The 57,671-nt window shown below is 49.5% G+C and carries 53 protein-coding genes (2 of these 53 only partly in view); 18 read left to right on the top strand and 35 right to left on the bottom strand.

Annotated features, from left to right (window positions below; translation table 11 throughout):
• The 5 genes from menC to LGV68_RS01160 all read right to left on the bottom strand — a co-directional run.
• Positions 1–726, bottom strand: the 5' portion of a protein-coding gene (gene menC / locus LGV68_RS01180) for an o-succinylbenzoate synthase (RefSeq protein WP_024373245.1). 270 nt of this gene lie to the left of the window's left edge; the window shows 726 of its 996 coding nt (coding positions 1–726); the start codon lies at positions 724–726; the stop codon falls past the left edge of the window.
• 134 nt (positions 727–860) lie between these two features.
• Positions 861–1,727, bottom strand: coding sequence for a 1,4-dihydroxy-2-naphthoyl-CoA synthase (menB, locus tag LGV68_RS01175; RefSeq protein WP_047460302.1), 867 nt, complete (start codon positions 1,725–1,727; stop codon positions 861–863).
• A complete protein-coding gene (gene menH, locus LGV68_RS01170; RefSeq protein ID WP_252536054.1) occupies positions 1,720–2,556 on the bottom strand; it encodes a 2-succinyl-6-hydroxy-2,4-cyclohexadiene-1-carboxylate synthase in 837 nt (278 codons plus the stop codon). Before menH ends, menB begins: the two co-directional genes overlap by 8 nt.
• Entirely contained in the window at positions 2,546–4,258 is a 1,713-nt protein-coding gene (gene menD, locus LGV68_RS01165; RefSeq protein ID WP_252536053.1) for a 2-succinyl-5-enolpyruvyl-6-hydroxy-3-cyclohexene-1-carboxylic-acid synthase, read from the bottom strand. The genes menH and menD overlap by 11 nt, the downstream gene beginning before the upstream one ends.
• Positions 4,255–5,562 (bottom strand): isochorismate synthase MenF, encoded by a 1,308-nt coding sequence (locus LGV68_RS01160; protein WP_222734907.1) that lies wholly within the window; start codon positions 5,560–5,562, stop codon positions 4,255–4,257. The genes menD and LGV68_RS01160 overlap by 4 nt, the downstream gene beginning before the upstream one ends.
• A gap of 225 nt (positions 5,563–5,787) precedes the next feature.
• Here LGV68_RS01160 and LGV68_RS01155 point away from each other — a divergent pair, with 225 nt between their 5' ends.
• The 3 genes from LGV68_RS01155 (at position 5,788) to LGV68_RS01145 (ending at position 9,097) form a co-directional block, all read left to right on the top strand.
• Positions 5,788–7,002, top strand: coding sequence for a pyridoxal phosphate-dependent aminotransferase (locus LGV68_RS01155; protein WP_020329910.1), 1,215 nt, complete (start codon positions 5,788–5,790; stop codon positions 7,000–7,002).
• A 96-nt stretch (positions 7,003–7,098) separates the two neighbouring features.
• Positions 7,099–7,683, top strand: a complete 585-nt coding sequence (gene yfbR, locus LGV68_RS01150) for a 5'-deoxynucleotidase (protein WP_252536052.1) — start codon at positions 7,099–7,101, stop codon at positions 7,681–7,683.
• Positions 7,684–7,768: 85 nt separating this feature from the next.
• Complete coding sequence (locus LGV68_RS01145) at positions 7,769–9,097, top strand: anti-phage deoxyguanosine triphosphatase (RefSeq protein WP_020329907.1); 1,329 nt, start codon at positions 7,769–7,771, stop codon at positions 9,095–9,097.
• 15 nt (positions 9,098–9,112) lie between these two features.
• Here LGV68_RS01145 and LGV68_RS01140 read toward each other — a convergent pair whose 3' ends face one another.
• Positions 9,113–9,724 carry a DTW domain-containing protein gene (locus LGV68_RS01140; RefSeq protein WP_020329904.1) on the bottom strand — a complete coding sequence of 204 codons (612 nt, stop codon included), beginning with the start codon at positions 9,722–9,724 and terminating at the stop codon, positions 9,113–9,115.
• A gap of 3 nt (positions 9,725–9,727) precedes the next feature.
• Here LGV68_RS01140 and rrtA point away from each other — a divergent pair, with 3 nt between their 5' ends.
• On the top strand, positions 9,728–10,285 hold the full coding sequence (rrtA, locus tag LGV68_RS01135; RefSeq protein ID WP_252536051.1) for a rhombosortase: 558 nt from the start codon (positions 9,728–9,730) through the stop codon (positions 10,283–10,285).
• 22 nt (positions 10,286–10,307) lie between these two features.
• On the opposite strand, the gene LGV68_RS01130 is transcribed toward rrtA, so the two are convergent.
• A complete protein-coding gene (locus tag LGV68_RS01130) occupies positions 10,308–10,850 on the bottom strand; it encodes a hypothetical protein (RefSeq protein ID WP_252536050.1) in 543 nt (180 codons plus the stop codon).
• Positions 10,851–10,886: 36 nt separating this feature from the next.
• Positions 10,887–11,423, bottom strand: coding sequence for an outer membrane beta-barrel protein (locus LGV68_RS01125; protein WP_020329901.1), 537 nt, complete (start codon positions 11,421–11,423; stop codon positions 10,887–10,889).
• A gap of 395 nt (positions 11,424–11,818) precedes the next feature.
• Between LGV68_RS01125 and LGV68_RS01120 the strand changes: the two genes are divergently transcribed.
• Together LGV68_RS01120 and LGV68_RS01115 are read left to right on the top strand one after the other, a co-directional pair.
• Complete coding sequence (locus LGV68_RS01120; protein WP_252536049.1) at positions 11,819–12,655, top strand: winged helix-turn-helix domain-containing protein; 837 nt, start codon at positions 11,819–11,821, stop codon at positions 12,653–12,655.
• Complete coding sequence (locus LGV68_RS01115) at positions 12,652–13,140, top strand: hypothetical protein (RefSeq protein WP_061056277.1); 489 nt, start codon at positions 12,652–12,654, stop codon at positions 13,138–13,140. The genes LGV68_RS01120 and LGV68_RS01115 overlap by 4 nt, the downstream gene beginning before the upstream one ends.
• A 764-nt stretch (positions 13,141–13,904) precedes the next feature.
• On the opposite strand, the gene LGV68_RS01110 is transcribed toward LGV68_RS01115, so the two are convergent.
• The 3 genes from LGV68_RS01110 to sohB form a co-directional block, all read right to left on the bottom strand.
• Positions 13,905–14,138, bottom strand: coding sequence for a hypothetical protein (locus tag LGV68_RS01110; RefSeq protein WP_225869427.1), 234 nt, complete (start codon positions 14,136–14,138; stop codon positions 13,905–13,907).
• A gap of 474 nt (positions 14,139–14,612) precedes the next feature.
• On the bottom strand, positions 14,613–14,864 hold the full coding sequence (locus LGV68_RS01105; protein ID WP_252536048.1) for a DUF2999 family protein: 252 nt from the start codon (positions 14,862–14,864) through the stop codon (positions 14,613–14,615).
• An 88-nt stretch (positions 14,865–14,952) separates the two neighbouring features.
• Positions 14,953–16,014, bottom strand: a complete 1,062-nt coding sequence (gene sohB / locus LGV68_RS01100) for a protease SohB (RefSeq protein ID WP_020329896.1) — start codon at positions 16,012–16,014, stop codon at positions 14,953–14,955.
• Between the two features lie 89 nt (positions 16,015–16,103).
• On the opposite strand from sohB, the gene LGV68_RS01095 reads away from it, so the two are divergent.
• The 4 genes from LGV68_RS01095 (at position 16,104) to LGV68_RS01080 (ending at position 22,155) form a co-directional block, all read left to right on the top strand.
• Positions 16,104–16,847 carry a YciK family oxidoreductase gene (locus LGV68_RS01095; protein WP_020329895.1) on the top strand — a complete coding sequence of 248 codons (744 nt, stop codon included), beginning with the start codon at positions 16,104–16,106 and terminating at the stop codon, positions 16,845–16,847.
• A gap of 127 nt (positions 16,848–16,974) precedes the next feature.
• Positions 16,975–17,649, top strand: coding sequence for a translesion DNA synthesis-associated protein ImuA (gene imuA / locus LGV68_RS01090; protein WP_158150588.1), 675 nt, complete (start codon positions 16,975–16,977; stop codon positions 17,647–17,649).
• Positions 17,650–17,651: 2 nt separating this feature from the next.
• Complete coding sequence (locus tag LGV68_RS01085; protein WP_252536802.1) at positions 17,652–19,076, top strand: DNA polymerase Y family protein; 1,425 nt, start codon at positions 17,652–17,654, stop codon at positions 19,074–19,076.
• A 7-nt stretch (positions 19,077–19,083) separates the two neighbouring features.
• The gene (locus tag LGV68_RS01080) at positions 19,084–22,155 is read left to right on the top strand and encodes an error-prone DNA polymerase (protein WP_252536047.1); all 3,072 of its coding nucleotides are present in this window, start codon (positions 19,084–19,086) and stop codon (positions 22,153–22,155) included.
• Positions 22,156–22,236: 81 nt separating this feature from the next.
• Here the strand turns inward: LGV68_RS01080 and LGV68_RS01075 are convergent, their stop codons facing one another.
• Together LGV68_RS01075 and LGV68_RS01070 are read right to left on the bottom strand one after the other, a co-directional pair.
• Positions 22,237–23,178, bottom strand: a complete 942-nt coding sequence (locus tag LGV68_RS01075) for a chemotaxis protein CheV (RefSeq protein WP_252536046.1) — start codon at positions 23,176–23,178, stop codon at positions 22,237–22,239.
• A gap of 117 nt (positions 23,179–23,295) precedes the next feature.
• On the bottom strand, positions 23,296–24,519 hold the full coding sequence (locus LGV68_RS01070) for an ROK family protein (RefSeq protein ID WP_020329890.1): 1,224 nt from the start codon (positions 24,517–24,519) through the stop codon (positions 23,296–23,298).
• Positions 24,520–24,810: 291 nt separating this feature from the next.
• On the opposite strand from LGV68_RS01070, the gene pyk reads away from it, so the two are divergent.
• A complete protein-coding gene (gene pyk / locus LGV68_RS01065; protein ID WP_020329889.1) occupies positions 24,811–26,256 on the top strand; it encodes a pyruvate kinase in 1,446 nt (481 codons plus the stop codon).
• A gap of 56 nt (positions 26,257–26,312) precedes the next feature.
• Here pyk and LGV68_RS01060 read toward each other — a convergent pair whose 3' ends face one another.
• The gene (locus LGV68_RS01060) at positions 26,313–27,500 is read right to left on the bottom strand and encodes a DUF6363 domain-containing protein (RefSeq protein WP_020329888.1); all 1,188 of its coding nucleotides are present in this window, start codon (positions 27,498–27,500) and stop codon (positions 26,313–26,315) included.
• 18 nt (positions 27,501–27,518) lie between these two features.
• Positions 27,519–27,608, bottom strand: coding sequence for a YnhF family membrane protein (locus LGV68_RS01055; RefSeq protein ID WP_032081448.1), 90 nt, complete (start codon positions 27,606–27,608; stop codon positions 27,519–27,521).
• Between the two features lie 134 nt (positions 27,609–27,742).
• Here LGV68_RS01055 and LGV68_RS01050 point away from each other — a divergent pair, with 134 nt between their 5' ends.
• From LGV68_RS01050 to LGV68_RS01040, 3 genes are all read left to right on the top strand, one after another.
• The gene (locus LGV68_RS01050; RefSeq protein ID WP_024374738.1) at positions 27,743–28,324 is read left to right on the top strand and encodes an outer membrane beta-barrel protein; all 582 of its coding nucleotides are present in this window, start codon (positions 27,743–27,745) and stop codon (positions 28,322–28,324) included.
• Positions 28,325–28,819: 495 nt separating this feature from the next.
• Positions 28,820–30,280 carry a sodium-dependent transporter gene (locus LGV68_RS01045; RefSeq protein ID WP_252536045.1) on the top strand — a complete coding sequence of 487 codons (1,461 nt, stop codon included), beginning with the start codon at positions 28,820–28,822 and terminating at the stop codon, positions 30,278–30,280.
• Positions 30,280–30,375 carry a MetS family NSS transporter small subunit gene (locus tag LGV68_RS01040; protein ID WP_104408473.1) on the top strand — a complete coding sequence of 32 codons (96 nt, stop codon included), beginning with the start codon at positions 30,280–30,282 and terminating at the stop codon, positions 30,373–30,375. Before LGV68_RS01045 ends, LGV68_RS01040 begins: the two co-directional genes overlap by 1 nt.
• 56 nt (positions 30,376–30,431) lie before the next feature.
• On the opposite strand, the gene LGV68_RS01035 is transcribed toward LGV68_RS01040, so the two are convergent.
• The 17 genes from LGV68_RS01035 to yceD all read right to left on the bottom strand — a co-directional run bounded on the left by LGV68_RS01035 (position 30,432) and on the right by yceD (position 45,840).
• The gene (locus LGV68_RS01035) at positions 30,432–30,836 is read right to left on the bottom strand and encodes a hypothetical protein (RefSeq protein ID WP_020329885.1); all 405 of its coding nucleotides are present in this window, start codon (positions 30,834–30,836) and stop codon (positions 30,432–30,434) included.
• A gap of 190 nt (positions 30,837–31,026) precedes the next feature.
• Positions 31,027–32,457, bottom strand: a complete 1,431-nt coding sequence (ptsG, locus tag LGV68_RS01030) for a PTS glucose transporter subunit IIBC (protein WP_047462629.1) — start codon at positions 32,455–32,457, stop codon at positions 31,027–31,029.
• A gap of 316 nt (positions 32,458–32,773) precedes the next feature.
• Positions 32,774–33,235, bottom strand: a complete 462-nt coding sequence (locus LGV68_RS01025; RefSeq protein WP_020433344.1) for a hypothetical protein — start codon at positions 33,233–33,235, stop codon at positions 32,774–32,776.
• Positions 33,235–34,854 (bottom strand): PTS transporter subunit EIIC, encoded by a 1,620-nt coding sequence (locus tag LGV68_RS01020; RefSeq protein WP_143682593.1) that lies wholly within the window; start codon positions 34,852–34,854, stop codon positions 33,235–33,237. The genes LGV68_RS01025 and LGV68_RS01020 overlap by 1 nt, the downstream gene beginning before the upstream one ends.
• Positions 34,855–35,299: 445 nt before the next feature.
• Positions 35,300–36,067 carry a YchF/TatD family DNA exonuclease gene (locus LGV68_RS01015; protein WP_020329881.1) on the bottom strand — a complete coding sequence of 256 codons (768 nt, stop codon included), beginning with the start codon at positions 36,065–36,067 and terminating at the stop codon, positions 35,300–35,302.
• Positions 36,058–37,023: a DNA polymerase III subunit delta' gene (holB, locus tag LGV68_RS01010; protein ID WP_222726386.1), complete on the bottom strand. Its 966-nt coding sequence runs from the start codon at positions 37,021–37,023 to the stop codon at positions 36,058–36,060. Before holB ends, LGV68_RS01015 begins: the two co-directional genes overlap by 10 nt.
• Positions 37,024–37,032: 9 nt before the next feature.
• A complete protein-coding gene (gene tmk, locus LGV68_RS01005) occupies positions 37,033–37,662 on the bottom strand; it encodes a dTMP kinase (protein WP_252536044.1) in 630 nt (209 codons plus the stop codon).
• Positions 37,662–38,675 carry an endolytic transglycosylase MltG gene (mltG, locus tag LGV68_RS01000; protein WP_061056269.1) on the bottom strand — a complete coding sequence of 338 codons (1,014 nt, stop codon included), beginning with the start codon at positions 38,673–38,675 and terminating at the stop codon, positions 37,662–37,664. The genes tmk and mltG overlap by 1 nt, the downstream gene beginning before the upstream one ends.
• Complete coding sequence (gene pabC / locus LGV68_RS00995; RefSeq protein ID WP_047462641.1) at positions 38,672–39,475, bottom strand: aminodeoxychorismate lyase; 804 nt, start codon at positions 39,473–39,475, stop codon at positions 38,672–38,674. The genes mltG and pabC overlap by 4 nt, the downstream gene beginning before the upstream one ends.
• Positions 39,476–39,560: 85 nt before the next feature.
• Positions 39,561–40,805: a beta-ketoacyl-ACP synthase II gene (gene fabF / locus LGV68_RS00990; protein ID WP_024374329.1), complete on the bottom strand. Its 1,245-nt coding sequence runs from the start codon at positions 40,803–40,805 to the stop codon at positions 39,561–39,563.
• 90 nt (positions 40,806–40,895) lie between these two features.
• Positions 40,896–41,129: an acyl carrier protein gene (acpP, locus tag LGV68_RS00985; RefSeq protein ID WP_014204679.1), complete on the bottom strand. Its 234-nt coding sequence runs from the start codon at positions 41,127–41,129 to the stop codon at positions 40,896–40,898.
• Between the two features lie 233 nt (positions 41,130–41,362).
• Complete coding sequence (gene fabG / locus LGV68_RS00980) at positions 41,363–42,097, bottom strand: 3-oxoacyl-ACP reductase FabG (protein ID WP_024374330.1); 735 nt, start codon at positions 42,095–42,097, stop codon at positions 41,363–41,365.
• Positions 42,098–42,124: 27 nt separating this feature from the next.
• On the bottom strand, positions 42,125–43,048 hold the full coding sequence (gene fabD, locus LGV68_RS00975; protein WP_020433355.1) for an ACP S-malonyltransferase: 924 nt from the start codon (positions 43,046–43,048) through the stop codon (positions 42,125–42,127).
• Positions 43,049–43,122: 74 nt separating this feature from the next.
• On the bottom strand, positions 43,123–44,073 hold the full coding sequence (locus LGV68_RS00970) for a beta-ketoacyl-ACP synthase III (protein WP_020329871.1): 951 nt from the start codon (positions 44,071–44,073) through the stop codon (positions 43,123–43,125).
• Positions 44,074–44,078: 5 nt separating this feature from the next.
• The gene (plsX, locus tag LGV68_RS00965; RefSeq protein WP_020329870.1) at positions 44,079–45,104 is read right to left on the bottom strand and encodes a phosphate acyltransferase PlsX; all 1,026 of its coding nucleotides are present in this window, start codon (positions 45,102–45,104) and stop codon (positions 44,079–44,081) included.
• Between the two features lie 9 nt (positions 45,105–45,113).
• Positions 45,114–45,284 carry a 50S ribosomal protein L32 gene (gene rpmF, locus LGV68_RS00960; RefSeq protein ID WP_014204674.1) on the bottom strand — a complete coding sequence of 57 codons (171 nt, stop codon included), beginning with the start codon at positions 45,282–45,284 and terminating at the stop codon, positions 45,114–45,116.
• 31 nt (positions 45,285–45,315) lie between these two features.
• Positions 45,316–45,840 (bottom strand): 23S rRNA accumulation protein YceD, encoded by a 525-nt coding sequence (gene yceD / locus LGV68_RS00955; protein ID WP_032080140.1) that lies wholly within the window; start codon positions 45,838–45,840, stop codon positions 45,316–45,318.
• 147 nt (positions 45,841–45,987) lie between these two features.
• Here yceD and LGV68_RS00950 point away from each other — a divergent pair, with 147 nt between their 5' ends.
• Positions 45,988–46,569 carry a nucleoside triphosphate pyrophosphatase gene (locus tag LGV68_RS00950; RefSeq protein WP_202659893.1) on the top strand — a complete coding sequence of 194 codons (582 nt, stop codon included), beginning with the start codon at positions 45,988–45,990 and terminating at the stop codon, positions 46,567–46,569.
• A gap of 45 nt (positions 46,570–46,614) precedes the next feature.
• On the opposite strand, the gene rluC is transcribed toward LGV68_RS00950, so the two are convergent.
• Positions 46,615–47,565 (bottom strand): 23S rRNA pseudouridine(955/2504/2580) synthase RluC, encoded by a 951-nt coding sequence (rluC, locus tag LGV68_RS00945; RefSeq protein ID WP_020329867.1) that lies wholly within the window; start codon positions 47,563–47,565, stop codon positions 46,615–46,617.
• A gap of 617 nt (positions 47,566–48,182) precedes the next feature.
• Between rluC and rne the strand changes: the two genes are divergently transcribed.
• Entirely contained in the window at positions 48,183–51,227 is a 3,045-nt protein-coding gene (gene rne / locus LGV68_RS00940) for a ribonuclease E (protein WP_202659895.1), read from the top strand.
• A gap of 52 nt (positions 51,228–51,279) precedes the next feature.
• Here rne and LGV68_RS00935 read toward each other — a convergent pair whose 3' ends face one another.
• Entirely contained in the window at positions 51,280–52,038 is a 759-nt protein-coding gene (locus LGV68_RS00935) for a DUF481 domain-containing protein (RefSeq protein ID WP_202659897.1), read from the bottom strand.
• 343 nt (positions 52,039–52,381) lie between these two features.
• Between LGV68_RS00935 and LGV68_RS00930 the strand changes: the two genes are divergently transcribed.
• Together LGV68_RS00930 and LGV68_RS00925 are read left to right on the top strand one after the other, a co-directional pair.
• The gene (locus LGV68_RS00930) at positions 52,382–53,941 is read left to right on the top strand and encodes a SulP family inorganic anion transporter (protein WP_032081012.1); all 1,560 of its coding nucleotides are present in this window, start codon (positions 52,382–52,384) and stop codon (positions 53,939–53,941) included.
• Between the two features lie 146 nt (positions 53,942–54,087).
• A complete protein-coding gene (locus tag LGV68_RS00925) occupies positions 54,088–54,963 on the top strand; it encodes a DMT family transporter (RefSeq protein WP_252536043.1) in 876 nt (291 codons plus the stop codon).
• A gap of 90 nt (positions 54,964–55,053) precedes the next feature.
• Here the strand turns inward: LGV68_RS00925 and adhE are convergent, their stop codons facing one another.
• A protein-coding gene (adhE, locus tag LGV68_RS00920; protein ID WP_020329862.1) for a bifunctional acetaldehyde-CoA/alcohol dehydrogenase crosses the window boundary here: on the bottom strand, positions 55,054–57,671 show its 3' portion. The gene runs 85 nt beyond the window's last position; 2,618 of the gene's 2,703 nt are visible here — the last part of the coding sequence; the start codon falls outside the window, past its right edge — the gene reads right to left on this strand; it ends in the stop codon at positions 55,054–55,056.

The following is a 57,671-nucleotide window of genomic DNA, read 5'->3' as shown; positions in this document are numbered from 1 at the left end:
CGGCTTGATGACGATGGTTTTCACGCCAATCAAATCTTCCAAACGGAACTCTTGGCTGCGCACCGCATGTTGCAGGGTTTCATCCCACGCAATGGCAATGCCGGTATCAATCGCAAACGCCAGACTGTCACTCGGTGACTGACACGGCTCTTCCAGAAACGCGATTCGGCCGCGCAGTGACGGCGCGATATATTGCGCGAACTTAGCGGCTTTCTCTTTGCTCCAGGCGCGATTGGCATCGAGACGCAGGTAAAGATCCGGCATCGATTCTAAGAACAGATTGACCAGCATGCCGTCACGAATCGGCTCATACAGGCCGACTTTGACTTTCGCCACTTTCTGTCCCGGCATCGCGTTAAGTTGCGGGATCAGTTCATCCGGGTCGCCAGTACACAGCGGAGCAGCCTGATACTGGCCCTGCTCCGGCAATTCACCCGCCAGCTCCAATTCCGCCATCGAGACGCCAAAAGCCACCGATGGGAACAGCGCATCGTAGTCCAATGCCTGACCTTGAACCCACAGCTCAAGCTGCTCTTTCGCCAGCGCCCCCGCTTCATCGAGCGATTCGAGACTAAAACCTTTTAGCGGCGCGACTTCACCACGCCCAATGTTGCCATTTTCCTGAAGTTCAACGATAAAGCCTTCACGTTCCGTCATCTTCTCATCACGAAGAATGACGCCGCTATCCATTGGCAAGCGGTAGCGATACAGTTTTGCACTGCGCATATCTAACTTAACTCTGCTTGTTACTGAAATGCCCTTCCGGTCAAAGTCACCACATTAGTGGTCAATTTGGATTGATTGGGCTCGGAATACTCTTAAACAAAGAGCGGCACCAGACAACCGGGCCGCTCTTCAGATTATGGGTTACGAGGGAACTTGTTGAAGTCCGGTCTGCGTTTCTCGTTGAACGCATTACGCCCTTCCTGACCTTCGTCAGTCATGTAGAACAGCATAGTGGCATTACCCGCCAGTTCTTGCAGGCCAGCCTGACCATCACAGTCCGCGTTCAAGGCCGCTTTCAGGCAGCGCAGCGCCATTGGGCTGTGTTGCAGCACTTCACGGCACCAGCGTACAGTCTCTTTTTCCAGATCTTCTAGTGGCACCACCGTGTTCACCAGCCCCATATCCAACGCTTCTTTCGCGTCGTAGAAACGGCACAGGAACCAGATTTCACGCGCTTTTTTCTGGCCAACGATACGCGCCATGTAAGAAGCGCCCCAGCCGCCATCAAACGAACCAACTTTAGGCCCCGTCTGACCAAACTGCGCATTTTCTGCGGCAATCGTCAGGTCACACATCATATGCAGGACGTGGCCACCGCCAACCGCCCAGCCAGCAACCGAGGCGATGACCGGTTTCGGACACGTACGGATTTGGCGTTGGAAGTCGAGCACGTTAAGGTGGTGAGTACCGGTTTCGTCTTTGTAACCGCCGTAATCGCCACGAATTTTCTGGTCACCACCAGAACAGAAAGCATCTTCACCGAGGCCGGTCAGAATGATCACGCCGACGCCTTCGTCGTAGCGCGCATCTGCCAGTGCATTGATCATCTCTTTGACGGTCTGCGGACGAAAAGCGTTGCGAACCTGCGGGCGCGCAATGGTGATTTTCGCAATACCATCTTCCGATTTGTGATAGTGAATATCTTCGTAACTGCCGCCGCAGTCTTGCCAGTTGACCGGAGCGTAAAGTTCTTCTTCTGAAATGCCTACTGTTTTAGCCATGGTGATTCCCATTGTTGTTGTCACCCGCCCGCAAACTGGGCGTGTGTATTAAATCTTGAATAATCCGGGCGAAGGCGGCGGGCTGTTCATGGTGAACATTGTGCCCGGCATCTTCGACCTGACGATAGTTCAGCCCGCTGTGCTCAGCAAGCTGACGAAATTTTTCATCCTTCGCACCGCACACATACCAGACAGGGATCTGCAATTGCTTCAGGGTTGGCAACAAATACGGCTGTGTGGCCAGAGAAGTGGATAACAGCATATTTGCCACGGCGTGCCCAAGATTAGCACTTCGCTTTGTGATTAAGGTTTGTCTTTGCTCATGGTTTAGTGAACTAAATACCGCTTGCTGATACCAATCGCTCAATACCTGTTCAATCGGCTCTGAGCGAAAACGGGCTGCCCAGTGGCTGTCGTTGTGCCAGCGTGCTTCTCGTTCGACTGTCGATTGTAGGCCAAAGTTTCCACCTTCGATGATGAATCCCTGCACGTTGAGCGCAGCAAATGCACCGCTCGCTGCGCCAGTCATGGCGAGACGACCACCCAGCGAATAGCCCACCAGCCAGATTGGAGTTTGCGGTGGAACATGAGAAAGAACGGCAGCGGTGATTTGCTGGCAGCAGTCGGCAAAATCGTGACAAGTTTGTTCTTGGCTATCGCCGTGTCCGGGCAGATCAAGCGTAATCCAATCCCAATCTGGCAATGCATTCAACACTGACTGCCAGTCGCCGCCGTTGCCGAGTAAGCCGTGCAGAAACACCAACACTGGCACATCTGCACGCTGTTTACGTAATGAAAAGTGAGAAAATGACGCGCGGCTACAAATCATGAATCTGCGGCATCAGTTGTTTGATTTGCTGCGCGGCTTGCTGAGGCGGCGTGGTGATCTCCAGCAACAAAGTTCCATTGCCCTGCGCGAGATGGTCATCCACCAGGCTCTGATAGGCGGCCAACGTTTCCGGACGTGCGTAACGCAACCCAAACTGGGCCGCGGCGTGTTCGAACTGCATGCCATGCGGCATCTGATACAGCGCTTCACGTTGCTGCGCCGGAACAGGCAGCAGATCAAAAATGGCGCCGCCATCATTATTAGCGACCACAATCACCAGCGGCTGCGGCGTGCTGCGCACCAATGCGAGTGAGTTCATGTCATACAGAAGTGAAGTATCGCCCATCAGCATCAGCATTGGCTGGTTAATGGCACGTTGCACGCCGGCCGCGGTGGCCACCAGGCCATCAATACCGGACGCGCCGCGGTTGGAAAACACTTCCCGCCCGTCGACCGCGCTGAACATATCGACCAGACGCACAATCAAACTGTTACCGACAAACAGTGCGGCGTGACGCGCACGTTCAGTCAGATCGAGCGCCAGCGCGATTTCCGTCATCGGTTCATTGCTTAAATGCAGTTTGGCGAGTTCCGCGGTGCTATCAGCGTAGCGTTTGAGTTCATCCGCCCAGCCTGCATGAGTGGCGCTGAGCGCGCTCCACTTACTCAGTTTGGTTTCAATCCAGTCGGGAATATCACACACCCAATGCTGCTGGGGCAAATGCGACTGATTGTTGCGATCCGGCGCTGGCGAAACATAACAGTAATGCGCATTGCTGCGGCGCACATGTTGTTCCAGCCAGTGATTGAGGCGCTTTGAAACAATGCGCGAACCAAACTGCACTATCTGTTCACACTCATCCAATAAGGCTTTCGCGGCGCTGTTTTGCAGCCACAAATCAAAATGCGCCCACTCACTGCTGATGCCCGATTGCGGGTCACACAGTAGCGGCCAGCCGAGCTTCTCTGCAAACTGCTGCGCGGCTTTGGCTTCAGCCAGACGCACGGACCCGACGATCACCAAGCCTTTACGGCTAAGCATTTGCGCGTCTTCCGGAAAAGCGTGCGCATCGCTGAATCGGCGTTCACTGTACGGCTGATTCGATTGCTGCCAGTGGCTTACACTGGCCAGATAATCCTGATACAGGCTGGCGTCGTTGGCCGAATAAAGCGGTTCAGGGAACGGACAGTTAAACTGCACCGTGCCACCATGCTGCGCTTGTTGACTGAGCGCCTCATCGACCGTAGTCAGCAGCCAGTTCAGTGGCAAACGCACATTCGGGCTGGGCAGATTCACCGCCTGCGTCACGTGCGAAGAGTAAATGCCAATTTGATTGATCGCCTGATTGGCGCCGCAACCGACCAGTTCAACCGGGCGGTCAGCAGTCAGAACGATGAGTTTCTCGCCCGTCAGGCGCGATTCAGCAATCGCCGGCAGTAAGTTGGCAACCGCGGTGCCCGAGGTCACGATCACCGCCACCGGTTTGCCGCTCGCCTTCGCCATACCGAGCGCCATAAAACCCAGACCGCGTTCGTCGTAGTGCGTGTGCAGCGTCAGGTTGTGATTGGCTGCCGCTTCCAGCGTTAAAGGCGTTGAACGCGAGCCCGGTGCAATACACACCTCGCTCACGCCAAATCGGGTCATCTCTTCCAGCAGTGTCTGACACCAGATGCGGTTCAATACCGCTTGATCCTGACTCATGAGGCCACGCCCAACGGCAGGCGGTCAGTGATGAGACTCAGCAGTGTCGACATTTTCTTGTCCAGCTCCTGCCATTCATGCTCGGCCACCGAGCCCGGTACAATGCCGGCACCGGCAAACAGCTGGACTTCTTTTTCCAGCACTAAGGCGCTGCGAATCGCAACGCAGAATTCCGCTTGTTGATGACTGAAATAACCCATAGAACCTGCATACCAGCCACGAGCGAACGGCTCGTGCTGAGTGATAAAATCGAATGCTGCTTTGCGTGGCAAACCCGCCACCGCCGCGGTCGGCTGAAGTGCACTCAACAGCTGCACGCCATTGATGCCTGTTGCAAGCTGCGCATGAATACGGCGTTTCAGATGCTGCACTTTGCGCAGGCGAACCAAATGCGCCTCCTGCTCCACCGTTACCGCCTCTGAGTAAGGCGTTAAACGCTCAACAATGTCGTCCACCACATACTGGTTTTCGTTGAGGTTTTTACTGTCCTGAGTCAGCCAGTTTGCCAGTTCCATATCCTGCGTCGCATTGTGACCACGACCGATGGTGCCCGCCAGCGCTTCCGTTTGTAGCTCTTGCCCTTGACGAAAATAAAGCCGCTCCGGCGTGGAGCCCATAAAGCTGTGTTTGGTATCCAGCGCCAACAGAAAGTGAAAACTGTGGTGATTCTGTTCGTAGCTGGCTTTGAGCAGTTGCGCGGCGCTGATCGGGCGATCGAGCGACAACTTTGTCTGACGCGCCAACACCACTTTCTTAAAGTCGTTGTGCTCAATGCCATCCAATACCTGTTCCACCAGCGTCGCCCAACCTGATTCGGTCGGGACATGCTGCACGTTGGTCACCTCACAGTTCATTACGCGCAGTGGCGCCACGTCCGTCAGCAGCTTATTCAGCGTGGCGAGCGTACGGTGACGTTCGTGACTGACGTTGGCTGCCAGCTTCCATGTCGTGTCAAAACGGATAAGCTCCACCTGTGGAAGAAAGAAAAACGACGACATGCAGCGACGGTTTTTGTCTGTCTGACCATCAAATGAACGCCCGCCCCACACGCGTTGATCGTCACCCAAAATGGTGTACGCCGGCGCAGGATTGGAGAATGTGTAAAGCTGCCCCAATGCGACCACCTCTTCACGGGTATCACGGGACTGCCAATAGAATTTCGGGAAAACCGGTTGGGCTTCAAGCCAATCGATGAACGCGAATGGTGGCTTCTCTGCCAACTCTTGGGTGAAACGAACGTCGTTATCCCTCGCGTCGTTAATTTGCTCTATCAACCGAGCAATGGCTTGATGAAAGTTCGACAAAGCGACCTCGACTAAACTGAGATTCGATGTAACTGTAGCTACTCTATTGAGAGAACCCACGTAAATCAAGGTTATACCCCATCTTTTGCGTGCTTTTCCTGACCACCATCAGGGGACCTCATTTTTTCCTCTCTATAAACCCTTTCATCACTAGATTTATATTCTAAAAAAAGGCAATCTGTTGTACTTTAATAAAGAAATTCAATTATTTTCTGGGGTAACGCAATGCAAAATATCGGGATGTCGTCAAAACTCGATAATGTCTGCTACGACATTAGAGGACCAGTACTTAAACATGCTAAACGCATGGAAGAAGAAGGGCATAAAATACTAAAGCTCAATATCGGCAACCCGGCCCCATTTGGTTTCGACGCCCCGGACGAAATTCTGGTCGACGTGATCCGTAACCTGCCAACATCACAAGGTTATTGTGATTCCAAAGGTATCTACTCGGCACGTAAAGCTGTCGTTCAGCACTATCAGAAAAAAGGCATCCGCTCTCTGGATGTGGAAGACGTGTACGTGGGTAACGGCGTATCTGAACTGATCGTGATGGCGATGCAAGCCCTGCTGAACAATGGCGATGAAATGCTGGTTCCGGCTCCGGACTACCCACTGTGGACAGCAGCCGTTGCACTGTCAGGCGGTAAAGCCGTGCACTACCTGTGTGACGAGCAAGCGGACTGGTATCCGGACATTGATGACATCAAGAAAAAGATCACCCCGAAAACCCGCGGCATAGTACTGATTAACCCGAACAACCCGACAGGTGCAGTGTACAGCCGTGATTTTCTGCTGGAAGTGATCGAAGTTGCGCGTCAGCACAAGCTGATCATTTTCGCCGATGAAATCTACGACAAAGTGTTGTACGACGGTGCAACGCATATTTCAGTCGCGACCCTGACCGAAGATGTATTGGTGATGACGTTTAACGGCTTGTCGAAAGCCTACCGCGTGTGCGGTTTCCGTGGCGGCTGGATGTTCCTGACTGGTCCTAAACATCAGGCGCAAGGTTACATCGCGGGTCTGGATATTCTGGCCTCTATGCGTCTGTGTGCCAACGTGCCGATGCAACATGCCATCCAGACAGCGCTGGGCGGCTACCAGAGTATTAATGAACTGATCCTGCCGGGCGGTCGTCTGCTCGAGCAACGTGACCGTGCATGGGAAATGATTAACCAGATTCCGGGTGTATCATGCGTGAAGCCAAAAGGCGCGATGTATCTGTTCCCGAAAATTGATACCAAGAAATACAGCATTAAAGATGACCAGAAGATGGTGTTCGACTTCCTGGTTCAGGAAAAAGTGCTTCTGGTTCAAGGCAGTGGCTTCAACTGGCCGAAACCAGACCACTTCCGCATTGTGACCCTGCCACACGTAGAAGATCTGGAAATCGCCATCAGCCGCTTTGAACGATTCCTCAGCACCTACAGTCAATAACACTTTCATCGACCTCCGGTGATCAGTTAGGCTATTCAGGCTCTCTTTTATACACTAGAAGAGAGCCTGATTTTTAGATGAGGATTGCCGAGAGTTATGAAAGAAAGCCATTTTTTTGCCCATCTCGCCCGCATGAAGCTGATCCAGCGCTGGCCGCTGATGCGCTCCGTCTCCAAAGAAAACATCTCTGAACACAGCTTGCAGGTGGCATTTGTCGCCCACGCACTGGCGGTGATCAAAAACAAAAAGTTTGGCGGGACACTGAACCCGGAACGCATTGCGATTCTTGCCATGTACCACGACTCCAGTGAAGTATTGACCGGGGACTTACCGACCCCGGTGAAATACTACAATCCGGACATCGCCAAAGAATATAAGAAAATCGAAGCCGGGGCCGAGCGCCGTTTATTGTCGATGTTACCGGAAGAATTTCAGCAAGATTTCGCGCCATTTCTGGTTCACGAAGCGGCGTATGAAGAAGATGCGGCCATCGTCAAACAAGCCGACAGCATCTGTGCTTACCTCAAATGTCTGGAAGAACTCAGCGCTGGTAATCACGAATTTGCGCTGGCAAAAAAACGCCTCGATGTAACGCTGCAAGAGCGCCATACTCCGGAAATGGCCTATTTTCTGGAAACCTTCGCGCCAAGCTTTGAATTAACACTGGACGAAATCAGTTAAGTCGCTGTAAGTTTTATAAAAATGGTCGAGTATCCTTAAGCTGTCTGGCGTTCCAGACAGCACGGAAATGGAACGGGAGCAGTGTATGCAGGTATCCATCAGTCCAGACTGGCAAGAACGCAACAACGACGAACACAAAATTCGCCGCAACGATCACCGCAGTCCGTTTCAACGCGACCGCGCCCGCATCCTACACTCTGCGGCATTCCGCCGTCTGCAGGCCAAAACTCAGGTACACGGCACCAGCCTTAACGATTTCCACCGCACTCGCCTGACCCACTCCCTTGAAGCCGCCCAAATCGGTACCGGCATCGTGGCGCAAATCAAACTCAAGCAGCCGGAATTTCGCGACCTGATGCCTTCCGACAGCCTGATTGATTCTTTGTGTCTGGCGCACGACATCGGTCACCCACCTTATGGTCACGGGGGCGAAATCGCACTGAACTACATGATGCGTGAACACGGCGGCTTTGAAGGCAACGCCCAGACGTTTCGTATCGTCACTTGTTTAGAGCCCTACACCGAGCATCACGGCATGAACCTGTCGCGCCGCACGCTACTGGGCCTGTTGAAATACCCGGCGCTGTTGAGTCAGACCCGCGCCGAGAAAATACCCGAGTCGGTGCCGCATCAGCGTCAGCTCAAAGCCAAAGACTGGTCGCCAGCCAAAGGCGTGTACGATTGTGACCGCCAAATGTTTGAGTGGGTCTTAGCGCCTCTCACCCCGAACGATCGCGCGCTGTTGAGCCAGATGCGCGGCGAAGCGGAAACGCCGTATAAGCACCAGAAAACCCGCTTTAAATCGCTCGACTGCTCGATCATGGAGCTGGCGGATGATATTGCCTACGGGGTGCACGATCTGGAAGATGCAATAGTGCTGGGTATGGTCACGCAGACGCAATGGCAGCAAGCGGCCGCGAACCTGCTCGCCAACAGCGGTGAATGTTGGTTTGCCGAACACATTGATGAGCTGAGTGGAATGCTGTTTTCCGGCCAGCACCATGTGCGCAAAGACGCCATCGGGGGCATCGTCAATGCGCTGCTGACCAGTATCAGCGTACGCCCGGTGGATGCGCCGTTCGACAGTGATCTGCTGGCATTTAACGCCTATTTGGAACCGAACATGGCCGATGCGCTGGAGATTCTCAAGAACTTCGTCAATCAGTATGTCATTCAGGTGCCGCAAGTACAGCGCTTTGAATACAAGGGCCAGCAGATCATTATGGATTTGTTTGAAGCCCTGGCTGCCGATCCGGAGCGCTTACTGCCACAGGCGACCCGCGAGAAATGGCAAGCGGCGGAGCATGCATCCGGCGATGGCATGCGGGTCATTTGTGATTACATCGCAGCGATGACCGATGCTTACGCCCAGCGTTTGCATCAGCAACTGTTCTCCGCGCATGTGCATTACTAAGTGGAGTGAGCGCGACTATTGGTCTTTATTGAGGTAGTTGCGCTCAAACACGCCCGGTGGCATGTGTTGAATCTGATACTCAATCATGGCGTCAAAAGTGTTCATCAGCGGCGATAAATCGCTCTCTGGCTGCAAACTTTGCAACAGATGATAACCCGCTTCGACGGTTGAGAGCGCATTGTCACTCGGCGCTTTTCGGATGCGGTAATTGCCGGTGAGATCTTTGGGTAAGTGCAGCGAGGGCAACGCATGCAACTGCGTATTCACCTGCCACATTTTGAACGCTTTTTTCCACGTTCCATCCAGCAGAATCACGCGCAGCGTTTTCCCTGCTTCGGGCTCAAACTCGGCCGAGGATTGCGACTGCTCACTGGGGTACAACACGAAATGTTGCGCGTTTTCATCGGCCAACAGGCGGTTCAGTTCCTCGTGCTGACGAAAATCTTCCCCCACCAGCAAGCGGCTGTTGGGGAGCGACAGGCTCAGAATGCGCGCCGTTCCCATCGGGCGGTGTTCTTCAGTTGGGTGTTGAAGGATGATAAGCTCCACTCGCGAACTTAACGGCACAATCGCATCACAAATGCAGGCTTTGCGTGCTTTTCCACACTCTGAACAATAACGGGACATACTGTGAATCTTTACCTGTGGCTATTTTTAGTCAGTATCGTTTGTTTCGGGCTGCAATTCGAGCCGCTCGCCGGTTGGAGTGCGTGGCAGCTCAGCGGCATTCAACACGGCCAATGGTGGCGCATCCTAACAGGAAATTTCACCCACACCAACTTTGCCCACCTAGGCATGAACCTCGCCGGGTTGTGGATCATCAGTTTTATCTTTAAACCAGCGGCGCGTACGTTGCTGATTCTATTGCTCTCACTCAGCGTGTGGATTGGACTATGCGTGCTGCTTACCGACATGCGCATCTACGTGGGTCTTTCCGGCACCTTACACGCTCTGTTTGCTTTCTTTGCCCTGCAAGAGGCGCTGCAAGGCCGTCGCAGCAGTTGGCTGTTGGTGCTTGGCCTGGTGGCGAAAGTGGTGTGGGAACAAGCGTTTGGCAGCTCGATGGGGACTGAGCAACTGATTCATGCACGTGTGGCGACCGAAGCACATTTGGCGGGTGTGATTGGCGGAGGACTCCTCGCACTGACACTCAAACTATGCGGCTGCAATCGCCTTATAAGTCAGTGATGATAATACCTAAGGGTGATGTTTAAGAAGAGAAGCGATTACACGATGCCATGTGCAAAAGAGCAGCCGCTTTATATTGCTGATTAATCAACTTAATAACGGCAAGGTTGCCTCCCTTGTCTGGATGATAAGCAGCACTGAGTAACTTGTAACGCTTTTTAAGCACTTCTCGGGTAGTCACATCCTCAAAGAAATTAAAGGAGGTCGTCTCTTGATGATTTGCCAATACAGACTTTAAGCACGCGATACGAAAATGAGCAGCATTAAGCATGACATTCGCTTCCTGAAGTTTGGTTCTTTCCATTTCATAAGCCTGCATCAGTTTTTCCATTCGAGATACATATATTTTTACCATTTGATAGGCTTCTGCTTTTTCGGTTCTAATGCGTGTATTTTTTCGATAATTAACAGATGAACCCACTTTATAAAATAAGAGTGCGATCATTATTATAGTCGGTATTATTAACATAAGGTAAATGCCAATCTGATTTTCCGTAAAATAAAAATCGCCTTCATTGTTGGCGGAAGATGAAAACACCAATAGAAAAATATCCAGCATTTTCATCTTTCAAACCCTTTTCTTATTTAAACAGATTAATACTTAGAAGCGATAACCTAAAGTCAGGCGAGACTCTACAAAAACAACATCACTATCCAATTTCGTTGCATCAGTCGCCAGTGTTGCAAAAAGCTGTTTGTACATCAGTGACACACCCACCCCTAAATAAGGTTTGTTGAATGTTTTGTTCACGGAGAAATCTTTAACCTTGGCTTCGATAGTATTAAATCCGATTGTGCCAAACGGTTTAACGGCCCATTGTTCGCCTTCAAAACGGTAGCCAATATTAGCCCCTGTGTAGAAACGTTCTGTTTTTAGATCCAATCCCCAATCATCCGAGCTAGTGTTCGTGTAACCACCCGTGATACCAAGAATCTTGTTCATACTGTAGTCAAACTGAATGCCGTAGCCTGTAAACTGGGTTGTATCATCATCGCGATTGTGATCGCTCGTATCATTGTATGCCTGCCCGACCACTGAAGCGCCAACGCTCAAACCATCGAAGTCAACTTGTTCTGCTTGTGCCACTCCTGATAGTAGAGTCGCAAGAGTTACAGTGATCAAAGTAAATTTCATCATTTTTATACCTTATCTATTGGTAAAAGCTCAAAGCTCTTAAACTGTGTTTTCATTTAAGTTCTTTACCGTCACGCCTCTATCCATAGCTTTCACTGTGAACACAAAAAACTTAGTTAATGCTGATTTGGCGACGTATCAATAGCTTCTAACCATCATTCCGTATCAGTGATGAAACCTTAACGCTATCACTAGAAAAGGTATTCTAATTAAAATTAATAATTATAAATTAATTAAAAATCAAATAGTTAAATAGATAATTAATTTGTAGTTTCAAAAAAAGCAGAGAGGATAAAGAAGACCTTCATTTTTGAGTTAGCGTCACTCAATTTGTCATCAAGACGGTTTGTAGTACTATGGTTTCGTATCGGCATGCGAAAGTGAGAGACAAGCATAGAATGGCTAGCAACTACATATATATTGACTTTAGTGAGGAAGGAGGGAGCTATTTTATTGCTGTCGATCAAGTGAGATATAAATGTTCCTATGCTGAATCAGCGATACTCGCTCACCTGCTAAATCACAAAGGTGAGTACTATAGTAAAGAGAACCTCGCATCAATTGGATGGCCAGGAAAACTGGTCTCGAAAAACTCAGTCCCAGTCTCTATTGCTAACCTTAGAAAGATCCTAAAAAATCACACTCAGCTGGATATCATCATCAATGAAAAAAATAAGGGATACGTTGTTGTAGCCCCCAAAATTCTGCTTTCAGAAGCAGAAGCAGAAGCAGAAGCAGAAGCAGAAGCAGAAGCAGAAGCAGAAGCAGAAGCAGAAAGTATGGCCGAGGCCGCACAGGTCATCAATAAAAAGTCTCCTTTCCCATCGGTGCGCCTCCAACAGTTAACATCTCAATTCATCGGTTATCCTCTTTTGGTTGTTAATCTGATTCTTCTCGTGCTGTTTGTATTGCAAAGCAACAATCATATTGAAACATCACCCGTCAACATTGTTCAAACTAATAGTTATATTGCTGTATTACCAAATAACGACACCACGTTGTTTTCTAAACTAGTCTCCAACCAGCAGGGCTCTGATACCAAAGAAATCGCATTTAGCAGCTTGGATAAAATGATCAAACAGGCTCTTCAACAAAATAAACATGTTTTATTTATCAACTCTATAGGAAACAGGGTCGTTATTGACTGCTTAAGGCAAGAATCTTTGGTCTCCTACTCTGGTAACGACCTAGATGAAATTGTTCAAGAGCTGAAAATCCGCGGGTGTAATCTATGAAACACTTAAAAATAATTAACACATTGCTTTTTTTTATTCTTGTTATTGCATTCATTTCAATAAACAGAAGAAGTGAATTACCTGTTGATGGGTACTATAAAAGAAATGAAGTCATCATCATGAATAATGAAGATAGAATTGAGTTAAAAACCAATGTCGACTTTTTGTCTAAAGAAGAAAAATACACATCCATCGTAAATATTTCCGACATTTACAATAAAAAACAATATAGCTCATTTTCTATCAATGGTGACATTTACAGTAAAGATGGAATACTTTTCTCCAAGACCAAAAAAATTGAAGAAGTTGAACAAATTAACAAGCCAGTTGTGTTTATTGCTTCATCTTCACCTATTGTCAGTCAGATACAAAAATCTTTTTTAGGTGTCGATATCTACAAAGAAAGAAGATACCAATATTTGCTGGCTGATAAATATTTCTGCTACTACGATGTGGATAAAATCATTGTTCGATGCATGGAGTAATTAGCTAGGCTTCGGAAATAACGATTATTAATATTAATTATTTCTTATCTCTTTTGTCTAACACTATCTTTCGAAAAAATGCACAAAAGAGATATGACTATGAGACTAGGAATTATTTTATCCGTTCTATTCTGGCTATCCATTATCATCACCTTCCAGGCTATTATTACCTTCATTTATTCTGGATAACCCATGTTACCTTACTAGCAGAAACTGAACGCTCCTCACTTGGACCTACTGAGATCAACATGCTCACGGAGCTTGTGAGAACATTCATCACTGTCAATCAGCATTGCCGTCTATCTTACGATCATTGCAGGTTAAGACCAGTTCATATGGACGGCACGTTCCGATTCAAGTGTAACCAGAATGGCGAATGTATCGATCGATTTTTTCTTTATGTATAGCCTCACACAGGCGATTTTCCTGTTGCTATCAACAAAGTTTTCAAGTCAAGAGTCCACGGCTGAATGCTGCGTGCTTGCTCCGTGTGATGGTTGGATTGCTGAGATGAAGAAAGTGAATTGCCTATTAATCTCGTTGATTAAGGATGAATAATCTTTAATCCGAGTAAACCACTCTTTTCTTTTTAAATAGATGAGTCAGATCTAATCGGGATCAACGCATCTTAGGATGCTTGATTAGACTGTATTATTTTGTCGTTAGGCCCGGAGGGAGTTGTGAGCTCTGCCTATATACTCCCTACAGGTGGATTATGATGAATGTGATCGACATTGCTATATCACACATCAACAGTTCTGTGTTTAATTGCAGCTCAGGCCTCGTTTCTGCACTTCTGTTTTGTTCGCTTCAACGTAGTAAATATTGGTGTCTTCCTTGTAGTTTTTACATAGCTCCTCATCCGAGAACTTCGCAGCACGCTCTTGGCTCGCGTTAGCGGCTTTTTCTTTTAAGGCTGAACATCCAGTCATACTAAGAACTAGGATGGATAACGTAAGGGTAAACAGGTTCTTGTTCATTTTAACTGTACTTAGCATTCGTACCACTCTCTATTGTAAAGTTGTTTGATTGGGAAAAGATGTAACCGGAGTATGTACTCAAACCCACGGTCAGTCGTAAGGTCATTCGTTCAATTCGTTTTCATCACAGAACGTCGTTGACAAGCTGATTATCTGACCACATGAACTGAGTTCCCAATTATTAAATTTAATTAGGCAGAGCTAAGGCATCTGGATATCTTCAGGGCAACGAACAGAGAGAGGCTTATTGGCTTGCTATGCTTAAATGATTACATAGCTATGACCCATTAAACATTTTCAAACTCCTCCAGCTCCTAAAACCAAATGGAACACAGCGCTCCATTTATTCCTCATTTAGTGAGAAATTCGTGGATAAATATTTACGGTACCTGGAATAACTAAAGCCGTTCCGACCTGCGCCAACGAAAAACAAAAAGGGCCGTCAGTATGACACCGGCGACCCTTTCCATTGCTTACGAACCAGCAATAAACTTACTGCTGCAACTTCGCCTTCGCTTCTTCAACTTTCGAGAAATCCAAGCCCAGCTCTTCCACCGCTTCTTTAATCAGCGCCGGATTTTGCATCACTTGGCCCATCAGTAGTTGCAGTTTTTCCTGCGGCAAACCCAGTTGGCTGATGGTCATCATCGCGGTCAGCGGGTTTTGCGTCAGCGCCTGAAACAGCTCACCAATTTGTTGGTCACTAATATTGTTCTCTTTCAACAGTGCGAGAATCGGGTTCATCACAGTACCTTTTTAACTATGTCATCAAATGAACGAGGTCATCAAACGAAAGCGCCCGTATTGGGGCGCTTGGGTGGTTCAATATGGATTATACAATCGGACGCTGGCCGCGGCTGATAAGCTTCAGCAACACGCTGTCGGCAGCTTCACCGGCCACACCCGCCAGCTTGGCGGTCAGTTTTTTCTTCTGCACGTAGTGGAGCGCCAGTACGGTTTTGTTCTTACACGCGTCGACAATCAGGTCGTCTGAGGTTTTGATCTCATCCACCAGCCCCAGTGCTTTGGCTTGGGTACCGAACCAGTGCTCGCCAGTCGCCACTTTTTCCAAATCCAGATCCGGACGGTGTTCACGAATAAAGTCTTTGAATAATACGTGCGTTTCTTCCAGCTCTTCTTTGAACTTTTCGCGTGCTTTATCGGTATTTTCACCGAACATCGTGAGCGTGCGTTTGTATTCACCCGCGGTCAGCTGTTCAAATTCAATGTCGTGTTTCTTCAGCAATTTGTTGAAGTTAGGCAGTTGCGCGACCACACCAATCGAACCGACAATCGCAAACGGCGCCGACACGATTTTATCGGCGATACATGCCATCATGTAACCACCACTGGCCGCCACTTTGTCGACCGCAATCGTCAGCGGCAGACCAGCTGCTTTCAGGCGATCCAACTGAGAAGATGCCAGGCCATAGCCGTGCACCATGCCGCCGCCCGTTTCCAGGCGCAGCAGCACTTCATCGCCCTGTTGTGCAACCGCCAAAATGGCCGTGACTTCTTCACGCAGCGAGGTGACTTCTTTGGCATCGATGCTGCCGTGGAAATCCAGCACGAACAGATGCGGATCGCGCTTCGTATCTAGTTCGCCGCTTTTCGCTGCTTTTTTGACTTCTTTTTCGCGAGATTTGTTCTTTTCCTTTTCGCTTTTCTTCTCCGCTTTGTCGCGGGCTTTCAGAAAAGCGTCATCATGGAGATGAGATTCAAGCTGTTCCACTGTCTGCTTGTGTTGCTCAGTCAGGTTGGTGACTTCCAGCTCGCCTTTGGCAGCGCTGTGTCTTCCGCCCACGGACTTCACAATGACTAATAACACCACGAGAGCGACGACGACAGTCGCAATCTTGGCCAAAAACAGGCCATAGTCCAACAAAAATTCCAATGTGTTCATCCTCTTCAATGCGAATTGGTGTATTGTAACCACCTTGTCACGAAGACTTAAAGCAAATCATAAGAATAAGGAAACGTAACGTGGATTATTCAGTTTCTAAAGATGCCCTGAAAGATAAAGTTATTCTGGTGACCGGTGCTGGTGATGGCATTGGTAAACAGGCAGCCATCTCTTACGCCGCGCACGGTGCTACCGTAATTCTGCTTGGCCGCACAGTGAAAAAACTGGAGCAAACCTACGACGAAATCGAAGCCGCGGGTTACCCGCAGCCGGCAATCGTTCCGCTGGACATGAAAGGCGCCACCAAACAGAACTACGTTGATATGGTTGATACTATTGAGGGCCAGTTTGGTCGTCTGGATGGTGTGTTACACAACGCAGGGATTCTTGGTGTATTGAGCCCATTCGATCAAATCGGCGAAGATACGTTTGATGATGTGATGCAGGTGAATGTGAAATCTCAGTTCTTGATGACACAAGCACTGCTGCCACTACTGCACAAATCTGACGATGCGCGCATTGTGTTCACCAGCTCAACGGTGGGGCATGTCGGTCGCGCGTTCTGGGGTACTTACTCGATCTCAAAGTTTGCTACCGAAGGCATGATGCAAGTGCTGGCAGACGAGCTGAGCGACAGCACCATTCGCGTCAACGCCATTAATCCTGGCGGCACCCGCACGGGCATGCGCGCCAAAGCGTTCCCGGCAGAAGATGCTGAATTGCTGAAAACGCCGCTGGATATCATGCCACTCTACGTCTATCTGATGGCGCCGGAAGGGAAAGCGGTCAACGGTCAGTGCATCGACGCACAACCCAAAAAATAAACGAAAGACTCGTTCTGAATTCAAAGCCTTGCTCAATCAGCAGGGCTTTGTACTTTCTGCCCCGCGACTTTTCTCTTGAATGTTCAACATAACGAAATATACTGTACAAATATACAGGTAAATTGTTATGTATGAACTGATCGAACACCTCAAAAATAAACACTGGTTATGGCAAGGCTCCGATACGCCGTGCGAGCCACCCTCTCATGCTACAGGCTTTGCCGAACTCGACAGCCAGCTGGCTGGCGGCTTTCCGGCACACGGCGTGATTGATATTCAGTCGGCATGCGGCATCGGTGAACTGCGTCTGTTGTTTCCTTATCTGCAGCAGCATCATGATCGCCTGACCGTGCTGATCAACCCGCCGGGACAAGTGCACGCCGAAAGCCTGCAACACGCCGGAATCCATCTCGATAACGTGTTGATTCTCACCCCGCCAACCGCCAAGGAAGCGTTGTGGTCAGCCGAGCAATGTGCTCGCAGCGGCGCTTGCAGCCAAGTGCTGTTGTGGCAGGACAAACTGGAAGTGCATCACGCGCGCCGTCTGCAAGTGGCGTGTGAAACCGGTGACTGTTTGCAGTTCCTGTTCCGCTCGCGCCAAGACAGCCTGTTTTCTTTGCCCGTGACCATGACACTCGTCCTGAGCGCCCATCCTCAAGGCGTGGAAGTGAGTGTTCCCAAACGTCGTGGCGGCTGGCCATTGGGCGCTTTTTCTGTCTCGATGGCAGAGCGCTGGCAAGCGCTCACATTGCCCCGACCCGCGTCGGTGGTGGTGCCGTTTCCGCTGCGCAAGCAAGGCTGATGATGACGCTGTGGATCTACCTGCATTTTCCTGCGCTGCAACTCGATACTGTGTTTGCGCCGACGGCAGAAACGGAGCCTGCGGTTCCGGTGGTGATTGTCGATGGGCGCATGCATCAAGTGGTGCAAGCCAACGAACTGGCTTTCAACCAAGGCATCACAATGGACATGGGGCTTGGCAGCGCGGCCGCGTTGTGCGCGGATCTGCAAGTACACCCTTACGATGCCGAGATTGAGCAACGCGCGGTGGAAGAGATTGCGCAGTGGCTCTATTTGGTCACCTCCGACATTGCCCTGTATCCGCCGCAAGGGCTTTTGCTACGCGCAACCAATATGCTATCGCTCTATGGTGGCCTAACCGCTTATTGGCGCACGCTCAGCCATCATCTGGATCAACGTGGCGTGCGTTACCACTACGGGTGTGGTTTCTCACCGTTGAGCGCCATGTTGCTCGCCAAAAGCGGTGCCAACCTGATTGAAGCGGATACGGCCATCTTGCGCCAAAAGGTCGGCCGCTTTCCGCTGACCGCCACCGAACTGGAAGGTAAACATACCGATAAACTGGCGCGCGTCGGCATTCGAGACATCGATAGCCTGCTCGCGCTGCCCATGCAGGAGATCGCGCGCCGCTTTGACATCGATTTGGTCAACTATGTTGGCCGGCTGCTGGGACAATTCAAACATCCGGTCAGTTTTTATCATCCACCGGAAGCGTTTCACAGCCATCTGGAACTGCTGTATGAAATCGACAACGTGCAGTGGTTGGAAAAACCGCTGCGCCGCCTGCTCACGCGGTTGGAGCTGTTTCTGACACTGCGCAATCAGGTTGCGTTCGATCTGAAACTCACGCTGACGCAGCGTGACAAAATTCAACACAGTGTGACATTCACCTCCGCACGCGGCGATTATCAGGCGGAAAAATGGGTGCAGTTGTGCCGCTTGAGCATGGAATCGCTGCTGCTGGAACATCCAGTCGTCAGCCTGACGCTAAGCGTGGTGCGGGCGGGGCTTGCCGAGCAGACTGCCGAAGATTTTTTCTCGGGCATCAAAGGCCAACAAAGCGCGTTGGAACTGATCACGCTTCTGCAAGCCAAACTCGGCCCATCGCATGTGCACAAGCTGCAACTGGGTGATGACCCAAGGCCGGAAAAGCGCAGTCGCTATGTCCATCCAAATGTGCATCCAGCCACGACAACAACCGAGCCACTGCGCCGCGCCGAATTGCGTCCCAGCCTGCTGTTACCCGAGCCGCAACCGCTGTGCGAAGCGGTCTCGTTGATTCATGGCCCGGAACGCATCGCGACCGGTTGGTGGGACGGTCACAACATGATTCGTGATTATTTTATCGCTCGCACCGAGCAAGGGCGCTGGCTGTGGGTGTTTCGCACTCCCGAGCAGCAATGGTTTATTCACGGCCAATTCAGCTGAGGCAATCATGGTTTATGCAGAACTGTTCTGTCAGAGTAATTTCTCGTTTCTGACCGGCGCATCCCACCCCGAAGAATTGGCCATTCAGGCTGACTTTCTGCGCTATCACGCCATCGCGATTACCGATGAGTGCTCGCTGGCTGGCGTGGTCCGCGCCCACACTGCCATAAAGCAGCAACAACTGGGCATCAAGCAGATTGTCGGCAGCCTGTTTCAGCTTAATGACGAGTGCCGCTTTGTATTGCTGTGCCCGAATCAGGACGCGTATGCTGAACTGTGCCGCATCATCACCAATGCTCGGCGGCGCAGTGAGAAAGGCCAATACAAACTGTCGGAATGGGATGTGATGTCGGCGCGCCACTGCCTGGTGATTTGGCTGCCGAGCCACACCGAGCGCGACAGGCACTGGGGGCAATGGCTGCGTCAGCATCACCCCCATCGATTATGGCTGGGCGTGCAACGCCACCTCGGGCCGCAAGACAACGCTTACCTCAGCCACTGCCGCACGCTGGCACGAGAATTAGAGATGCCTATTACCGCCTGCGGCGGCGTGTTGATGCACAACGCAACCCGCCTGCCCCTGCAACACATTCTGACCGCTATTCAACGCGGCCAACCAGTAGAACACATTCAGGCCCATTTGGTGAGCAATACCGAGCGTGCGCTGCGCAGCCAGGCCAAGCTGAGTAAACTGTTTCCGCCCGAATGGCTGCAAGAAAGTGTGCGCATTGCTGAGCGTTGCGAATTCCAGTTGGGCTCGCTTCACTACCGCTACCCCAGTGAGTTGGTGCCCGATGGTCACACGCCGATGGCCTATCTGCGTCAGCTCGTCGATCAAGGCAAAGCGCTGCGCTTTCCGCACGGCGTGCCCGCCGACATCAACGCCACAATTGAAAAAGAGCTGACGCTGATTGAGGAGCTCGATCTGCCCTACTACTTTCTCACCATTCACGACATTGTGATGTTCGCCAAACGCAGTGGCATTCTTTATCAGGGGCGCGGTTCGGCGGCCAATTCCGTGGTGTGTTACTGCCTCGAAATCACTTCGGTGGACCCACGCCAGATCAGCGTGCTGTTTGAGCGCTTCATCAGTAAAGAGCGCCAAGAGCCGCCGGATATTGATGTCGATTTTGAACACGAACGGCGCGAAGAGGTGATTCAGTATCTGTATCGCAAGTATGGCCGTGAGCGAGCAGCCTTGGCGGCGACGGTGATCAGCTATCGCTTTAAAAGCGCCGTGCGCGATGTGGGTAAGGCGCTCGGCATCCATGAGGCGCAACTCGATTTTTTCATCAAGAACGTTAACCGCCGCGATCGCGGTTTGGGCTGGCAAGCGCAGCTCACTGAACTGGGCTTGGAACCGCAGTCGCTCAAAGGACAGCAGTTTATTGAGCTGGTCAACGAACTGATCGGCTTTCCACGTCATTTATCGCAGCACGTCGGCGGTTTCGTTATTTCCTCCGGCCCGCTGTACGAACTGGTGCCGGTTGAAAATGCCGCCATGCCGGAACGCACCATTATTCAGTGGGATAAGGACGATTTGGAGAGTCTCGGGCTGTTTAAAGTCGATGTGTTGGCGCTTGGCATGTTAACCGCCATTCGTAAGTGCTTTACCTGCATTGAGCAGCACCATCAGCGCAAACTCAGCATTGCCGATATCACCCGCCTGCAGGATGATGCCAACGTGTATGGCATGATTCAGCGCGCCGACACCATTGGCGTGTTTCAGATTGAATCGCGCGCCCAGATGAGCATGCTGCCGCGCCTGAAACCGCGCAGCTACTACGACTTGGTGATTCAGATTGCGATTGTGCGTCCCGGTCCGATTCAGGGCGACATGGTGCACCCGTTTCTCAAGCGGCGCGATGGCATTGAAGACGTCACCTACCCGTCTAAAGAAGTGGAAGCCGTACTCCAACGCACCATGGGCGTGCCGATTTTCCAGGAACAGGTGATCAAAATAGCCATGGTCGCCGCCGGATTTTCTGGCGGGGAAGCCGATCAATTACGCCGCGCTATGGCGTCATGGAAAAAAACTGGCGAGCTGGCGAAATTTCGCACCAAGCTGATTAACGGCATGCTGGCGCGGGGCTATAAGCTGGCGTTTGCCGAGCGGATTTACGATCAAATCTGCGGTTTTGGCGAATACGGTTTTCCGGAAAGTCATTCAGCCTCGTTTGCGGTACTGGCGTACTGCTCTGCATGGCTGAAATACTACTATCCGGAAGCGTTTTATACCGCGCTGCTGAACAGCTTGCCGATGGGCTTTTACAGCGCCTCGCAACTGGTTCAGGATGCTCAGCGTCACGGCATCGCGGTGCTACCGGTGTGCGTGAACGCCTCGCAGTGGGATCATCTGGTGGTCGAGCATGATCAGCAATGGGCAATGCGCCTTGGCCTGCGACAGGTGAAAGGCTTTAGCGAACAAGGTGCGCAATTGCTGCTGAGCGCTCGTCCGGCGCAAGGATTTCACCACCCGGCGCAGTTGAAACGTTGCGGGCTCACCCAAAAGGACATGGAGTCGCTCGCGTCAGCCAACGCGCTGCACAGCTTTGCGCATAATCGCTATGCAACCCGCTGGACAATGATGGATTCGCTCTCCGATTTGCCTCTGTTTGAGCAACTAGAAGAAGCTGCGCCTGCGCTGTATCAACAGCCCAGTGACATGGATACCTTGGTCGAAGACTACGCCTCGCTCGGTTTGTCTCTCACCCAGCACCCGGTGACCTTGCTCGATACCGCAGGCGAACTGGGGCGTTTTACCCGCATGCGAGATTTGATTCAGTTACCGCACAAGTCGCTGGTCACCGTGGCAGGAATCGTCACCGGACGCCAGTCCCCTGGCACGGCGGCGGGCGTGACCTTTTTTACTCTGGAAGATGATACAGGCAACATCAATGTGGTGGTATGGCAAGCCACTGCGCGGGCGCAAAAAAGCGCCTATATCAGCGCCAAGATGCTGATGGTGAAAGGGATTTTGGAACGCGAAGGCAGCGTAATTCACGTCATCGCCGGCCGACTTATCGATCTGACGCCAAAACTCCACCAGTTACAAACTCAGTCGCGGGATTTTCATTAACGTTGCGCGGTGCGTTAGCTTCACCGACAAAAAAAGCGCTGACAATTCAGCGCTTTTGAATGCAAGTTTACTTGGCTGTGATTAAAGAATTTCACGCATGCGATCTTGCACCGCTTCCACCAATCGGTCCGGCTGGAACTTGGAAATAAAACGGTTACAACCGACTTTCTGCACCATGGCTTCGTTAAAGCTGCCACTCAGAGAAGTATTGAGGGTAATAAACAGGTCCGCCATGCGCGGGTCGTTGCGCACTTCATGCGTCAGTTTATAGCCATCCATTTCCGGCATTTCGGCATCGGTGATCATCATCAGCAGCTCTTTGTTGATGTCTTTGCCTTTATCACACCAGCTTTTTAGTAACTTCAACGCTTCCAAGCCATCGCGACATTCGATGATATTCAGACCAAGCTGTGACAGCGTGCCTTTCACCTGGTTACGTGCGGTTGATGAGTCATCCACGATCAGAATATTACGTCCGACCATTTCATCCACCAGAGCAGGATCCAGCACTTCTTGTGAGATCGACACATCGTAATCGATGATCTCTGCCAGCACTTTTTCAACGTCGATAATTTCAACGATTTTAGTTTGGTCCTGCTCTTTGATTTGAGTAATCGCCGTCAGGTAGTTTGAACGTCCGGTCGATTTTGGTGGCGGCTGAATCTCGGTCCAAGCGGTATTGACGATATTACGCACCTGCCCGACCAGAAAGCCCTGCACGGTACGGTTATATTCGGTGATGATCAGATTTTGCTCGGGGTTTTCTAAACGCGAAGGCGGAAAACCAATCGCGCGGCGCAAATCGATAATCGGCACAGGATCACCACGTAACGACGCCACACCAGTAATGTTCGGGTGCGAACCCGGCATTTTGGTGGTTTTCGGCATCTTAATGACTTCCCGAACCTTAAATACGTTGATAGCAAAAATTTGGCGACTATTTAAGCTAAATAGCAACAATTCGAGGCGGTTTTCCCCTACCAGATTGGTACGCTGATCGACCGTATTTAAAATACCCGACATACAAAATCCCAAAAGTGAATAACGCTCTATAGCTAAACAGTATAGCTATCTTCGCGAATGGTAAATGTAACCTGAACGGCAAATGTAAACCGGAGAGAGGAAAAAACGAAGAAAAACTTACCCTTCAACCACTTTCATCAGCAACAAACCATCGTACAGCGCCTGTTTGATCAGTGCGGCACCGGGCATGGTCGCTTGCTTATAGAAACGCGATTCCACCAGTTGTAAATCCTGATGGTAAACCGGCAGGCTCTGCTCTTCGATGCAACGCTGAATCGCAGGATAGAGTACATTTTTCGCCTGATTGATGACGCCACCAATCAGCACTTTTTCCGGGTTGAACAGGTTAATCACAATCGCGATGGCCGAGCCGAGATAACGGCCCAGTGTTTCTACCACGTCGACCGCAAGCGGATCGCCTTCCGCGGCCGCGGCACAAATGTCTTCGATCGTAATGTCTTCGTGCGCTTTTTCGCTCAGCGACGAGGCTTCACCGGCAGCAAGGCGTTCTGCCACTTGTTCACGGATGGCCTGCGAACTGGCAACCGTTTCCAAACAGCCAATATTACCGCAATGGCAGCGTTTGCCATTCGGATCAATCTGAATGTGGCCCAGCTCCCCGATATTACCGTGACGACCTTGCAGCACGCGACCATCAAGAATGATCCCCGCCCCCAAACCGTGGTGAATTGAGATCAGTACTGAGTTGTCGACGTCTTGTGAATGACCAAACAGTTTTTCCGCCAATGCCCAAGCACGAGTGTCGTTGGCCACAAAGACCGGCAGGCCGGTCGCCTTATAAATCTCCGGCCCTAAAGCCAAGTTTGCCACATTGTAGTGTGGCATTTGCAGCACAATGCCCTGATCGGAATTCACCAAGCCAGGGAGCGTAATGGCAATGCTGGTGACGCGATCAAGCTGTGCAGCGTAAGTCTGGAAAAATTCGTCAATTTCAAACAGCAGTCGCTCTAATACATCATCCTGATCGATTTCGTGTATATCGATTTTGGTATCAATCAGTACATCGCCACCTAACTCATGGAGCGCTATGGTCAGGTAGCCACGTCCGAGACGCATGGAGAGAAATTGCCAGCCTTCATTGTTAGTTTGTAGCCCCACAGCAGGACGACCTCGGCTGATGGCTTCTTGGACGGTGGTTTCGTGTATCAGGTGAGCTTCAATCAATTCGCGGGTGATTTTGGTAATACTTGCTGGCGCAAGTTCACTTTCTTTCGACAGATCGATGCGGGATATGGGACCTTTTTGGTCTATGAGTTTATATACACGGCCAGCATTGACCTGTTTGATGTGATCAATATGGCCTGGTTGAGCCATGTACATGGGGCGCTCCAGAATTCAATAACCTGCCAATTTTTTTACTTTGCGAAGTAATTGTGAAGCAATTTGGTGAATAGCCGTGACAGGCATCACGCATATACGTGGAACTTTGTGTTTTCAGTCAAATAGTGATCCATCTATTCCCGGATTCAATACCAGCTGGTCAGTTATTTTTCGGCATTAATTATCTTGTTGCAAAGCGTAAATATCCTTCAGGGCTCCCAAACTCTTCAAATATCTTGCATATACTTAAGGAGTCTCAATTCCTCTGTCCGATCATTTCAGGAGATCAGAATGACCTCAGCATTAAGAAGAACAAAAATTGTCACGACTTTAGGGCCTTCAACAGACAAAGGAGAAACTCTGGAAGCGATCATCCGCGCGGGAGCCAACGTAGTACGTATGAACTTCTCGCACGGCTCAGCCGAAGATCACAAAGCCAGAGCGCAGAAAGTGCGCGAGATTGCCGCCAAGTTGGGAAAACACGTCGCGATTCTGGGCGACCTGCAAGGGCCGAAAATTCGTGTCTCGACCTTTAAAGAGGGCAAAATTGAACTTATCGAAGGTGAACGATTTGTACTGGATGCCGATCTGGCACCAGGCGAAGGGGATCAGGATGCTGTCGGTATTGATTACAAAAATCTGCCAAAAGATGTGCAACGTGAAGACATTCTACTGCTGGACGACGGCCGCGTACAACTACTGGTGGTTGCAGTCGAAGGCAGTAAAGTACACACCACCGTACTGGTTGGTGGTCCGTTATCAAATAACAAAGGCATCAACAAAAAAGGCGGCGGCCTGTCTGCCGATGCGCTGACAGAAAAAGACAAACGTGATATTCAGCTCGCCGCTGAAATCAAAGTGGATTATCTCGCCGTATCGTTCCCGCGCAACGGTGCGGATATGGATTATGCTCGCCGCCTGGCCCGCGATGCCGGCCTCGAAGCTCGACTGGTTGCCAAAGTCGAACGTGCGGAAACGGTCTCCTGTGACGAAAACATCGATGATATCGTACGAGCATCCGACGTAATCATGGTCGCTCGTGGTGATTTGGGGGTTGAAATCGGTGACCCGGAACTGATCGCCGTGCAGAAGAAACTGATTCACCGCGCCAAAGCGCTGAACCGCATTGTAATTACCGCGACACAGATGATGGAATCAATGATCGCAAACCCGATGCCGACGCGAGCCGAAGTGATGGACGTTGCCAACGCAGTATTGGATGGCACCGATGCCGTCATGCTGTCCGGTGAAACCGCCGCGGGCAAATACCCGGTTGAGACCGTCAAAGCGATGGCAGAAGTGTGCATCGGCGCAGAGAAGATGATTGAATCCAACCAACAGAACTATCGCATTGATCGCTCCTTTACCACCGCTGAAGAGACCGTTGCCATGTCAACCATCTATGCAGCCAACCATCTGGAAGGTGTTAAAGCGATGGTGACCCTGACCGAATCCGGGCGCACCTCACTGATGACTTCACGTCTCAACTCGGTGCTGCCGATTTTCGCGATGTCGCGGAATGAAAGTACCCTGAACCGCTGTGCACTCTATCGCGGGGTCATGCCGTTCTATTTTGACAGCAAAAATGGCACTGGCTTTGAAGTCGCACAAGCGGCGCTGGAAGCGCTGAAAGAGAAGAAACTCCTCGCCTTTGGCGATCTGGTGATCATCACCCAAGGTGACATTATGGAGGTCGAAGGTTCCACGAACTGTATGCGTATCTTACCTGTCCTCTGATTGCGAAACCGTAAAAGGCCTGTAAACCGGGCCTTTTTATTTATCGCTGTTGTCGCTTATTCACCATGATCCGGCATCGAAAGCGCATGTTGTTTCAACCGTTCCGACTTGAGCTCGCTGGCATCAAGATAGGTTTTAACAAAACGAAAACCGGCTTCCCGCCCAAGTTCATAATCGTGCATCAGGTCGTCTGTGCTGCTCAACAACGAACTGGATTTGAGCGGTTCACTGGGTGCTATCTGCACAATAAACGTATCATCCGGTGGCGTGCGCAGAAAATCACACGTCAACGAATACGTCTGGTAGTGCACCATCAGCATGTCTGCCAGACCTGAATCAAACTTATCGCCAATCAGGTGGCTTAAACGGTAGATATCATCAGCGCCAAACAGCCAACGACCACCGTTTAAAGTACCAAGATGTTTGTGCTCCATCTTCGCCAGCTTAGATTTCTCGATCTGCTGATAGAAGAAACTGTTCCAGTCATCTTTCCATTGGACGAGTTTGTTTTGCCACTGATTCTGAATGGTATTAAACGAATCCCGAAACCATTTCACGGGCTCATGTTGCGGTTCTATACGAATTGGCAATTCCGATTCATCTTCCAGATTCTCAGTACGAATCACGGCAATGAAGCGTGCTTCGCGGCGCCAGGCCTCCTGAACCGGAATCGAAGCCGACACGCCACCATCAATATAATGTTGATGAGCCAGTTCCACTTCATGAGGATACAAACGTGGGATTGCACAAGTCGCAATCAGCACGTTGCGCCAGTCCGGACCAAGAATCGGAAAATAGAAATCGCTCAATGTTCGGGTCGAGGTCACCGCTGCAAACGCTTTTCGCTGACCAAGCACCTGACGGCCCATGTCCAAATCCAATCGATACGGATAATCACAAATCTTATCCAGTGCCCAGTCGAGATTTAAATACTGCTTACGCCGAATGTAACTAAACAGGTGGAAAAACTGCGGGTCAGTGGTTAAGTCGACAATAAAAGACTTACCCAACTCAGGTTGACGACACAAAAACGAGCTGATGTTCAGCGCGCCCGCTGACGTGCCAAAGAATTCTTCGAATGGATCGAAATTGGACATCATAAAGGCATCAAACACACCGGCGGTAAAAATCCCTCGCTGCCCGCCACCTTGAGCGACCAACGCGTTTTTTCCGCCGATAAATTTGGAGAGCCGAGTTAAATCGACCCGAGAGTCCAATTCAGAAACAGTTCCACTATTAATCATAAGCAGAACCCTTATTGCTTAACTTGTAATGGCGATGAGTCCAAAGCCAATCAATACTGCAAACACGGTCACAACGACGCAAAGTGCAAATTTGAAATCGCGTTCCATACACCACCTCCTTCGTGATATCGAAGTAATAACAGTGGTGCGACCCATGTTCAAGAATTGCTGGTTTTTCGTGCACGATTATGAAGTTACTATCACAATTACTCAACTAGCCCAGAAAAATTTCGAGGTTTGTCATGCGTAATCGCTATTTTGTGCTTGTTGCTCTGTCGCTCGTTGCTCCTGTGAAAGCCGCCGTCTACCTTACACCGTTTGTTGGTTATACCGTCGGCGGCGAAGTGGAAGACAGCCAGGGCAATGCCTATGACGTTAAACCTTCGGCAAGCTTCGCGCTGGCAGCTGAGATCCCCTATCAAACGGGTCGTTTCGGCCTGCTTTATGCCACGCAGCAGACCGACATTGACAACATCAACCACAGCGCTGCGATGCACTACCTGCAATTTCAAAGCAGTTTGTACTACCCGATCGACGAGGCATTCTCGAGCTATCTGGGCTTAGGGGTTGGCGCATCGTATGCCGATGTCGACTGGGCAGAGAATAAATACGGATTTTCAGCCAGCATTTTTACCGGACTGGAATATCGCTTCACCTCCAACATTGCTCTCAACACTCAACTGCGCTGGTTGGGGACGGTTGTCGACAACGATACGAGTGCTGTCTGCACTTCGGGTGACTCCACCAGCAAATGTCTAATTCACTTTAAATCTGACTGGATGAATCAGTTTTCTGCCAATCTTGGGATGACGATTCACTTCTGATGACATTGCGCGAGGAAGGTCAAAAATTGGAGAGATTCACTGAGGAGTGTATATTTTTCAGTCATACGCACTTTCATTAAATACAGTTATATCAATTGCATTAAGAGTTCTGACCAGTCGATTAATTTATTGATTTAATAATTTAACAAACATATAACTAATTAAAGAGCAAAAAAACAACAAAGAGGCCAACAACGCAGAACAAAATCACGTTTACAATCTATTGCCTTGTGCGAAAGATCTCTGTAGTCTCGAAACCAATGCGTAGCTGATTATTTCAGATTTCGCAAACACACATCGTAAAACTAAGAACAATATTCTGAGTTTTCTGTCAGCTAATAATATTTAAAACTAACTTTTTGCTGATTCATGGATGATAGAGCAAATTTATAACAATCAGACCACATTCTGATTGGTTATCACCTATCATTATGAAATAAGCAGCATAAGCTACAGAAAAGCTTCATACCTCAGGGAGTTGTAAAGGAGTAATCTATGAAGCGAGAACAATGGGGATCCCGTGCCGGATTTATTCTGGCAGCAGTCGGATCTGCGATCGGTTTGGGTAACATCTGGCGTTTCCCATACATGGCCTACGAGAACGGCGGCGGCGCCTTTTTCATCCCTTACCTGTTTGCCATGATCACGGCAGGTATCCCGTTCATGATCCTAGAATTTTCTATGGGTCAGAAAAACCGCGGTTCTGCACCAGCCACTCTGGCACGCATCAATTCCAAGTTCGAATGGTTGGGTTGGTTCCAAGTTGGTGTTGCAGCGGTGATCGCCGTTTACTACGTGGCGGTTATCGGTTGGGCAATCTCTTATTTCGGCATGTCTTTCGAGCAAAGCTGGGGTACAGACACTAACGCTTTCTTCTTTAGTGATTATCTGGGTCTGGGTGACAACTCACCAACGAATCTGGGTGGCATTCAGTGGAAAATTGCCATTGCGATGACCATTGCTTGGGCAATCACTTATGCTGCTATCGTCGGCGGCGTGAAGTCCGGTATCGAGCGTGCATCGAAAATCATGATGCCAATCCTGTTCGTGATGGTTCTTCTTCTGATCGCTCGTATGATTTTCCTACCAGGTGCTCTGGATGGTGTGAACTACATGTTCGAACCTGATTTCAGCAAAATCTGGGATGTGAAAGTTTGGGCAGCGGCATACGGCCAGATCTTCTTTACCTTGAGTATCGGTTTCGCGATCATGCTGGCTTACTCTAGCTACCTGCCAGAGAAATCAGACATCACCAATAACGCGTTCATGACGGTACTGATCAACTGTGGCTTCTCAATTCTGGCCGGTATCATGATCTTCTCGGTTCTGGGCTACATGGCACAAGAACAGGGCAAGCCATTGACTGAAGTTGTATCTGCAGGTGTTGGTCTGGCGTTTGTGACTCTGCCAGCAGCAATCAACTTGTTGCCAGCGCCATACATCCTTGGCCCACTATTCTTCCTGGCACTAGTGGTTGCCGGCCTGAGCTCGCACATCTCTATCATGGAAGCGGTAACCTCTGCGGTTATCGACAAACTGGGTTGGAGCCGTAAGAAAGCTGCGAACATCGTGATTGGCGTAGGTTTCATCGTCTCAATGGCGTTTGCAACCAACGGCGGCCTGCTGCTGCTTGACTTGGTTGACCACTTCGCCAACAACGTGGGCATCATGGCAAGTTGTCTGGTTGAACTGGTTCTGATGACTTGGCTGATGAAGATCTCTGATGCACGTAAATACGTGAACTCCATTTCTGACTTCAGTGTGGGTGTGTGGTTCGATATCTGTCTGCGCTTTATCTCTCCAGTGATTCTGGCGATCATCGTGGCAACCAAACTAAGAACACTATTGACTGAAGGCTACGGTGGCTACGACCTGACTCTGGGTTGGGTCATGATTGCAGCTCTGTTCGTCATTGGTGTGGCGATCAACCTAACCAGCCGTAAGGAGAACTACTAATGACGACTAGTGCTATCGTAATGATGATTATCGGTTTAGGCATTACTTGGGGTGGCGCAGCCATCTGTATCAAGAAAGCAATGAATAAACAGTAATTCCTGAAAAGGAGTAAAAAAGCCGGCACGTATGCCGGCTTTTTTGTGTTCTGCGATTAGAAACGGTAGGTAATACCCAGCGCCGCTCCCAGTTGCAATTCTGGACCTGAGTGCAAGTTGAGCTCAGGGTGCACCTGACCATACAGATTGAAGTTTTGGTTGATCTGCCAGTCCAAACCAAGTGGAACGCGCACACCAAAGTCATCATCCCATTCAGCCCAGCCGCCCGCGCCAACATACCAATCAAAAGGTACATTCGGGTTATTAAAGCTGCCGCGTTGAATAATGTAATCAAACGCTGCGCCATCATTTCCCAGAGTAAAACGGTATTGGTTGTTCACTTCCAGAACTGCGCTCAGTTGTTGGTCCACTGCCATGCCGACTTTCAGGCTGTTACCCTGCTGCGCAAAAGCCGTCAGCGGCAATCCCAAAAGCAGTGCCGTCATCCCTAATGTCTTCATATATTCATTTCCTGTATAGGTTTTGATGTCGGAACAAACTTTAGCCGAATGGCGTGGTTCCTATGTCAATCCAGAGTAAGGGGAAATCAAAGCTATTGTTGAAATGGCCAGACTTGACGGCCCGACACCAGAAAAAATAAAAGGAGACTACAGAGTCTCCTTTTACTTGAGGGTAATGAAAGAGTCGTGATTAACCGTGGTTACGGATCCACTCATCCATTTCGGTTTTCAGATTATCGGACTTAGTACCAAAAATAGCCTGTACGCCTCCTGAAACTACAACCACACCTGCGGCGCCGAGTTTTTTCAGTTTGTCCTGATCAACTTGCTCGGTATCGGCAACGGATACGCGCAGGCGAGTGATACAGGCATCCAGGTTAGTAATGTTGGCTTTACCACCGAATGCCGCCACCAACTCACCAGCCAGCTCCGTGCCTTGCGCGGAAGATTCATCTGCCGCTTCATCTTCACGACCCGGCGTTTTCAGATCCAACGCTCGAATAACAAAAGTAAACACCACGTAGTACAGCACAGCATAGGCAACACCCAAACCCACCAACATTGGCATGTTCTCGGCGCGTGGCGACTGAACAACAAAGTCAATGAAACCGTTCGAGAAGGTATGACCATGTACCACACCCAGCGAATTGGTCAGCACATAAGCCAGACCAGCCAACACCGCGTGAATACCGTACAGGACCGGCGCGATGAACAGGAACGAAAACTCGATAGGTTCAGTAATACCAGTCAGGAATGAAGTCAGCGCCGCTGATGCCATGATACCCATCACTTTGGCGCGGTTCTCTGGTTTGGCACAGTGCGCAATAGCAAACGCGGCAGCCGGCAGACCAAACATTTTGAACAGATAACCACCCGCAAGCTGACCAAAACCATTCCCTGCAGCGCGAGATGCATCGTCCGCCGTCAGGAAACACGTCATGATGCCGTGTACGGTTTCACCTGCACCGTTGACACACGTGCCCGCTTCGTAGAAGAAAGGAACGTTCCAGATGTGATGGAGACCAAATGGGATAAGAGAACGTTCAACCACACCGTAAATACCAAACGCCAGAACCGGGTTCTGATGTGCGGCCCAATCTGAGAATGTCGCGATAGCGGCGCCGATGGGTGGCCAGATAAAAGAAAGAATGACACCCAGAACAATCGACAGGAAACCCGTAATAATCGGCACGGCGCGTTTACCTGCGAAGAAACCGAGATACTCGGGTAATTGAATTTTATAGAAACGGTTAAATGCCCAGGCAGCGACGCCACCAGCAAGGATACCGCCCAGCACACCCGTATCGATTTTCTCGACGCCCATCGCCATCGCCATCACTTTCAGTGTCGCGACCATGATGCCGTAACCTACGATGGCGGAAAGTCCGGATACACCGTCGTTATTAGTGAAACCTAATGCTACACCTACGGCAAACAGCAATGCCATCTGCCCAAATACCGAGCCGCCCGCTTGCTCCATCAAATTCGAAACAATATCCGGCAGCCAGCTGAAATTGGCAGCACCGACCCCAAGCAAAATACCCGCAACTGGGAGCACCGATACTGGAAGCATCAGCGCCTTACCCACTTTTTGCAGGTTAGCAAAAGCGTTCTTAAACATGTTTATGCTCCTGATTAACTTATTGGAATAAATGGGTTCTAACGGCATACCCCCGTAGCCTAAATGTTAGCACCCAATAGAAATGTAACCACTCGGGGATTATATTTTTCGTCTCTAAATATAGTTTGATAACACTCAAACTTTATTCACTATGCCGAGCATTTGTTACAGAAATCTCTGTCAGGTCTATTTAGGCGACGATATTAGGTTTAAAAGATGCGGAATAAGGACAATGGAATACAGGGGACATTCCTATTTAGGAACGAGAGTAACAGGGGCATAAAAAAGCCCGCATAAAATGCGGGCTGTTCATTCATTAGTGCTCTAGCCTTTTTCGTGCTCGGGTTTCATGCAGAGGCTCAACGTCATACATGTAGAGTTGAATGGCCGAATAGGCCGCATACAAACCCAGTGTGGCACAGAAAAAAACAATCTTCTCTTTTTCGCGAGATAGGTAAGTCGACAAATCCTTAGGCTTTATCCACTGACCACTGTCGACTCGCAGCAGATATTTTCCCAGAGACTTCCCTATCAGGTTAAAACAGATAGCACCGAAACCGAGATATATGCCGATAAAGACCAACAGCATCAGCAGTACAATCAGTAACAGGACAGGCAACGCCATCGTATCGTTTAGCGATAGACCTCCAGTTTTTTCACTGAAGAGCCCTGTTACGACTGCCAGCAGAACCGTCACCACCACCTGAGTGAACATCTTCGCCACCATGGCATCGATGATAAAGGCACCGGTTCTTCTGAATTTGTCACCAATACTCATTACTTACCAAGCAGAGAGTTGATTTGAGCTTTGTAACCTGCAGCTTCAGCGCCGTAGATTGCCTGGATACCAGTGTCGCCAACTTTAACCAGACCGCGAGCACCCAGCTCTTGAGTCCAGTAATCGTTACCTTTCACTTGTGCACCATCTTTAACAGTGATACGCAGACGAGTGATACATGCATCTACATCAACGATGTTTTCTGCGCCACCCAGAGCTTCGATCATGTCTTTTGCTTTCTGGTTGTCACCTGCTGAACCGCTTTTCGCTGCGTGGTAATCTTTCTTAGATACTACCGCTACTGCGCTGCCTTTACGACCTGGAGTTTTCACGTCGAACTTGATGATGAACCAACGGAATACGAAGAAGTAAACGAATGCGTAAGCGATACCCACTAGAGGGATGAAGTACCAGTGGTTTTCAACACCGGTTAAGCCTGGAAGCATACCGAACAGGGTAAAGTCGATGAAACCGCCACTGAATGTCATACCAACTTTAACGTTCAGCATATCCATCAACATGAATGACAGACCAGCTAGAGGAACGTGAATCGCGTAGTACAGCGCTGGAGCCAGGAACAGGAATGTGAATTCGATTGGCTCAGTAATACCAGTCAGGAATGCAGTCAGAGCAACAGAGAACAACAGACCACCTGCCGCTTTCTTGTTCTCATCATCAGCCAGTGTGTACATCGCGTACGCTGCTGCTGGCAGACCGAACATCATGAATGGGAATTTACCAGTCATGAAGTTAGTTGAAGTGAATTGCGAGAAGTCACCCGTTGCCAGAGAAGCAAAGAAGATGTTCTGAGTACCTTTAACCACTTCACCAGCGATTTGAGCAGTACCACCGATCTCTGTCTGCCATAGTGGCAGGTAGAATACGTGGTGCAGACCAACAGGAATCAGAGAACGTTCGATGATACCGAAGATCAGAGACGCAATGTAACCGTGACCAGATGCAGTCATTTCACCCAGAGCAGCACCGATTGCACCGAATGCAGCACCGAAGAAAGGCCAGATGAAAGTCAGTACGATACCGTAGAACAGTGCAGCAAATGCACTGATGATCGGAACGAAACGCGCGCCACCAAAGAAGCCTAGGTAATCAGGCAGTTTTGCGTCGTGGTATTTGTTGTGAAGAACAACAGTAACTGCACCTGCAATCAGACCACCAAATACACCCATACTCAGAGTGTTGGAGATACCCAGCATATCTGCCAGTACGCCCGGGTATTCGCTACCCATCAGTACTACAGTGTTGGTATCCAGGTTGATCATGCTTGCTACAACCAGAGTCTTAGCAATCGCCACGTTCATTACTAGGTAAGAAATCAGCGCTGCCAGTGCCGCAGCACCTTTCTCTGCACGAGCGAAACCTACAGCAATCGCCAGAGCGAACATAACAGGAAGGTTAGCGAATACGATACCGCCCGCTGCTGTCATAATTTGTAGGAAGCTGTTCAGAACAGTTCCGTCTTGAAGCACACCGATGTTGTACGCTTCGATCATTGTAGGGTTGGTAAAGCTCCCCCCGATACCCAGCATGATACCCGCTGCAGGCAGCAGTGCGATGGGTAACATAATGGATTGTGAAAGTTTACTAAAGAAACCTTTCATACATTTATGCTCCTGATAAAGTTATTAGAATTGTTGAGTTCTGACGGCACACCCCCGTAGCCATAGTGTCAGTGCTCAATGAAAATGTAACACAATATGCATTATATTTTTCGGCTCTAAATATATATTGATGCCCCTCAAGCTTTCTAGTTTGGAATGAAATTTAGTTTCAAAGTAATAGACAGATCACAATCCCCCGGCTCCTTTGAAATCCTTTACATTTCATCTATCTATCTGTTTTTATTGATATAAAAATTACTAAACATTAATTTTGCTTAGTGAATAAATTCGATCGCATTGTTATTTTTCGTAACAAAATTACACAAGGATGAATTTGAGCCACATTTTCAACATTTTTCGTAAACAAGCGCGATTTTTAGCTTACTCAGAATAAATAATAGAAAAAAAGAGAGCTCACGCTCTCTTTTTAGCCAAAGTTTTCTTTCTATCGCAAAAAAAGATTGTGGTAGTTTTGGGTGGTTTTTTCAGCAACTTCGCTTAATGAAACCCCTTTCAGTTGCGATATATACGCAGCAACCTCGACCACATAGGCTGGCTGATTCTGTTTTCCTCGGTGCGGAACCGGGGCAAGATACGGAGAATCCGTTTCGATCAACAGGCGATCCAACGGCAGTTGTTTCACCACGTCTTTCAGCTCTGTGGCTTGACGAAACGTCACGATCCCAGAGATCGAGATGTAAAAGCCGAGATCCATCGCCGCTTGTGCAAAAGGCAGATCTTCCGTAAAACAGTGAATCACGCCACCACATTGATCCGCACCACCTCTACGCAACATGTCCAGGGTATCCTGACGCGCATTACGGGTATGGATAATCAATGGTTTGTTGAGTGCAACCGCGGTGTCTATCTGCTGAGAAAAACGCAGCTTCTGAAGTTCTGCCGTTTCCGGTTGGTAGTGGTAGTCCAAGCCAGTTTCACCAATCGCGACTACTTTCGGGTGCTTGGCGTACTCGTGAAAACGATCCAGTTCAAAATCGCTCTCCACATCCAGCGGATGCACGCCACAAGAAGCGTGAACATTATCAAACGGAGTAATCATCTCCAGCATGTCCGGGAATGAGTCTAACGTCACACCCACTGACAGCAGCTGCTTCACGTTAGCCTGACGTGCTTTTTCAATCACATCTTCAATGCCGTTGTGTAAATCCTGATAATCGAGTTTGTCCAGGTGACAGTGTGAATCTACAAACATGCTTCCTCATTAAATTTCAGTAACCAATCGGTGATCATCAGCTCGCTGTTTAAGCCGCTGAAAACACGCAGTTGTTCAGACAGTTTAGCCAATGCTTCGGTCTGCTGCTGCAAAAGCGCGAAGCTGCAAGCCTTGGCGACGGCCAGGCAACCTGGCGTCATATGGTTTTGTGCCAGACTAAAGTGCGCTTTCTGGGCATCCGTCATCAGATACCACAACCAGTTTAAGCGGCTCTGCGGCTCACTGGCCGCGAGTTTGGCACATTCTAGTTGGCTGAGTATGTCGCCTTGAATTGCCTGAATAAACTTCGCTTCCAGTTCCTGATATTGTTTCATACCACCGGACGCAATGAATTCTCGGGTCAGCAGCGGCGCATTGCCATGAATGTGTGAAGCAAACGCGGGCACATCCTGTTGCAGTTCTCCCGCCAACCACTCCGCTACCAACGATGCAGACGGTTCTGCCACTGTGATTTGCTGGCAGCGGCTGACAATCGTCGACAACAAATGATTGATACGTGAGGTCAGCAGCACAAAAACACACTTTTCTGCCGGTTCTTCCAATGTTTTCAGCAATGCGTTCGCCGCCGATTCATTCATCGCTTCAGCGGGCTCAATCACAATCAGGCGATAACCTGACAACTGTGAGGATTCCTGCGCCAAGCGATTACATTGACGAACCTGGTCAACACTGATGGTTCGCCCCTCTTTTTCCGGGCGAACAAGATGATAGTCGGGATGACTCCCCGACTGCATCAGATCGCAGCCGTGACAAAAGCCGCAGGGCTCACTGCTGTGGGTCTGACACATCAGTGCGCGGGCAAATTGCTCCGCCATTTGAAATGTGCCAAGTCCGGCTGGCGCTGAAATCAGAGTGGCCGAAGCAAAGCTCTGCTCATCCAGACGCTGCTTCCAGCTTTGCCAAGCGTCCGCTAACCAAGGATAGATGTGTTGCATGGTGATTCCTTAAGCGCTCTGCAACCAGTTTTCCAGCGCTTGCTTGATATCGTGCGTAACCTGCTCAATGGTCTGCTCTGCATTGATGGTCACCACGGAGTCATCAGCGGCGGCCAACTCCAAATAACGCTCACGAGTACGCTCAAAAAAACTGATGTCCATCTTTTCGATGCGATCGAGTTCACCACGGCCACGGGCACGTTCCAAGCCGACTTTCGGATCGATATCCAGATAGAGTGTAAAATCGGGCTTAAATGCGCCGAGTGTGGTTTGTTTGAGGCTTTGCATGGTTTCACGTGCGATCTGGCGACCACCGCCTTGATAAGCCTGAGAAGACATGTCATGGCGGTCACCCACCACCCACTGTCCCTGTTTTAACGCAGGTTTTATGACGTTCTCGACCAATTGAACGCGCGCCGCATACATCAGCAGCAGTTCGGTCATATCCTGCAGAACTTCACCTTCATGCTCTTCTTTCACCAGCGCGCGCATTTTTTCTGCCAGCACTGTGCCGCCCGGCTCACGCGTGCGTGTGATGTTCTCAATGCCATGGGCATGGAGTGTCTCAACGACCTCTTGAATAGCCGTACTCTTACCTGCGCCCTCAAGGCCTTCTACTACGATATATTTTGAATTCATTACTGTTGTCTGAGCTGTTTTAAGTAAGCGCGTACCGCGCGGTTATGTTCTGTAAGATTCTTTGAAAACACATGACCTCCGTTTCCACTGGCGACGAAATAAAGATACGCGCTCTGCTCTGGATTCAATGCGGCGCGAATCGACGCTTCGCCAGGCATCGCAATCGGCGTTGGCGGCAATCCATTGATCACGTAGGTGTTGTACGGTGTTGGTGCACGCAGATCCTTTTTACGAATGTTGCCGTCGTAATTATCGCCCATACCGTAAATCACGGTTGGGTCTGTCTGCAGGCGCATTCTTTTATTGAGGCGATTGACGAACACCGACGCAATGCGTTCACGTTCCGATTCCACCGCGGTCTCTTTCTCAATGATTGAAGCCAGAATCAGTGCTTGGTATGGGGACGTCAACGGCAGATTTTCCTGACGGGTTTCCCAAGCACTATTGAGAATGCCTTCCAACTTGCGGTGGGCACGCTTGAGAATATCGAGATCGCTGACCCCTTTAGTGAAATGATAGGTTTCCGCCAGAAACAGCCCTTCGAGTTTTGACTGCTCAATGCCCAATTGTTTGGCAATGTCCGCTTCCGAACTTTCGGTTAACGTATGCTTGAGCTGTTCATTTTGTTCAAGGATCGCCATCCATTCGCTAAAGCGGCTGCCTTCTACAAACGTAATCGCGAACTGATGCTCTTTGCCCGAAACCAACAATTTCAGCGCTTGTGCCAGCTTCATATCAGGCATCAGCTGATAAGTACCCGCTTTAATCTGTGTCAGTTCCGGATGGAAACGACGAACCAGTTTTTCAGCAAACTGAGAGTCTATCCAGCCATGTTTGGTCATGAGGGACAGTGCGCCATTGAGGCTAGTGCCTGACGGGATCGTCACCAGTTGTTCGCTTTGAATATCGAGAGGTTGTGACAAGTAAACATCCACTTGTTTAGTCACATAGAAGTACCCCACGGCTGCCAGAGCCAATAAGGTAAATAGCAGTGAAACGAGTTTTTTAATCACGAATTAAAGCTCTCCTGAAATCGTCGTGTGTAAAAACCGATGGAATAGTGCTGCCCGGCAAGCGCCGTTACCGGTGCGACTTCCATAATCGCATTAGAAATAAATACTTCGTCGGCATTGTCGAGATGGTCGAGCTCAAACTCACCAATCACCACTTTCAAACCGAACTTCGGAGCATCCTGAATAATAAGCCGCCGCGCAATACCAGACACGCCGGCATTATCGAGACTCGGCGTATACAACGTTTCCCCTTTTATCCAGAACAAGTTTGCCATGGTGGTTTCCACTAGATGGCCGTGAATATCCAGACAAACACCATCAGCAAACCCTGCTCTGTCCATTTCCCCTTTCAACAATACCTGCTCCAGACGGTTGTTGTGTTTGTGTCCGGCCAATAATGGATTGATACCCATACGATGGTGACACACGCCAAGGTGAAGTCCGTGTTGCTGCCAATCAGCATAGTGACCAGGGAAAGCAAAGTTGCTAATAGTAACATTGGGCTGAGTTAAATGCGCGGGACTGTAACCACGTCCGCCTTCACCTCGGCTGATGTGCAATTTAAGACCAGCTCTTTCGTCACCCAGGATTGCAGCGTCCAGCCAGGAACGAATTTGTGCCCAGTCAGGCAGAGGAATGTCTAACAGATTCAGGCAGGCTTCCATGCGCTCAATATGATATGGCCAATGCTGAATGTCGCTCTGCTTAGTCAGGATGGTGGTAAAACAGCCATCACCATATTGGAAAGAGCGATCTGCGATTGCGACCGTGTCACGGGGTTCACCGTTGTGCCAGAACATTTTTCTTCTCCCTGAAAAAAGAAACGGCTTAATGCTAAGCATCAAGCCGTTTCAACTCAAGTAAAGTTCAATGAAAGTGCGGTGATTATACGCGCTTGAAGATCAGTGAACCGTTTGTGCCACCAAAGCCAAACGAGTTACACATCGCGTATTCCATGCCTTCCACTTTACGTGCTGTGTGCGGAACCAGATCCACGCCCAGACCTTCTTCTGGATTATCCAGGTTGATGGTTGGCGGAACGATTTGGTCGACCAGCGACAACACCGTAATGATAGCTTCAACCGAACCGGCGGCACCCAATAGGTGACCCGTCATTGATTTGGTAGAAGAGATCAGAACTTGTTTTGCACCGTCTTCGCCCAGAGCGCGTTTGATACCTTTCACTTCCGCTACGTCACCCGCTGGAGTAGACGTACCGTGCGCGTTCACGTAGCCGATTTGAGTACCTGCTACTGCTGCATCACGCATCGCTGCTTCCATTGCCAGTGCGCCACCCGAACCATCTTCACTTGGTGAAGTCATGTGGTAAGCGTCACCAGACATACCGAAGCCTACGATTTCTGCGTAGATTTTCGCGCCACGCGCTTTCGCGTGTTCGTATTCTTCCAGAACCATCACGCCTGCACCGTCACCCAAAACAAAACCATCACGGTCTTTGTCCCATGGACGAGAAGCTTTTGTTGGCTCATCATTGCGTGTAGACAGTGCTTTCGCCGCACCAAAGCCAGCCATACCCAGAGGGGTTGACGCTTTTTCGCTACCGCCTGCAACCATCGCTTCCGCATCACCGTATGCAATCATACGAGCTGCGTGACCGATGTTGTGTAAACCTGTAGTACATGCAGTTGAAATCGCGATGTTAGGACCACGAAGACCACGCATGATAGATAGGTTACCCGCAACCATGTTCACGATGGTTGAAGGTACGAAGAACGGGCTCACTTTACGTGGACCTTTCTCCATAAGCGCCTGATGACCTGTTTCGATCAAATCAAGACCACCGATACCAGAGCCGATTGCAACACCGACGCGTGGAGCGTTTTCTTCAGTGATTACCAGACCAGAATCGTCTAGCGCTTGGATACCCGCCGCAATACCGTACTGGATAAACAAATCCATTTTACGGGCATCTTTTTTAGACATGTACTCTTCGCAGTTAAAATCTTTTACCAGACCTGCGAAACGAGTTGAGAAATTTGTTGTATCAAAGTGTTCGATATTCACGATACCACTTTGACCAGCTAGCAGGGCTTTCCAAGAAGATTCTACAGTGTTGCCTACCGGTGACAACATACCCATGCCAGTGACAACGACACGACGCTTGGACACGATCATATTCTCCGGAAATGAAAATTCTATGAGAGATTATAGATGAGTGAGAAAAACTCAGGCGGCCAGAGGGCCGCCTGGGGAGAGACATTACTGAGCGCTGTTTACGTAATCGATCGCAGCTTGAACAGTAGTGATTTTCTCTGCTTCTTCATCAGGAATCTCAGTGTCGAATTCTTCTTCCAGAGCCATAACAAGCTCAACAGTGTCCAGAGAATCCGCACCTAGGTCTTCAACGAAAGAAGCTTCGTTTTTAACTTCTGCTTCGTCTACGCCTAGCTGTTCAACGATGATTTTCTTTACGCGTTCTTCGATGTTGCTCATTTTTCTTTTCCTTTACAGATTTCGCCTAATGCGATGATTCCGTAGTTTATTCGAACTAGTGAAAGTTGCAAGGGGGACCTTGCTGGTCAAACCACAAATTTGGCGATTTTAACCGAAATTCACACCATTTTTGACATATATCATGCACAAATCTTGCGCATTTCACTGACAAGTTTTGGACGAAGTCAACATTTTACTAAACCAGTTTCGTTCATTTCGCCCCAAACTTGGCCTTAAACCATGTACATTCCGCCGTTAACGTGCAGAGTTTCACCAGTAATGTACGCTGCTTCCGGAGATGCCAGGAATGCAACCGCAGATGCGATTTCACGTGGATCACCCAGACGACCTGCTGGCACTTGTGCTAGTGTAGCAGTACGTTGGTCGTCATTCAGCGCTTTTGTCATATCCGTTTCGATGAAACCTGGTGCAACTGTGTTCACAGTCACGCCACGGGATGCAACTTCACGCGCCATTGACTTGGTAAAGCCAATTACGCCCGCTTTTGCTGCTGCGTAGTTCGTTTGGCCAGCGTTGCCCATTGTACCGACAACAGAACCAACGTTGATGATACGACCTTGACGTTTTTTCATCATGCCACGTAGTACAGCTTTAGACAGACGGAAGATAGACGTCAAGTTAGTATCCAGGATATCGGTCCATTCGTCATCTTTCATGCGCATTAACAGGTTATCACGAGTGATACCTGCGTTGTTCACCAGAATATCGATGCCGCCAAATTCGTCGTTGATGCTTTTCAGCACAGACTCGATAGAGTCTACGTCTGTCACGTTCAACGCCAAACCTTTACCGTTATCGCCCAAGTACGCGCTGATTGCATCTGCACCGCTTTCACTGGTTGCCGTACCGATTACTGTGGCACCACGTTCAACCAATAGTTCCGCGATCGCTTTACCGATACCACGGCTTGCGCCAGTTACCAGAGCAACTTTGCCTTCCAGGTTCATGAAATTATTCATGTTTATTTCCTATTCTTACTTAACCGCTTCCAGTGAAGCGATGTCGTTCACTGCAGCTGCGTCTAGCGTTTTCACAATACGTTTAGTCAGACCAGTCAACACCTTGCCTGGGCCAACTTCAATTAGTTTTTCAATGCCTTGTTCTGCCATCTTCTCAACGCCTTCGGTCCAGCGAACTGGGCTGTGCAATTGACGAACCAACGCATCTTTGATTTTCGCTGGATCAGTTTCAGCGACTACATCAACGTTGTTGATAACAGGAATTTGTGGAGTGTTGAATGTCAGCGCTTCTAGCGCAACAGCCAATTTTTCAGCCGCTGGTTTCATCAGAGCACAATGTGAAGGTACAGAAACTGGCAGAGGCAGAGCACGTTTAGCGCCCGCTTCTTTACACAGTGCGCCAGCGCGTTCTACCGCATCTTTCTGGCCTGCGATCACCACCTGACCTGGTGAGTTAAAGTTCACAGGAGACACTACATCACCTTGCGCGGCTTCTTCACACGCTTTGGCAATAGCCGCATCATCCAGACCAATGATCGCGTACATTGCGCCTGTACCTGCTGGCACGGCTTCTTGCATCAGTTGACCACGCAGTTCAACCAGTTTGATCGCAGCTTTAAAATCAATCACACCAGCACAAACCAGTGCTGAGTATTCACCCAGACTGTGGCCTGCCAGCACTTCTGGCTGCTCCAGGCCCAGCTCCTGCCATACACGCCAGATAGCAACAGAAGACGCCAGCAGTGCAGGTTGAGTACGGAAAGTCTGGTTGAGATCTTCTGCAGGACCGTTCTGAACCAGAGCCCAAAGGTCGTAACCCAGTGCATCAGACGCTTCTGCAAAAGTTTGTTTAACTACATCATACTGTTCGCCAAGCTCGGCAAGCATACCAACTGCCTGAGAACCCTGACCTGGAAATACGATAGCAAACTTGCTCATTGTTTTTTTCCTTAACTAAGAATGAATAAGGAGTCTCGCGACTCCTTAAAGTCTAATTTATTATTGAGCGGGCGTTAGAACTTGACTAACGCAGAACCCCAGGTGAAACCACCACCAAAGGCTTCTAAAAGCAGAGTCTGACCACGTTTGATACGACCATCACGTACCGCTTCATCCAGTGCCGTTGGCACCGTCGCAGCGGAAGTATTACCATGACGGTCAAGCGTGATCACCACTTGATCCAGCGACATTGATAGCTTTTTCGCTGTCGCAGAAATAATTCGGTAGTTCGCCTGATGTGGCACCAACCAGTCTAGTTCAGACTTATGCATGTTGTTGGCAGCCAGAGTGTCTTTGACCAGTTTTGAAAGCTGAGTCACAGCTACTTTGAATACTTCGTTGCCTGCCATGTACAACCATTTGTCGACATCACCACCGCGCTCTGGCACTTCCAGGCTCAGTAGATCGCCGAATTCACCATCGGCGTAAATGTGGGTCGACAAAATACCTGGCTCTTCACTGGCACCAACCACCACGGCACCCGCACCATCACCAAAAAGAATGATAGTGGAACGATCCGTCGGGTCACAGGTTTTTGACAACGCATCAGAACCAATGACCAGCACGTTTTTGCACATGCCGGATTTGATATGCTGATCAGCCACCGACAAACCGTACATAAAGCCGGAACATGCCGCTGCAAGATCAAACGCCGGACAGCCTTTGATGCCCAGTTTCGCTTGAACCTGACAGGCTGAAGATGGAAACGTATGGCTGCTACTGGTTGTGGCAAGAATGATTAAGTCGATGTCGTTTTTATCAATGCCCGCCATTTCAATGGCGTTTTGCGCCGCGTAAAAGCCCATATCGGCTACGGTTTCATTTTCTGCGGCAATACGACGCTCACGAATACCGGTGCGCGTGACAATCCACTCATCACTTGTATCTACCATTTTCTCCAAATCTGCGTTAGTACGCACCTGAGATGGCAGGTAGCTGCCTGTACCTAAAATTTTGCTATACATGAAGACTAATAATGCCTCTCGAGTAAAACCGCTTCCAAACGATCGCTTATACGGCTGGGTACTTGTCGTTTCACTTCATGTACCGCTTCTGAAATTGCATTCACGACAGCGGATACATCAGCACTTCCATGACTTTTAATGACAATGCCGCGCAATCCTAGCAAACTTGCGCCGTTATACTGGTCGGGGTTCAATGTTTTTAGTTCAGTAAATAGCTCAGAAAACAGTTTTCTGGCAATCCAACCCTTTATGGATGAGGCTAAAAACTTACTTTTTAACTTATCGATAAAGAGTTGCGCAGTTCCTTCACACGTTTTCAGACATACGTTGCCGACAAAACCGTCACACACCACGACATCGGCGGTGTCTAACAGCAGTTGGTTACCTTCAATATAACCAATAAAATTCACGGCTTGTGTCTGATGGAGCATTTCTGCACAACGTTTGACAAGATCATTGCCTTTTATTTCCTCAGCACCGATATTGAGAATCGCAACTCGTGGCGGACGAGACAAATGCTGTTCTGCCAAAGCTGAGCCCATGACAGCAAACTGAAACAGCGAATCTGCATCACTGGAAACATTCGCTCCGAGGTCCAACATCCAGGTTCTGCCGCCGGACGCAGTAGGCAGCGCAGAAACTAACGCTGGTCTGTCGATACCTGGTAATAATTTAAGACGGAAACGAGAAAGCGCCATCAAGGCACCGGTATTGCCGGCGCTGACACAAGCATCAGCTTGCCCTTCTGCAACCAAATCGATCGCCATGCCCATAGAGCTGCCATGACTGTTGCGAAGCGCGAGAGAGGGTTTCTCTGAGTTAGAAATAACTCGGTCACTGTGCAAAATACTCAAACGAGTGTTTGCTTCGTAACCTAGAAGTGAAAGTTGACGGGCGATCATGGCCTGATCACCAACGAGGGTCACTTTTAGCTCTGGGAAATGCGACAGTGCCTGCACGGCGGCAGGCACTGTGACGCGAGGACCGAAATCCCCGCCCATTGCATCAAGTGCAACGGTTAAATTATGCAAAGGTCAACCTTACTTGTTGATAACCTTTTTGCCACGGTAGTAACCGTCAGCAGTCACGTTGTGACGTAGGTGAGTTTCACCTGAAGTCGCATCTACAGATAGAGCAGCTGTAGTAAGCGCATCGTGTGAACGACGCATACCACGGCGTGAACGTGTTTTACGGTTTTGTTGTACGGCCATTGACCCTACTCCTATGTTATTGCTTAAAGATTTACTTCTTTAAACTTTTTAAAACATCGAATGGATTCGGCTTGTCTTCCAACACTTCGTCTGGAAGTTCACCAAACACCATATTGTCTGAATTAACGCTACAATCCGCTTCGTCATGCATTGCTACCTGAGGCAGATTAATGATGAACTCGTCTTCAACTAGCTGAATCAGGTCAACCTCACCAAACTCGTTCAGATCTACCAAATCGTACTCGTCCGGAGCGTCTTCTTCACTTTTCGGCCCGAAATACGGGGTGTAAGTGAACTCGACCTCACACTCGTGTGTGAAAACCTCATTACAGCGTTGACACTCTAAATCGACTTCGATGTTAGCTTTACCAGAGATAACAACGAGTCGCTGTTCATCAAGCCCAAATGACAATGAAACTTGTGCGTCGCGTTTAACGCCTGCAGTTGATTCCTCTAAGCGCTTAAAAAGACTCATTTGGATGATGCCATCGTAGTCAAGTCGTTTTGAAGCTGCTTTCGCCGGATCAACTGATCGCGGTATTTTTACCTTTTGCATAGGGCGCGAATATTATCTTCCAAAATAGGTTTAGTCAAAGAAAAAGGCAAAAAAGTTAGTTTTTTTTCCCTTTCCGCTGAGAGCATTATGAACAGCCAGTTTACTTGAGATATGCTGCTGCCAAACTCGCGATAATTGTAAATTAAAATGCAAAATTACCAACTAGTTTTAGCGTCCACATCCCCATTTCGTCAGCAACTTCTGAGCAAACTACATCTGCCCTTTTCCACTGCGACACCAGATTGCGATGAAACTCCGCACGACGGGGAATCCCCTCAGCGACTGGTGCAACGTCTGGCAGAAGAAAAAGCCCGTTCATGTTCTGTGATTGCACCGAGTTTAGTGATTGGCTCTGACCAGGTTTGCGTGATCAACGGTCAAATCGTCGGTAAGCCACACACTCGAGCAAAAGCGATTGAACAACTACTCAGCCAGAGTGGTCAGGCGATCACTTTTTACACCGGATTAGCGCTGTACAACACTGAAACGGATCAGGCACAGGTTGTACTCGATACCTTTACTGTGCATTTTCGTCAGCTAAGCCGCGAAATGGCGACTCACTACGTCGATAGAGAACAACCTCTCAACTGTGCGGGCAGTTTTAAAAGCGAGGGACTGGGTATCGCTTTATTCGAGCGTTTGGAGGGCGATGACCCCAATACACTGGTTGGGCTTCCGCTGATCCAATTAGTCAAATTGCTGGAGAACGAATCCGTCTACGTATTGTAAACCCGCTTCAGACGAAAAGGCTTGTCGTGAGACAAGCCTTTTCGTTCATCCCGCCTGACGCATTTTCGCCAGTGCTTTTTCCAACTTGGCGTCGAGCGGTGCATTGATTTCCATCTTCTCACCGCTGGCAGGGTGAACAAACTGAATATTGGCCGCATGCAGGAATAAACGGTCTATGCCGAATTGCGCTGTGTAAGCATCAAAGCGGCGGTCACCATAACGGTCATCCCACGCAATCGGATGGCCAACATATTGAGTGTGAACACGAATCTGGTGGGTTCGGCCAGTGATTGGGCTTGCCTGGATCAGCGTTGCCTGAGGGAACTTTTCCAAAATTTTGAAGCGGGTTTCCGACGGCTTTCCATTCGGGTTGACACGCACAATACTGTTGACTTCGTTCTTCAGCAGCGGAGCGTTGACCACTTTGCAGCTGTTTTTCCACTCGCCCATCACGAGTGCGAAGTAATACTTCTGTACGGTTTTCTCTCGAAACTGGCTCTGTAACTGACGCAGTGCTGAACGCTTTTTGGCAATCAACAGAATGCCGGACGTATCGCGGTCAATGCGATGCACCAGTTCAAGAAAACGCGCTTGCGGACGCAGAGCTCGCATCGCTTCAATCGCGCCAAATTTCAACCCGCTGCCGCCGTGCACCGCTGTGCCTGACGGTTTGTTCAGTACCAACATATGGTCATCTTCATAGAGGATGCAATGCTCGAGCTCTGCAACTTTATTAAGCTTGGTGCTCGGTGCTGGTGCTTCGTCCTCTTTGATTTCCATCGTCACTGGTGGAACGCGTACGATATCGCCCGCTTCGAGTTTGTATTCCGCTTTGACGCGCTTTTTGTTCACGCGTACTTCGCCCTTGCGCAGAATTCGATAAACCACGCTTTTCGGGATAGTTTTTAATTGGTTGCGCAAAAAGTTATCAATGCGCTGACCAGCCATGTCTTCATCGATATCGATGAACTGGACTTCTGTTCTCATTTCGCTCATGGCGGCTATTCTAACCGTTATAGGATGAAATTCACATTTTTCTTCGTAACAGAAAAACGGCGTTTCAGCTTAAAATTCGCTCTAAATTGTTGAAAGTCACACCAATAGCACGCTTTGCACCGACAAATCGGCGTTGTTTTACTGATAGATTTCAAAACTTGTTTGCAATTTTCTCTGCGAATAATCAGCGTTCACTGACATTTTTTGTACAGAGTCTTAAAATTTTAAGCGCTTTCTAATAAAGCCGATTGCTGAGTTTACCAGTCGCTGCTATAGTTCACAGCTGCAATAATCGAACAGGTGATAAATTATTTTAACCGTTCTTTTGGCGCAGTTTTATGAGTAGTCGGCCGAACATCAATGTGCAGCACGTGGCGTAAGACACCATTGGTTGAGGCTTTCTTGTTGCTCTACTCATCGTCATTTCATGTTGAGTACTCTCCGCCTCTATGCGGATCACAGGCGTGTTGCATGCTTGTGATGACTGTCGTGCCCTCAGAGCATCCCCTCCAGCCGGGAGGCTGTAACGAATAAGCCATGGGATCAGGCACCGTGAAAACGAAACAAACGCAGCAAGAACAATAATCAAAATGAAAGAAAGAAAACGAGATTTTTAAATGAAAAGAATGTTAATTAACGCAACTCAGAAAGAAGAGTTGCGTGTCGCATTGGTGGATGGCCAGCGACTTTTCGATTTGGATATCGAAAGTCCTGGACATGAATCCAAAAAAGCAAATATCTACAAAGGTCGCATCACCCGCATTGAACCAAGTCTGGAAGCAGCATTCGTCGATTACGGCGCAGAAAGACACGGTTTCCTCCCTCTCAAAGAAATTGCCCGCGAATACTTCCCTGAAGGTTACAGTTACCAAGGCCGTCCAAGCATTAAAGAAGTGCTGACCGAAGGCCAGGAAGTGATCGTGCAAGTTGAGAAAGAGGAACGCGGTAGCAAAGGCGCAGCCCTGACCACTTTCATCTCCCTTGCAGGTAGCTACCTGGTTCTGATGCCTAACAACCCTCGTGCTGGCGGTATTTCTCGCCGTATCGAAGGTGACGAGCGCACTGAACTTAAGTCGGCGTTAAGCACGTTGGAACTGCCTCAGGGCATGGGCCTTATCGTGCGTACCGCTGGTGTAGGTAAAAGCGGCGAAGAGCTGGAGTGGGACCTGAATGTTCTGTTGAACCACTGGAGTGCGATCAAGCAAGCGTCGGATTCAAATCCTGCGCCATTCCTGATCCACCAGGAAAGTAACGTTATCGTACGTGCGATTCGTGACTACCTGCGCCGTGACATCGGTGAAATCCTGATCGACAGCAACACCATCTACGAACGTGCGCTTGAGCACATCCGTTTGGTGCGTCCTGATTTCGTTAATCGCGTGAAGAAGTATGACGGTGAAGTTCCACTGTTCAGCCACTTCCAGATTGAAAGCCAAATCGAATCTGCGTTCCAACGTGAAGTTCGTCTGCCATCTGGTGGTTCGATTGTTATCGACCCAACCGAAGCACTGACCTCTATCGATATCAACTCCGCCCGTGCAACCAAAGGTGGCGATATCGAAGAAACCGCTCTGAACACGAACCTGGAAGCAGCTGACGAAATCGCTCGCCAACTTCGTCTGCGTGACCTTGGTGGTTTGGTCGTCATCGACTTTATCGATATGACGCCAGTTCGCCATCAACGTGAAGTGGAAAACCGTCTGCGTGAAGCGGTACGTGTCGACCGAGCTCGCGTTCAAATTGGCCGTATTTCACGCTTTGGTCTGCTGGAAATGTCGCGTCAGCGTCTGAGCCCATCACTGGCTGAAGCAAGCCACCACATCTGTCCTCGTTGTACTGGTACAGGTGTCATTCGTGACAACGAATCTCTGGCTCTGTCTGTTCTGCGTTTGATCGAAGAAGAAGCCCTGAAAGACAACACCTCTCAGGTGCTGGCTGTCGTACCGGTTTCTATCGCATCTTACCTGTTGAACGAGAAGCGTCGTTCAGTGAACCACATTGAGCGCATTCAGGAAGTGAAAATCACGGTTGTGCCTAACTCAGATATGGAAACACCTCATTTTGAAGTGATTCGTGTCCGTGAAGGCGAAGAACAGAATATTCTGTCTTACCTGATTCCTCGCAAACTGGAAGCAATGAAAGAAGCTGAAGGTAAAGAGCCATCAGAATCTGAGATCAAACCAAAACGTATCGAAGAACCGGTACTGAAAGGTTTTGCTGCTCCAGCTCAAGCGGTTCCGGCACCTGCGCCATCTCCGAAACCTCAGGTTGAAAAACCACAGGAAGTTAAGGAAGAAAAACCAGGTCTGTTCAGTCGCTTCTTGAAAGCCTTGTCGGGTCTGTTCGCAGCACCAGCACAAGAGCCGAAGAAAGAAGAGCAAGACAAACCTAAAGCGAAAGGCAACGATGACCGTAACAAGTCTTCTCAGCCACGTCGTGACCGTAATGATCGCCGTCGTAACTCACGAGATAAGAACAAGCGTAAGCCAAACGACGAAACGAAAGATAAAGCTGGCGAGAACAAAGCGTTCGAAGATAAAGACACGCAGACGACCCGCAAGCAAGAGCGTAAGCCAAAACAAGATCGCAATGACCGTGGTGAACGCGGTGAGCGTAATGACCGAGGCGAGCGCAACGAGCGTAGTGATCGTAACGAGCCACGTCGCAACAAGCGTGACGATGCAAAATCAGCCAAGCTGATGGAGCAAGGTCGTCAGCTTGCCGCGGATGCTCAACAAGAGCCGACGGATGCTCCTCGCAACGAAGCGAAGGAAGAAAAAGCAGCCGTAGTGAAAGAGCGTCGTCAACGTCGCAAACTGACTAAGCAGATTCGCGTTAAAGATCAGCAGGCTGCCGAGGAAGAGAGCCTCAATGATACAACTCCAGTGGTAGATGCTGCGGTTGAGTCTGTGAAAGAGATCAACACCGAAGTTGCTGACACCGAAGGTCAAGAAGGCGATAACGATCAGAAACAGCGTCGTAACCGTCGTTCACCTCGCCACCTGCGTGCAAGTGGTCAGCGCCGCCGTCGCGGACGTGATCGCCGCCCTAATCCATTCCGCCTGCGTAAAGGTGGAGTTGCCTCTCCTGAGATGGCAATGGGTAAAGTCATGCCACGTTACGATTTGGCCAAACCTGCGCCAAAAGCACCGAAAGTTGAAGAGACTCCGGTAGCAGAAGTAAGCGTTGCTATGGGTGGTGTTGCTTGTCCGGAAATGGCAATGGGTAAAGTGATCATTCGCCGTGAAACACCTGCTGTAGTCGCAGAAGCACCGATGGAAACACCTGTTGTTGAAGCGATCGCGGAAATCGTGGCTCAACCTGAAGTGGTTGAAACAGTAGTCGCTCCGGTTGTCGTTGAAGCGCCAAGCGAAGAACCCGTTGCAGAACCAGAAGTGGTTGTTGAAGTTGCGGTAGCGGAACCAGTAGCTGCACCGATCGTCGAAGAAGCTCCGATTGTCGTCAGCAAACCAGTGGCTAAACCTGCTGTAACGTCTGGTCGCGCCTCGGCGCCAATGGCGAAAGCGCCTGGTACCAACGAACTGAAGGAAATCACTGTACTCGCAGCACCGTTCCGCAGTGAACGTTACCAATCTCGCGGTGCAGGTAGCCAAGCTGCAAGCAACCAAGCGAGCGCTACAATGACTAAGCCTCAGTTCTAACACCATCACGGTTAGAGAATAAAAGCCCACCTCACGGTGGGCTTTTTATTGCTCAGAATGCATAATTCAAACTCAGCGTGCTGTAGATTTCATCGTGACTCTTACCTGCCGCGACCTGCGAGTTGTAGATGTACTCTGTATCGAGCACCAACGCTAATTTCTCCGCTAGCTTGTTTTTCAAAAAGGCATTCGCAGTTGTCGTGGTATTCGAATCGCCATAGTCGACCCGCAACCCACCACCAACATTCATTGCCGCTGTTAGTTGGGTATTACCGTTGACAAATGCGTTCGCAATCACTTCGTCCTGACTCTCGTTCGGGCGAGTTTTATCGTAAGACTGGCGCTTGGAATAACGAAAACCAGGGCCGGCACCCATCTCAAGTTTTGATGTCTCATCGTCAATCAACGTCTTGCCTAAACCGGCCACAATCAGCGCTTGGTGACGGTAAGTCGCAAACTGATCGTGCTCATATTTAGCGTTACTAAACCAAAACATATCGTCCGTCACGCTATGTTTGATGTCGTAAATAATCCGATATTTGTTGGTCCCGTCGTCATCTGACTGATGAGAATAGTAAGTGGCGAATGATAACTGCTGCTTACGCTGCGCTTCATCGTACTTCAATGTCGCTCCCGAATTGACGGACATCGATGTGCTGTCGGTTTTAGAGAAAATAAAGCCTAACTTGGCATCGCCGCTCAATTGACTTGTTGATCTGCCACTGTTTGACTCTTGTGGTGCAGAAAAAGCGCCTGTTGAACCTACACAAAATAGCACCATCGCCGCAATAGTGTTTCCTTTGGCTGACATAACCTACCTCCAACTGAAAAACATAAAGCGGCCACTATATGATACCAGACACATTGCAACGTTAACTGACCGTAAAAAAAGCAGAGGTAGGCCTGAAACACAACCCGTTATCGGTTTACGTTATTACGGCTAGCGGGACATTTACCCGGTTAATTGTTGAACTTAATCACACTATTCAGTACCATCGCCGACTGAAAAACTGACACCCTTCTGCTGCTATTCTTTTTTTGTCACAATTTTGGCCTGTCGTCGGTGACTCATGTCATCGCACTTGCATTGGGCTTAGCGTCAGCACAGAGCATGTGTCTCCACTCATTTAACGACAGCGAAAAACTGAATACTCATGTTTGAATTCCCACAATTTTCTAAGCATTCGGTAAAAAATGACGTGCTATCGGGCTTAACCGTAGCACTGGCATTGGTTCCCGAAGCCGTCGCATTTGCCTTCGTGGCGGGTGTGGATCCCATGGTTGGTCTCTACGCCGCCTTTATTGTCGGTCTGGTTACCTCAATTTTTGGCGGTCGTCCTGGCATGATCTCTGGCGCCACGGGTGCAATGGCCGTCGTCATGGTGAGTCTGGTCGCGTCACATGGCGTTCAGTACCTGTTTGCTGCCATCTTGTTTGCTGGCATGCTGCAGATTGCCGCAGGTCTGTTTAAGCTCGGTAAATTCATTCGTATGGTACCGCATCCGGTGATGATCGGTTTCGTTAATGGTCTGGCGATTGTGATTTTCCTCGCCCAACTTGGTCAGTTCAAGGCGCCAGATATCAACGGCATGCTGACCTGGTTACCACAAGACCAAATGATGCTGATGCTGGGTTTGGTTGCTCTGACGATGGCCATCATTTATTTCCTGCCTAAAATCACCACGGCCGTGCCATCTTCGCTGGCGGCGATCGTAACGATTACTCTCCTCGTTCAGGGATTGGGGCTGGAAACTCGCACAGTAGTGGATTTCCTGCGCGCGATGTCGGGCAATGAGGCGGCAACGCTGGCGGGCAACCTGCCAAGCTTCTCGATTCCGAGTGTGCCAATGACACTGGAAACGCTGCAAATCATTCTGCCTTATTCTGTAATTCTGGCTGCGATCGGCCTGATTGAATCACTGCTGACCCTGACGGTGCTCGATGAGATGACCAACACGCGTGGTCAGTCTAACCGCGAGTGTATGGGCCAGGGCCTGGCAAACATCACGTGTTCAATGTTCGGCGCCATGGGCGGCTGTGCGATGATTGGCCAGTCAATGATCAATGTGAACTCAGGTGGTCGTGGTCGCCTTTCGGGTATTGTTGCCGCGGTGATGCTGCTGGTCTTTATTCTGTTTGCTTCTTCTCTGATTGAGATGATCCCTCTAGCCGCACTGGTTGGCGTGATGTTTATGGTGGTGATTGGTACCTTTGAATGGGCTACATTCAAACTGGCGCGCCGCGTACCTAAGCAAGACTTCTTCGTGATAGTGCTGGTTACCGTCGTGACGGTCTTTACCGATTTGGCGATTGCGGTCGCGGTGGGCGTGATTGCTTCAGCGTTGATGTTTGCCTGGGAACACGCGAAACACATCTACGCCAGCAGCCACATCAATGAAGAAGGCTCAAAGGTTTACCAGATCAACGGTCCGATTTTCTTTGGCTCTGCAGCCAACTTCCTCGAACTGTTTGACGCACAGAGCGATCCACAAGATGTGATTGTTGATTTCGCCCAGTCGCGTGTTGCCGATCACTCCGCCATTGAGGCGATTGAAACCATTGCTGAGCGTTACGCCAGTGTCGGCAAAACTCTGCATCTTCGCCATCTGAGTCAGGATTGTCGCGCCCTACTACAAAAAGCAGGCAGCCTGGTTGAAATTAACGTTAAAGAAGACCCAAGCTACAAAGTGGCGACCGACGTGCTGGCTGGTTAAGCTGAGCATCAACAATTATCTGCGTCCCAAAGCCTCTCTCCTGAGAGGCTTTTTGTTTTTGCTGCTTTATTACCCATGAATTAACTTGCTGATACTCCATAGCTTTCATAGCATAGTGCCCTCGCTCTTTTCTCGGATACTTCATCATGACATGGATCTTCTTCACCTTTCTTGCCGCCTTCATGCAATCCTGGCGAAACGCCTTTCAAAGCCGTCTCTCCGGCGATGTGAAGACCGCAGGCGTTACTTTGGCACGCTTTCTCTGGGCTGGTCCTTTAGCGGCGCTTTATCTTGTCGTGCTCTATCAAATTGAACCGATAGCCTTACCCACGTTTAACTCCTTGTTCGTTATCTTCATCGTGGGGGCATCATTGATGCAAATTCTCGCCACGGCATTGATGGTGAAACTGTTTAAATTCAATAATTACGCGGTCGGCGCCGGACTGGCCAAGAGCGAAGCGCTCGTGGCCGCTATTCTGGGGATGCTCTTCTTTGGGACCCACCTGAGCTTCCTTGGTTGGATCGGTGTACTGCTGGGTGGCATAGGCGTATTTATGTTGAGTGCTCAAGGTGGCTTTCGCCAACTCTCTCTGCCCACCATTTTGCTTGGCTTAGGAAGTGGCAGCGCGTTCGCCCTTACGTCGCTTTGGGTTCGTGAAGCTAGCCTCGCCCTTGGTCTGCCTTTTCCTCATAGTGCGGCCTGGGTGTTGCTGCTGGTGATTTCGCTACAAACCGTCCTCTTGGTCGGCTACTTGCTGGTACGAGATATCCACACTCTCAAAGTCCTGTGGTCGAAGCCCAAACTGACGCTTCTTACCAGCGTCAGCAGTTGTGTGGGTTCCATTGGCTGGTTCAGCGCCATGTCATTGCAGGCGGTGCCTTACGTCAAAACCCTCGGGCAGGTCGAAATATTTTTTACTATGTTGATTTCCGTATTCTGGCTCAAACAGCGGGTACGGATTAAAGATGGTTTGGGTCTGATTCTGGTGGCCTTAGCCGCAGTCATGGTGATGTGGACTTAGTCATCCCCCCAAAAACGAAAAAGCCCCACCAAACGGTGGGGCTTGTCTTTTTCCCGATTATAAGTTTCGTGCTAGCGAAAACTTATCTCATTACGCTTCAGCTTTGTCTTTCTTCGCTTTAGGCGCAACTTTTGCTGCTTCTTGGTCTGCTTTTTTCTTGATTACAGTTGTACCTTCGAAAGTTTCACCTTCAACGAATGGTTTACCGTAGTAAGAAGCCAACAGTACTTCTTTCAGCTCGCTGATTAGAGGGTAACGTGGGTTCGCACCAGTACATTGGTCATCGAACGCTTCTACCGCTAGCTCATCAACTTTCGCCAGGAAGTCCGCTTCGTTCACACCTGCAGCCTGAATAGACGCTGGAATATCCAGAGCCAGTTTCAGCTCTTCCAACCAACCTAGCAGACGCTCAATTTTCTGAGCAGTGCGGTCGCCTGGTTGAGACAGCCCCAAGTGGTCAGCCACTTCAGCATAACGACGACGAGCTTGTGGACGGTCGTACTGAGAGAATGCAGTTTGTTTAGTTGGGTTGTCATTCGCGTTGTAACGAACTACGTTTGCCATCAGCAGTGAGTTTGCCAGACCGTGAGGTAGGTGGAACTCAGCACCGATTTTGTGCGCCATTGAGTGACATACACCCAGGAACGCGTTGGCAAATGCCACACCAGCAATAGTAGCTGCGTTGTGTACTTTCTCACGAGCGATTGGATCTTTCGCGCCGTTTGCGTAGCTTGAAGGCAGGTATTCTTTCAGCAGTTTCAGTGCTTGCAGAGCCTGACCGTCAGAGTATTCGTTCGCCAGTACAGATACGTAAGCTTCCAGAGCGTGAACCACTGCATCGTAACCACCGAAGGCAGTCAGAGACTTAGGCATGTTCATGACCAGGTTCGCGTCTACGATCGCCATGTTTGGAGTCAGTTCGTAGTCAGCCAGTGGGTATTTCGCACCAGTCTGATCGTCTGTCACTACCGCGAATGGCGTTACTTCTGAACCAGTACCTGAAGTGGTTGTGATACAAACCAGCTCAGCTTTTTGACCCATTTTAGGGAACTTGTAGATACGTTTACGGATGTCCATAAAGCGCATGGCCAGTTCTTCGAAGTGAGTTTCTGGGTGCTCGTACATTACCCACATGATCTTCGCAGCATCCATTGGTGAACCACCGCCCAGAGCCAGAATAACGTCTGGTTGGAAGCTACGCATTTGCTCTGCACCTTTCTTAACGATAGACAGAGTTGGATCCGCTTCTACTTCGTAGAATGTAGTCACTTCCATGCCTTGAGCTTTCAGCAGGCTCACTACTTCATCTGCGTAACCGTTATTGAATAGGAAACGGTCAGTTACCAGGAATGCGCGTTTCTTACCTTCTAGGTCGCCCAGAGCAACTGGAAGGCTACCGCGACGGAAGTAGATTGATTTAGGTAGTTTGTGCCACAACATGTTTTCAGCTCGCTTCGCAACAATTTTCTTGTTGATTAGGTGTTTAGGACCTACGTTCTCAGAGATAGAGTTACCACCCCAAGAACCACAACCTAGCGTCAGAGATGGCGCAACGTTGAAGTTGTACAGGTCACCGATACCACCGTGAGTAGTCGGGATGTTCACCAGAATACGAGCTGTTTTCAGACGGTCGCCGAAGTAACGGATACGGTCTGCGTTCACGTCTTGGTCAGTGTATAGGCCTGAAGTATGACCGATACCGCCGATTTCAACCATTTTCACTGCTTGGTCAACCGCGTTTTCGAAAGAAGAAGCACGGAACATACCCAGTGTTGGAGACAGTTTCTCATGAGCGAATTCATCGTCGTAAGACACTTCACCGATACCTTCACCCACTAGGATCTTAGTATCCGCTGGTACTTTAACGCCGGCCATTTCAGCAATCTTAGTTGCAGGCTGACCTACGATTTTCGCGTTCAGAGCACCATCAATCAGAAGCACTTTACGCACTTTGTCTGCGTCTGCTTTGCTCAGTACGTGCGCTTTGTGAGTCGCGAAACGCTCTTTCACTTCGTCGTACACTTCGTCCATAACGATCACAGCCTGCTCAGAAGCACACACTACGCCGTTGTCGAAAGTTTTAGACATCAGAACTGATGCTACCGCACGCTTGATGTCAGCAGTTTCGTCGATAACCACAGGCACGTTACCCGCACCTACGCCGATCGCTGGTTTACCTGAAGAGTAAGCCGCTTTCACCATGCCTGGACCACCAGTTGCAAGGATCAGTGCAATACCTTCATGCTTCATCAGTGCGTTAGACAGTTCTACAGATGGTTGGTCAATCCAACCGATGATGTCTTTTGGAGCACCAGCAGCAACCGCTGCATCCAGAACCAGTTTCGCCGCATCGTTAGTTGAGTTCTTCGCACGTGGGTGTGGTGAGAAGATGATACCGTTACGAGTTTTCAGAGAAATCAGTGATTTGAAAATCGCAGTTGAAGTTGGGTTGGTGGTTGGGACAATACCACAGATGATACCTACAGGCTCAGCGATGGTCATGGTGCCCATGCTGTCGTCTTCTTCAAGAATGCCGCAAGTTTTTTCATCTTTGTACTTGTTGTAGATGTACTCAGATGCAAAGTGGTTCTTGATTACTTTATCCTCAACGATACCCATGCCTGATTCTGCTACCGCTTGTTGCGCTAGAGGAATACGAGCTTGGTTAGCTGCTAGAGATGCTGCACGGAAGATTTTGTCTACTTGCT

Origin of the sequence: Vibrio sp. LQ2, from assembly GCF_023920125.1 — a bacterium.
GTDB lineage: Bacteria > Pseudomonadota > Gammaproteobacteria > Enterobacterales > Vibrionaceae > Vibrio > Vibrio fluvialis.
Note: the sequence above shows the minus strand (reverse complement) of the source record. Positions and strands in the feature narration are given on the sequence as shown.

Coding starts and splice junctions, on each gene's coding strand:
- LGV68_RS01115 (WP_061056277.1), top strand. CDS start 12,652: ATGAAACACTTAAAAATAATTAACACATTGCTTTTTTTTATTCTTGTT.
- yfbR (WP_252536052.1), top strand. CDS start 7,099: ATGAAAGAAAGCCATTTTTTTGCCCATCTCGCCCGCATGAAGCTGATC.
- menB (WP_047460302.1), bottom strand. CDS start 1,727: ATGGCTAAAACAGTAGGCATTTCAGAAGAAGAACTTTACGCTCCGGTC.
- LGV68_RS01140 (WP_020329904.1), bottom strand. CDS start 9,724: ATGTCCCGTTATTGTTCAGAGTGTGGAAAAGCACGCAAAGCCTGCATT.
- acpP (WP_014204679.1), bottom strand. CDS start 41,129: ATGAGCAACATCGAAGAACGCGTAAAGAAAATCATCGTTGAACAGCTA.
- LGV68_RS01070 (WP_020329890.1), bottom strand. CDS start 24,519: ATGTACATGGCTCAACCAGGCCATATTGATCACATCAAACAGGTCAAT.
- LGV68_RS01045 (WP_252536045.1), top strand. CDS start 28,820: ATGAAGCGAGAACAATGGGGATCCCGTGCCGGATTTATTCTGGCAGCA.
- yceD (WP_032080140.1), bottom strand. CDS start 45,840: ATGCAAAAGGTAAAAATACCGCGATCAGTTGATCCGGCGAAAGCAGCT.
- tmk (WP_252536044.1), bottom strand. CDS start 37,662: ATGAATTCAAAATATATCGTAGTAGAAGGCCTTGAGGGCGCAGGTAAG.
- pyk (WP_020329889.1), top strand. CDS start 24,811: ATGACCTCAGCATTAAGAAGAACAAAAATTGTCACGACTTTAGGGCCT.
- LGV68_RS00935 (WP_202659897.1), bottom strand. CDS start 52,038: ATGTCAGCCAAAGGAAACACTATTGCGGCGATGGTGCTATTTTGTGTA.
- ptsG (WP_047462629.1), bottom strand. CDS start 32,457: ATGTTTAAGAACGCTTTTGCTAACCTGCAAAAAGTGGGTAAGGCGCTG.
- rne (WP_202659895.1), top strand. CDS start 48,183: ATGAAAAGAATGTTAATTAACGCAACTCAGAAAGAAGAGTTGCGTGTC.
- LGV68_RS01145 (WP_020329907.1), top strand. CDS start 7,769: ATGCAGGTATCCATCAGTCCAGACTGGCAAGAACGCAACAACGACGAA.
- menH (WP_252536054.1), bottom strand. CDS start 2,556: ATGATTTGTAGCCGCGCGTCATTTTCTCACTTTTCATTACGTAAACAG.
- LGV68_RS01125 (WP_020329901.1), bottom strand. CDS start 11,423: ATGATGAAATTTACTTTGATCACTGTAACTCTTGCGACTCTACTATCA.
- LGV68_RS01130 (WP_252536050.1), bottom strand. CDS start 10,850: ATGAAAATGCTGGATATTTTTCTATTGGTGTTTTCATCTTCCGCCAAC.
- LGV68_RS01040 (WP_104408473.1), top strand. CDS start 30,280: ATGACGACTAGTGCTATCGTAATGATGATTATCGGTTTAGGCATTACT.
- LGV68_RS01120 (WP_252536049.1), top strand. CDS start 11,819: ATGGCTAGCAACTACATATATATTGACTTTAGTGAGGAAGGAGGGAGC.
- LGV68_RS00970 (WP_020329871.1), bottom strand. CDS start 44,073: ATGTATAGCAAAATTTTAGGTACAGGCAGCTACCTGCCATCTCAGGTG.
- pabC (WP_047462641.1), bottom strand. CDS start 39,475: ATGTTCTGGCACAACGGTGAACCCCGTGACACGGTCGCAATCGCAGAT.
- LGV68_RS00950 (WP_202659893.1), top strand. CDS start 45,988: ATGCAAAATTACCAACTAGTTTTAGCGTCCACATCCCCATTTCGTCAG.
- LGV68_RS01050 (WP_024374738.1), top strand. CDS start 27,743: ATGCGTAATCGCTATTTTGTGCTTGTTGCTCTGTCGCTCGTTGCTCCT.
- LGV68_RS01110 (WP_225869427.1), bottom strand. CDS start 14,138: ATGCTAAGTACAGTTAAAATGAACAAGAACCTGTTTACCCTTACGTTA.
- LGV68_RS01085 (WP_252536802.1), top strand. CDS start 17,652: ATGACGCTGTGGATCTACCTGCATTTTCCTGCGCTGCAACTCGATACT.
- LGV68_RS01035 (WP_020329885.1), bottom strand. CDS start 30,836: ATGAAGACATTAGGGATGACGGCACTGCTTTTGGGATTGCCGCTGACG.
- holB (WP_222726386.1), bottom strand. CDS start 37,023: ATGCAACACATCTATCCTTGGTTAGCGGACGCTTGGCAAAGCTGGAAG.
- LGV68_RS01055 (WP_032081448.1), bottom strand. CDS start 27,608: ATGGAACGCGATTTCAAATTTGCACTTTGCGTCGTTGTGACCGTGTTT.
- LGV68_RS00925 (WP_252536043.1), top strand. CDS start 54,088: ATGACATGGATCTTCTTCACCTTTCTTGCCGCCTTCATGCAATCCTGG.
- fabD (WP_020433355.1), bottom strand. CDS start 43,048: ATGAGCAAGTTTGCTATCGTATTTCCAGGTCAGGGTTCTCAGGCAGTT.
- LGV68_RS01015 (WP_020329881.1), bottom strand. CDS start 36,067: ATGTTTGTAGATTCACACTGTCACCTGGACAAACTCGATTATCAGGAT.
- menD (WP_252536053.1), bottom strand. CDS start 4,258: ATGAGTCAGGATCAAGCGGTATTGAACCGCATCTGGTGTCAGACACTG.
- rpmF (WP_014204674.1), bottom strand. CDS start 45,284: ATGGCCGTACAACAAAACCGTAAAACACGTTCACGCCGTGGTATGCGT.
- fabG (WP_024374330.1), bottom strand. CDS start 42,097: ATGAACCTGGAAGGCAAAGTTGCTCTGGTAACTGGCGCAAGCCGTGGT.
- LGV68_RS01155 (WP_020329910.1), top strand. CDS start 5,788: ATGCAAAATATCGGGATGTCGTCAAAACTCGATAATGTCTGCTACGAC.
- LGV68_RS01060 (WP_020329888.1), bottom strand. CDS start 27,500: ATGATTAATAGTGGAACTGTTTCTGAATTGGACTCTCGGGTCGATTTA.
- imuA (WP_158150588.1), top strand. CDS start 16,975: ATGTATGAACTGATCGAACACCTCAAAAATAAACACTGGTTATGGCAA.
- LGV68_RS00930 (WP_032081012.1), top strand. CDS start 52,382: ATGTTTGAATTCCCACAATTTTCTAAGCATTCGGTAAAAAATGACGTG.
- LGV68_RS01105 (WP_252536048.1), bottom strand. CDS start 14,864: ATGAACCCGATTCTCGCACTGTTGAAAGAGAACAATATTAGTGACCAA.
- LGV68_RS01080 (WP_252536047.1), top strand. CDS start 19,084: ATGGTTTATGCAGAACTGTTCTGTCAGAGTAATTTCTCGTTTCTGACC.
- LGV68_RS01020 (WP_143682593.1), bottom strand. CDS start 34,854: ATGAAAGGTTTCTTTAGTAAACTTTCACAATCCATTATGTTACCCATC.
- rluC (WP_020329867.1), bottom strand. CDS start 47,565: ATGAGCGAAATGAGAACAGAAGTCCAGTTCATCGATATCGATGAAGAC.
- LGV68_RS01025 (WP_020433344.1), bottom strand. CDS start 33,235: ATGAGTATTGGTGACAAATTCAGAAGAACCGGTGCCTTTATCATCGAT.
- LGV68_RS01075 (WP_252536046.1), bottom strand. CDS start 23,178: ATGTCGGGTATTTTAAATACGGTCGATCAGCGTACCAATCTGGTAGGG.